Origin of the sequence: Pseudomonas sp. MWU12-3103b, assembly GCF_023100615.1 — a bacterium.
Classification (GTDB): domain Bacteria; phylum Pseudomonadota; class Gammaproteobacteria; order Pseudomonadales; family Pseudomonadaceae; genus Aquipseudomonas; species Aquipseudomonas putida_A.
On sequence record NZ_JALMEY010000022.1, the window covers coordinates 1 to 56,236 of the forward strand.

58 protein-coding genes (1 of these 58 cut by a window edge) are annotated in these 56,236 nt (G+C 59.9%); 22 read left to right on the forward strand and 36 right to left on the reverse strand.

Going from position 1 to position 56,236, the window contains the following annotated elements; translation table 11 throughout:
- The 3 genes from M0808_RS26045 to M0808_RS26055 all read left to right on the forward strand — a co-directional run.
- On the forward strand, positions 1-721 hold a 721-nt coding region (locus tag M0808_RS26045; RefSeq protein WP_247842976.1), incomplete at its 5' end, for an RHS repeat-associated core domain-containing protein.
- Entirely contained in the window at positions 721-1,089 is a 369-nt protein-coding gene (locus tag M0808_RS26050) for a hypothetical protein (RefSeq protein ID WP_247842978.1), read from the forward strand. The genes M0808_RS26045 and M0808_RS26050, both read left to right, overlap by 1 nt.
- Positions 1,086-1,613 (forward strand): hypothetical protein, encoded by a 528-nt coding sequence (locus tag M0808_RS26055; protein WP_247842980.1) that lies wholly within the window; start codon positions 1,086-1,088, stop codon positions 1,611-1,613. Before M0808_RS26050 ends, M0808_RS26055 begins: the two co-directional genes overlap by 4 nt.
- A gap of 74 nt (positions 1,614-1,687) precedes the next feature.
- On the opposite strand, the gene M0808_RS26060 is transcribed toward M0808_RS26055, so the two are convergent.
- Entirely contained in the window at positions 1,688-3,478 is a 1,791-nt protein-coding gene (locus tag M0808_RS26060; RefSeq protein ID WP_247842982.1) for a bifunctional diguanylate cyclase/phosphodiesterase, read from the reverse strand.
- 133 nt (positions 3,479-3,611) lie between these two features.
- Positions 3,612-5,696: a carboxy terminal-processing peptidase gene (locus M0808_RS26065; protein WP_167734107.1), complete on the reverse strand. Its 2,085-nt coding sequence runs from the start codon at positions 5,694-5,696 to the stop codon at positions 3,612-3,614.
- A gap of 138 nt (positions 5,697-5,834) precedes the next feature.
- On the opposite strand from M0808_RS26065, the gene M0808_RS26070 reads away from it, so the two are divergent.
- Positions 5,835-6,797, forward strand: a complete 963-nt coding sequence (locus tag M0808_RS26070) for a zinc-binding dehydrogenase (RefSeq protein ID WP_247842984.1) — start codon at positions 5,835-5,837, stop codon at positions 6,795-6,797.
- 178 nt (positions 6,798-6,975) lie between these two features.
- On the opposite strand, the gene M0808_RS26075 is transcribed toward M0808_RS26070, so the two are convergent.
- The 6 genes from M0808_RS26075 to M0808_RS26100 all read right to left on the reverse strand — a co-directional run bounded on the left by M0808_RS26075 (position 6,976) and on the right by M0808_RS26100 (position 12,334).
- Positions 6,976-7,629, reverse strand: coding sequence for an HAD family hydrolase (locus tag M0808_RS26075; RefSeq protein ID WP_134785810.1), 654 nt, complete (start codon positions 7,627-7,629; stop codon positions 6,976-6,978).
- A gap of 34 nt (positions 7,630-7,663) precedes the next feature.
- Positions 7,664-8,653, reverse strand: a complete 990-nt coding sequence (locus M0808_RS26080; RefSeq protein ID WP_003223124.1) for an ABC transporter ATP-binding protein — start codon at positions 8,651-8,653, stop codon at positions 7,664-7,666.
- Positions 8,650-9,450, reverse strand: a complete 801-nt coding sequence (locus M0808_RS26085) for an ABC transporter permease (RefSeq protein WP_007965346.1) — start codon at positions 9,448-9,450, stop codon at positions 8,650-8,652. Before M0808_RS26085 ends, M0808_RS26080 begins: the two co-directional genes overlap by 4 nt.
- On the reverse strand, positions 9,437-10,273 hold the full coding sequence (locus tag M0808_RS26090; protein WP_163005303.1) for an ABC transporter permease subunit: 837 nt from the start codon (positions 10,271-10,273) through the stop codon (positions 9,437-9,439). The genes M0808_RS26085 and M0808_RS26090 overlap by 14 nt, the downstream gene beginning before the upstream one ends.
- 5 nt (positions 10,274-10,278) lie before the next feature.
- Positions 10,279-11,085, reverse strand: coding sequence for an alkaline phosphatase family protein (locus M0808_RS26095; protein WP_247842996.1), 807 nt, complete (start codon positions 11,083-11,085; stop codon positions 10,279-10,281).
- Positions 11,086-11,266: 181 nt separating this feature from the next.
- On the reverse strand, positions 11,267-12,334 hold the full coding sequence (locus M0808_RS26100; protein WP_027613356.1) for an ABC transporter substrate-binding protein: 1,068 nt from the start codon (positions 12,332-12,334) through the stop codon (positions 11,267-11,269).
- Between the two features lie 352 nt (positions 12,335-12,686).
- Between M0808_RS26100 and M0808_RS26105 the strand changes: the two genes are divergently transcribed.
- Complete coding sequence (locus M0808_RS26105; RefSeq protein WP_025113378.1) at positions 12,687-13,400, forward strand: UTRA domain-containing protein; 714 nt, start codon at positions 12,687-12,689, stop codon at positions 13,398-13,400.
- A gap of 870 nt (positions 13,401-14,270) precedes the next feature.
- On the opposite strand, the gene M0808_RS26110 is transcribed toward M0808_RS26105, so the two are convergent.
- The 9 genes from M0808_RS26110 to minC all read right to left on the reverse strand — a co-directional run bounded on the left by M0808_RS26110 (position 14,271) and on the right by minC (position 23,619).
- A complete protein-coding gene (locus M0808_RS26110) occupies positions 14,271-15,605 on the reverse strand; it encodes an amidohydrolase (protein WP_247842997.1) in 1,335 nt (444 codons plus the stop codon).
- Between the two features lie 66 nt (positions 15,606-15,671).
- The gene (locus tag M0808_RS26115; RefSeq protein ID WP_096797024.1) at positions 15,672-17,825 is read right to left on the reverse strand and encodes a mechanosensitive ion channel family protein; all 2,154 of its coding nucleotides are present in this window, start codon (positions 17,823-17,825) and stop codon (positions 15,672-15,674) included.
- A 77-nt stretch (positions 17,826-17,902) separates the two neighbouring features.
- A complete protein-coding gene (locus M0808_RS26120; protein ID WP_007965354.1) occupies positions 17,903-18,079 on the reverse strand; it encodes a hypothetical protein in 177 nt (58 codons plus the stop codon).
- 196 nt (positions 18,080-18,275) lie between these two features.
- Positions 18,276-19,565 (reverse strand): M18 family aminopeptidase, encoded by a 1,290-nt coding sequence (locus M0808_RS26125; protein ID WP_047598982.1) that lies wholly within the window; start codon positions 19,563-19,565, stop codon positions 18,276-18,278.
- A 172-nt stretch (positions 19,566-19,737) separates the two neighbouring features.
- Positions 19,738-20,835 carry a hypothetical protein gene (locus tag M0808_RS26130; RefSeq protein WP_134785813.1) on the reverse strand — a complete coding sequence of 366 codons (1,098 nt, stop codon included), beginning with the start codon at positions 20,833-20,835 and terminating at the stop codon, positions 19,738-19,740.
- Between the two features lie 53 nt (positions 20,836-20,888).
- On the reverse strand, positions 20,889-21,524 hold the full coding sequence (locus M0808_RS26135) for an RluA family pseudouridine synthase (RefSeq protein ID WP_027613350.1): 636 nt from the start codon (positions 21,522-21,524) through the stop codon (positions 20,889-20,891).
- A gap of 91 nt (positions 21,525-21,615) precedes the next feature.
- Positions 21,616-21,870, reverse strand: coding sequence for a cell division topological specificity factor MinE (minE, locus tag M0808_RS26140; protein WP_003223146.1), 255 nt, complete (start codon positions 21,868-21,870; stop codon positions 21,616-21,618).
- Complete coding sequence (gene minD, locus M0808_RS26145) at positions 21,870-22,682, reverse strand: septum site-determining protein MinD (protein ID WP_098967914.1); 813 nt, start codon at positions 22,680-22,682, stop codon at positions 21,870-21,872. The genes minE and minD overlap by 1 nt, the downstream gene beginning before the upstream one ends.
- 199 nt (positions 22,683-22,881) lie before the next feature.
- Complete coding sequence (gene minC / locus M0808_RS26150; protein ID WP_098967915.1) at positions 22,882-23,619, reverse strand: septum site-determining protein MinC; 738 nt, start codon at positions 23,617-23,619, stop codon at positions 22,882-22,884.
- A 117-nt stretch (positions 23,620-23,736) separates the two neighbouring features.
- Here minC and M0808_RS26155 point away from each other — a divergent pair, with 117 nt between their 5' ends.
- Together M0808_RS26155 and M0808_RS26160 are read left to right on the forward strand one after the other, a co-directional pair.
- Complete coding sequence (locus tag M0808_RS26155) at positions 23,737-24,672, forward strand: lipid A biosynthesis lauroyl acyltransferase (RefSeq protein ID WP_247842998.1); 936 nt, start codon at positions 23,737-23,739, stop codon at positions 24,670-24,672.
- 35 nt (positions 24,673-24,707) lie between these two features.
- Positions 24,708-25,880, forward strand: a complete 1,173-nt coding sequence (locus M0808_RS26160; protein WP_247842999.1) for a patatin-like phospholipase family protein — start codon at positions 24,708-24,710, stop codon at positions 25,878-25,880.
- 123 nt (positions 25,881-26,003) lie between these two features.
- Here the strand turns inward: M0808_RS26160 and M0808_RS26165 are convergent, their stop codons facing one another.
- From M0808_RS26165 to puuE, 8 genes are all read right to left on the reverse strand, one after another.
- Entirely contained in the window at positions 26,004-26,789 is a 786-nt protein-coding gene (locus M0808_RS26165; protein ID WP_027613346.1) for an outer membrane protein OmpK, read from the reverse strand.
- 373 nt (positions 26,790-27,162) lie between these two features.
- Entirely contained in the window at positions 27,163-27,948 is a 786-nt protein-coding gene (locus tag M0808_RS26170; protein WP_096797020.1) for an outer membrane protein OmpK, read from the reverse strand.
- A gap of 158 nt (positions 27,949-28,106) precedes the next feature.
- A complete protein-coding gene (locus tag M0808_RS26175) occupies positions 28,107-29,465 on the reverse strand; it encodes a nucleobase:cation symporter-2 family protein (RefSeq protein ID WP_047292943.1) in 1,359 nt (452 codons plus the stop codon).
- 299 nt (positions 29,466-29,764) lie between these two features.
- The gene (locus tag M0808_RS26180; RefSeq protein WP_247843000.1) at positions 29,765-31,081 is read right to left on the reverse strand and encodes a urate hydroxylase PuuD; all 1,317 of its coding nucleotides are present in this window, start codon (positions 31,079-31,081) and stop codon (positions 29,765-29,767) included.
- Between the two features lie 51 nt (positions 31,082-31,132).
- Positions 31,133-31,636, reverse strand: a complete 504-nt coding sequence (locus tag M0808_RS26185; RefSeq protein WP_041068829.1) for an ureidoglycolate lyase — start codon at positions 31,634-31,636, stop codon at positions 31,133-31,135.
- 117 nt (positions 31,637-31,753) lie between these two features.
- Positions 31,754-32,749 (reverse strand): allantoicase, encoded by a 996-nt coding sequence (gene alc / locus M0808_RS26190; protein WP_003223166.1) that lies wholly within the window; start codon positions 32,747-32,749, stop codon positions 31,754-31,756.
- 88 nt (positions 32,750-32,837) lie between these two features.
- On the reverse strand, positions 32,838-33,353 hold the full coding sequence (gene uraD, locus M0808_RS26195) for a 2-oxo-4-hydroxy-4-carboxy-5-ureidoimidazoline decarboxylase (RefSeq protein WP_247269665.1): 516 nt from the start codon (positions 33,351-33,353) through the stop codon (positions 32,838-32,840).
- Complete coding sequence (gene puuE / locus M0808_RS26200) at positions 33,350-34,276, reverse strand: allantoinase PuuE (protein ID WP_039769896.1); 927 nt, start codon at positions 34,274-34,276, stop codon at positions 33,350-33,352. The genes uraD and puuE overlap by 4 nt, the downstream gene beginning before the upstream one ends.
- 421 nt (positions 34,277-34,697) lie before the next feature.
- Between puuE and uraH the strand changes: the two genes are divergently transcribed.
- Positions 34,698-35,051: a hydroxyisourate hydrolase gene (gene uraH / locus M0808_RS26205; protein ID WP_003223171.1), complete on the forward strand. Its 354-nt coding sequence runs from the start codon at positions 34,698-34,700 to the stop codon at positions 35,049-35,051.
- Positions 35,052-35,243: 192 nt separating this feature from the next.
- Here uraH and M0808_RS26210 read toward each other — a convergent pair whose 3' ends face one another.
- From M0808_RS26210 to M0808_RS26220, 3 genes are all read right to left on the reverse strand, one after another.
- The gene (locus M0808_RS26210; RefSeq protein WP_003223174.1) at positions 35,244-35,870 is read right to left on the reverse strand and encodes a LysE family translocator; all 627 of its coding nucleotides are present in this window, start codon (positions 35,868-35,870) and stop codon (positions 35,244-35,246) included.
- Positions 35,871-35,960: 90 nt separating this feature from the next.
- The gene (locus tag M0808_RS26215) at positions 35,961-37,310 is read right to left on the reverse strand and encodes an NCS2 family permease (protein WP_027613339.1); all 1,350 of its coding nucleotides are present in this window, start codon (positions 37,308-37,310) and stop codon (positions 35,961-35,963) included.
- Between the two features lie 288 nt (positions 37,311-37,598).
- Positions 37,599-38,045 carry a MarR family transcriptional regulator gene (locus M0808_RS26220; protein WP_247843001.1) on the reverse strand — a complete coding sequence of 149 codons (447 nt, stop codon included), beginning with the start codon at positions 38,043-38,045 and terminating at the stop codon, positions 37,599-37,601.
- Between the two features lie 82 nt (positions 38,046-38,127).
- Here M0808_RS26220 and M0808_RS26225 point away from each other — a divergent pair, with 82 nt between their 5' ends.
- Positions 38,128-39,294 (forward strand): PLP-dependent aminotransferase family protein, encoded by a 1,167-nt coding sequence (locus tag M0808_RS26225; protein ID WP_247843002.1) that lies wholly within the window; start codon positions 38,128-38,130, stop codon positions 39,292-39,294.
- A 167-nt stretch (positions 39,295-39,461) separates the two neighbouring features.
- On the opposite strand, the gene M0808_RS26230 is transcribed toward M0808_RS26225, so the two are convergent.
- The 5 genes from M0808_RS26230 to M0808_RS26250 form a co-directional block, all read right to left on the reverse strand.
- Positions 39,462-39,833 carry a glutathione S-transferase N-terminal domain-containing protein gene (locus M0808_RS26230; RefSeq protein WP_007960660.1) on the reverse strand — a complete coding sequence of 124 codons (372 nt, stop codon included), beginning with the start codon at positions 39,831-39,833 and terminating at the stop codon, positions 39,462-39,464.
- A gap of 103 nt (positions 39,834-39,936) precedes the next feature.
- On the reverse strand, positions 39,937-40,482 hold the full coding sequence (gene folE / locus M0808_RS26235) for a GTP cyclohydrolase I FolE (protein ID WP_003442011.1): 546 nt from the start codon (positions 40,480-40,482) through the stop codon (positions 39,937-39,939).
- Between the two features lie 77 nt (positions 40,483-40,559).
- Positions 40,560-41,117 carry a Smr/MutS family protein gene (locus M0808_RS26240; protein WP_027613336.1) on the reverse strand — a complete coding sequence of 186 codons (558 nt, stop codon included), beginning with the start codon at positions 41,115-41,117 and terminating at the stop codon, positions 40,560-40,562.
- Positions 41,118-41,191: 74 nt separating this feature from the next.
- On the reverse strand, positions 41,192-41,512 hold the full coding sequence (locus M0808_RS26245) for a hypothetical protein (RefSeq protein ID WP_007914024.1): 321 nt from the start codon (positions 41,510-41,512) through the stop codon (positions 41,192-41,194).
- Positions 41,513-41,642: 130 nt separating this feature from the next.
- A complete protein-coding gene (locus M0808_RS26250) occupies positions 41,643-42,233 on the reverse strand; it encodes a cysteine hydrolase family protein (RefSeq protein WP_003223193.1) in 591 nt (196 codons plus the stop codon).
- Between the two features lie 238 nt (positions 42,234-42,471).
- Between M0808_RS26250 and prmB the strand changes: the two genes are divergently transcribed.
- The gene (gene prmB / locus M0808_RS26255) at positions 42,472-43,380 is read left to right on the forward strand and encodes a 50S ribosomal protein L3 N(5)-glutamine methyltransferase (protein ID WP_086794742.1); all 909 of its coding nucleotides are present in this window, start codon (positions 42,472-42,474) and stop codon (positions 43,378-43,380) included.
- A gap of 159 nt (positions 43,381-43,539) precedes the next feature.
- Here prmB and M0808_RS26260 read toward each other — a convergent pair whose 3' ends face one another.
- Both M0808_RS26260 and M0808_RS26265 read right to left on the reverse strand, forming a co-directional pair.
- A complete protein-coding gene (locus tag M0808_RS26260) occupies positions 43,540-44,331 on the reverse strand; it encodes a hypothetical protein (protein WP_150369873.1) in 792 nt (263 codons plus the stop codon).
- 99 nt (positions 44,332-44,430) lie between these two features.
- Entirely contained in the window at positions 44,431-45,384 is a 954-nt protein-coding gene (locus M0808_RS26265) for an alpha/beta fold hydrolase (protein ID WP_247843003.1), read from the reverse strand.
- 130 nt (positions 45,385-45,514) lie between these two features.
- Here M0808_RS26265 and aroC point away from each other — a divergent pair, with 130 nt between their 5' ends.
- The 5 genes from aroC to mtnC all read left to right on the forward strand — a co-directional run bounded on the left by aroC (position 45,515) and on the right by mtnC (position 49,732).
- Complete coding sequence (aroC, locus tag M0808_RS26270; protein ID WP_027613332.1) at positions 45,515-46,606, forward strand: chorismate synthase; 1,092 nt, start codon at positions 45,515-45,517, stop codon at positions 46,604-46,606.
- Positions 46,607-46,637: 31 nt separating this feature from the next.
- Complete coding sequence (locus tag M0808_RS26275) at positions 46,638-47,783, forward strand: MFS transporter (RefSeq protein WP_247843004.1); 1,146 nt, start codon at positions 46,638-46,640, stop codon at positions 47,781-47,783.
- Positions 47,780-48,406, forward strand: coding sequence for a methylthioribulose 1-phosphate dehydratase (locus M0808_RS26280; protein WP_007959997.1), 627 nt, complete (start codon positions 47,780-47,782; stop codon positions 48,404-48,406). The genes M0808_RS26275 and M0808_RS26280 overlap by 4 nt, the downstream gene beginning before the upstream one ends.
- A gap of 92 nt (positions 48,407-48,498) precedes the next feature.
- Entirely contained in the window at positions 48,499-49,044 is a 546-nt protein-coding gene (locus M0808_RS26285) for an acireductone dioxygenase (RefSeq protein WP_247843022.1), read from the forward strand.
- A gap of 4 nt (positions 49,045-49,048) precedes the next feature.
- Positions 49,049-49,732: an acireductone synthase gene (gene mtnC, locus M0808_RS26290; RefSeq protein ID WP_247843005.1), complete on the forward strand. Its 684-nt coding sequence runs from the start codon at positions 49,049-49,051 to the stop codon at positions 49,730-49,732.
- 192 nt (positions 49,733-49,924) lie between these two features.
- Here mtnC and M0808_RS28610 read toward each other — a convergent pair whose 3' ends face one another.
- Positions 49,925-50,203, reverse strand: coding sequence for a DUF3509 domain-containing protein (locus M0808_RS28610; RefSeq protein ID WP_027613327.1), 279 nt, complete (start codon positions 50,201-50,203; stop codon positions 49,925-49,927).
- A 379-nt stretch (positions 50,204-50,582) separates the two neighbouring features.
- Here M0808_RS28610 and M0808_RS26300 point away from each other — a divergent pair, with 379 nt between their 5' ends.
- From M0808_RS26300 to M0808_RS26330, 7 genes are all read left to right on the forward strand, one after another.
- The gene (locus M0808_RS26300; protein ID WP_247843007.1) at positions 50,583-52,421 is read left to right on the forward strand and encodes a long-chain-acyl-CoA synthetase; all 1,839 of its coding nucleotides are present in this window, start codon (positions 50,583-50,585) and stop codon (positions 52,419-52,421) included.
- 97 nt (positions 52,422-52,518) lie between these two features.
- Positions 52,519-53,037: an ankyrin repeat domain-containing protein gene (locus tag M0808_RS26305; RefSeq protein WP_134785828.1), complete on the forward strand. Its 519-nt coding sequence runs from the start codon at positions 52,519-52,521 to the stop codon at positions 53,035-53,037.
- Positions 53,038-53,233: 196 nt separating this feature from the next.
- On the forward strand, positions 53,234-53,764 hold the full coding sequence (locus tag M0808_RS26310; RefSeq protein WP_247843008.1) for a hypothetical protein: 531 nt from the start codon (positions 53,234-53,236) through the stop codon (positions 53,762-53,764).
- Between the two features lie 71 nt (positions 53,765-53,835).
- Positions 53,836-54,027, forward strand: coding sequence for a PLDc N-terminal domain-containing protein (locus M0808_RS26315; RefSeq protein WP_007960694.1), 192 nt, complete (start codon positions 53,836-53,838; stop codon positions 54,025-54,027).
- A 255-nt stretch (positions 54,028-54,282) separates the two neighbouring features.
- Positions 54,283-55,158 (forward strand): polyamine aminopropyltransferase, encoded by an 876-nt coding sequence (gene speE / locus M0808_RS26320; RefSeq protein ID WP_041068886.1) that lies wholly within the window; start codon positions 54,283-54,285, stop codon positions 55,156-55,158.
- Positions 55,159-55,446: 288 nt separating this feature from the next.
- The gene (locus M0808_RS26325; RefSeq protein ID WP_027613323.1) at positions 55,447-55,680 is read left to right on the forward strand and encodes a hypothetical protein; all 234 of its coding nucleotides are present in this window, start codon (positions 55,447-55,449) and stop codon (positions 55,678-55,680) included.
- 212 nt (positions 55,681-55,892) lie between these two features.
- Positions 55,893-56,236: the 5' portion of a ribonuclease E inhibitor RraB gene (locus M0808_RS26330; RefSeq protein WP_007960698.1), read on the forward strand. Its footprint extends 4 nt past the window's final position; 344 of the gene's 348 nt are visible here — the first part of the coding sequence; it begins with the start codon at positions 55,893-55,895; the stop codon falls past the right edge of the window.

Sequence of the window (56,236 nt, forward strand, 5' to 3'; positions counted from 1 at the left end):
ACAGTATTTCGACGCGGAAAGTGGGCTGCATTACAACCGGCATCGGTATTACGACCCGAGGTTGGGACGGTATTTGACGCCGGATCCCATCAAGTTGGCGGGTGGGTTGAATCAGTATCGGTATGTGCCGAATCCGACGGGGTGGGTGGATCCGTTGGGGTTGACGTCCAATTGCCCGTCGCCGGCGCCCCCTCGTCGCCCGATGAAGCGCATGGTTGGTTGCGTGATAGTTGACGACGGACATCCTCCACTGCCAGCGATGACTGCACAGGAGCGACGAGCAAGGATTGATGAGCTTGGCGAAGAAAATGCTTATAGGCGGTTACATGAGATGGAAGATCCAACAAATGGAGAGCATTTTCTGGAAAAGCATGGTGCTCAAACCACTTTGAATTCTCAGTATGAACGATCGACCTTAGCCAAAAACCCAACCACAGGAATCGTGGAAACCTACAATAGTGGGAGGAGGAGAGGACAGCCTATGACTCCATCTGCTGCAACACACTTCTTGAGTCATAGAGACCAGCTGAATGCTATCTACAGAGCACAACTGATTCTCCGATATACGAATCTACAAATATCAAAACGGCCAATTGATATGGGTAAGGTTATCGGTGAGGGATACAAACGTGGAGGTCTTGACTATGGAAAGCAAACAAGGGCAGTTGTCATTCTTGAGCCAAATGGGCGAGTTAAAACCTCATATACGGATTTTGACTGATGAAGAATAAATATAAAATTGTGGATATAAAAAATTTGCTATTCGTTTTTGATATAGAAAATACAAGAAGTGATGAGAGGGAGAAGGTTATAGTTTCTAAGGATGTGAATAATGATAAAGAGCTTGCTGAGTTGTTTGATGCTCTTTTGAAACCGGAGTTTTTAGATTATACCACTCAAGAACAGGTATCTCTAACTGAGACCGTCGCCCATTTTTTAAATGAGGATGACAATTTCGATCGTGTATTTGGACGGATGACTACCTATTTTGATGAGGATGTTATAGATCAGCGCCGATTTATGCAGGTTTTACTTAGTTGTTTGAGGAGATATCAGCTTGAAAGCTCATGCAGTGAGACTGCTCAATGATTGAGGTCATTGAAGGAAGGTGGTCATTCAACGACTTTAAGCGATGGACTCGCGGTGAATCGAATGCGGATCTATTTGGCGATCAGTATGTTGAGGATCCCGATGCAGTGGATCTGAATATTTTGAGCGAATGCGGAGACGCAGGTTTGCTGGAACTAGTGTCAAATCCAAATTGTAGGGAGCGCCTGTATTTTGCAAATCTCCTGGTTCTTAGTCTTTGTAATGTTTTTAGGATGGGGCGAAGTTTGCCTTTTCAGTTTTCGAGAATGATGGGGATTGAAAGTCGCGAAGTTTATCTGGAGGGTGTGATGGTAGATGCGGGTCGCTTGTACGACAAATGTGAAGTTATTAATTCAATGAGTAAGTCTATTGATCCAGCTATAAAGTCTTTTTACAAGCAGATAATGGATTTTCGACACGATAGGATAAGCCTTGTGAGTGAATTTTATCAGAGTTGTGTAGCGCGATTCGATTTGACGCTGTTTGATGACCTATATGGTAGTTCTGAAAAATTTAACCAGTAGCTAATTGAGGATGTATGAATTGCCCCCCTTCGCGAGCAAGCCCGCTCCCACAGGGGATTATGTCTGCTGGGGAATCAGCGTTGGCCAATCAGTTGCGGCAGTTGAAGGTCGGCAGCAGCAAGGCTATCAATCACATGCACGCTATATCCCGGAACATTCTTCGCATGATGCTTCGCCTGCGAAGCCATTTCCGCGAGTTGGCTGGCATCCAGTTCTGCGCAGGCCTCGGGTTGCAGGTGGACGACGCCGATCGATAACGAGAGCAGCGGAAACTCCTGCCGCACACCCTGGCGATTCGGCGCGATGAAGCATCCCGCTTCAAGATGCTCAGGGCGATAGAAGCGCCGGCATTGGCTCTGGAAGTCGTCGAGCAGTTGGTTGAGGCGTTTGCGCCAGTCTTCCGGGCCGAGCACCAGCAGGAAGTCGTCGCCGCCGATGTGGCCGACGAAGTCGCGGGACGGGTCGACGCGTTCGTTCAGACATTGCGCCAGGCACAGCAGGACTTCGTCGCCACGGCCGTAGCCGTAGATGTCGTTGAAGGGTTTGAAGCTGTCGATGTCGACGTAGCAGATGATCGATTCGCGGCCCTGTTGCAGCAGGCGGGTCAGGCATTGCTGGATCGGCACGTTGCCGGGCAGCAAGGTCAGCGGGTTGGCGTAGCGGGCTTGCTGGATTTTCAGTTCGGTGATCAGTTTGAGTACATCGATCACCCGACCGAGGCCGAAATAACTGCCGTTGAGGGTGATGATGAAATCTTCTTCGATGCGCTGCCGGGCGCGGCTGGTGATCAGGCGGCTGACCTGTTGCAGCGACTGGCTCATTTCCACGGCGAGGAAGTCGTCGTTCATCAGGCGGCTGATCGGCTTGCGGGCGAACAGGTCGGTAGCAAACGGCTTGAGCAAGGCGTCGGACAGCGAATGGCGATGGACGATGCCGCACGGCTGGCCCTGTTCGTCGAGCACCGCCAGTGAGTTTAGATTGGCCTGGCGGCGGAAGGCTTCCAGTACGGTGGCAGTCGGTGTGTCGCGATGCACCGCCGGTTGGTCATTGAGCAGGGCGCTGAGGTCGCTGCCCTCGTCGTTCAGCGCCACGGCGCTGCTGTCGTGTTTTGGCATCAGGGCCCGGGCATCGCGGGGTGGATGCTCCTGAGGGCGAGCGAGCAGGTAACCCTGCACCAGATCGACGCCCATCTCGGTCAGCACCGCCAGTTCCTCTGGCAACTCGATCCCCTCGGCAATCACCTGTGCCCGTGACGCCTTGGCGATTTGCAGGATCGAGCCGACGAACTCGCGTTTCAACGCATCCTGATGGATGCCGTCGATGAAGTGGCGGTCGATCTTCACGTAATCCGGGCGCAACTCCGACCATAGACGCAAGCTCGAATAGCCGGCACCCAAGTCATCCAGTGCAATCGAAAAGCCCATCGCCCGATAGTGATGCAGGGCGGTTTGCAGCAACTGGAAATCGTCGATTGGCGTCTGTTCGGTGAGTTCGATCACCACTTGACTCGGTGGGATGCCGAAGTCTTGCAGCAGTTGCAAGGTCCGCCCCGGTTGGTGCGCGGCTTCGAGCAGGGATTCCGGAGAGACGTTGAGGAACAGCTTGCCCGGCAGTTGCTGCTCGTTGAAACGACGGCAGGCAGACTGGCGGCAGGCAATTTCCAGTTCGCTCAAGCGGCCGGCCTGACGCGCCACCGCGAACAGCGCGATAGGCGAGTGCAAAGGGCTGTTGGACGGGCCGCGGGTGAGGGCTTCGTAGCCGAGAATGCGACGCTCGGAGAGACAGATGATCGGCTGGAACAGGCTGTGCAAACCGCTTTGAGTCAGGATCGAGCTCAAGGCACTCAGCTGTTCGGTCGTGGTCATGGCAATCTCTGGCGATAAAAAAAGGACTGGGAGCGCTCTTGCTTGAAGAGGCGCTCCCAGTCCTTTATTTCACGACAGAATGATGACTGTTTGATGACGCTCCGGGGAGCGTCACCACTAAATTGCCATCATCTTACTTCTTGGCCACCTGATTGCTCAGCTTCAGGTAATCGAGCAGCACGCGCCCGGTTTCGCTCAGGTAGGCGTCGTCTTCCGGTTTGACCTTGTCCGGCTCAGCTGCAGCCAGCGCGTCTTCATCTTCTTTCTTCAGCTCTTTGAGCGGTTCTTCGCCTTTGGCTTTGCGACGGATGTTTTCCATGGCCAGTTGCTTGGCATCGATGTCCGCATGCTGGGCACGGCGGTCGGCTTCGTTGAGGCTGACGGTTTTTTCTTCCATCAGCTTCTGCGCCAGGGCCAGCTTGTCACGGATGAACACGAACTCGGCGTCTTTGGCGCTGCGTGCGTCATGCTCGGACTTGAGCTGCGCCAGGTACGGCTTGAACGGATCGGAGGCCGGCTTGATCGCTGCCTTGATGGTGTCCCACGGCATGGCTTCCGGCAGGGCGCTTTCGCCGATTTCCTTGGTGTCGATGATCGACGGGTAGTCGATGTCCGGCAGTACGCCCTGATGCTGGGTGCTCTGCCCGGAAACCCGGTAGAACTTGGCCAGGGTCAGTTTCAGTTCGCCATGGTTCAGCGGCTGAATGGTCTGCACGGTGCCTTTGCCGAAGGTCTGGCCACCGATGATCAATGCGCGATGGTAGTCCTGCATGGCGCCGGCGAAAATCTCCGAAGCCGAGGCGGACAGGCGGTTGACCAACAGTGCCATCGGGCCTTTGTAGAACGCGCCCGGGTTTTCATCTTCCAGTACATCGACGCGGCCATCGGCGTTACGCACGAGGACGGTCGGGCCCTTGTCGATGAACAGGCTGGTCAGCTCGGTGGCTTCCTGCAGAGAACCGCCGCCGTTGTTGCGCAGGTCGATGACCACGCCGTCGACTTTCTCTTTCTGCAGTTCGGTCAGCAGTTTCTTGACGTCACGGGTGGTGCTCTTGTAGTCCGGATCACCGGCACGGAACGCCTTGAAGTCGAGGTAGAAGGCCGGGATCTCGATGATGCCGAGCTTGTAGTCCTTGCCGTCCTGTTTGAGGTTCAGCACGGATTTTTTCACCGCCTGGTCTTCAAGCTTCACCGCTTCACGAGTGATCGGCACGATCTTGCTGGTCTGGTCGTTCGGCGCATTGCTGGCCGGAATCACTTCCAGGCGCACCACGGTGCCTTTCGGGCCGCGGATCAGCTTGACCACTTCGTCCAGGCGCCAGCCCACCACGTCGACCATCTCTTTGTTGCCCTGGGCAACGCCGATGATCTTGTCGGCCGGTGCGACCTGCTTGGTCTTGTCGGCCGGGCCTGCCGGCACCAGGCGCACGACTTTCACTTGATCGTTGTCGCTCTGCAACACGGCGCCGATGCCCTCGAGGGACAGGCTCATGTTGATGTCGAAGTTCTCCGCGTTATCCGGCGACAGATAGTTGGTGTGCGGGTCGTAGGACATGGCGAAGGTGTTGATGTACGCCTGGAAGATGTCTTCCGCGCGAGTCTGGTCCAGACGCGCCAACTGGTTCTTGTAGCGCTTGGTCAGGGTTTCCTGGATCTGCTTGGAATCCTTGCCGGCGATCTTCTGCCGCAGCACTTCGTCCTTGACGCGTTTGCGCCACAGGTCGTCGAGTTCAGCGGTGGATTTGAGCCAAGGGGCGTCCTTGCGATCGATCAGCAAGGTTTCCTTGGTGGTGAAGTCCATCTTGTCGACGCCCTTGTTCAGCTCCGCAATGGCGAAGTCCAGGCGCGCCTTGACGCGGTCCAGATAGCGCTTGTAGATGGTGAACCCGGCGTTGAGGTCGCCGCTTTTGAGGAAGTCGTCGAACTGGGTCTTCCACTTGTCGAATTCGGCGATGTCGCTGGCCATGAAGTAGCTGCGCGACGGGTCCAGCAGCTTGATGTAGCTGTCGTAGATGATCACCGAGCGCGCATCGTCGAGCGGCGGCTTGCTGTAGTGGTGACGCTTGAGCAACTCGACGACGTTGAGGCTGGCGATCACTTCGTCGCGATCCGGCTGCAACTTGTCCCAGCTGTTGGCTGCGAATGTAGTGCCCGACACCGGCAACAAGCCGATACCGATGAAAAGAGCGAGGGCGGTGCTGGGGAGCAAATGCTTCATGCTGATTCGACGCGGGGACAATTGATAACGCATATTAGGCCGTCTTTGAAGTCGCCGGTTCTACGAGAGCCGGTCGCATAATGCAAAAAGCCCGGCGCTACAGCTTCGGGCTCAGTCCAGACTCACTATGGAGGCACTGTGAAGGCATTGCAAGGCGTTGAAGGTCAAGTGGCATGGCTTGAAGAGCCGAGTCCGGCATGTGATGTAGGACAAGTGCGCATTCGCGTGGCGGCTGCGGGCCTCAATCGCGCCGATTTATTACAGAAAGCCGGGCTTTATCCACCGCCGCCGGGCGCCAGTCAGGTGCTCGGTCTGGAGTGTTCCGGGGTGATCAGCGAAGTCGGCGCCGGCTCGTCCTGGCAGGTCGGCGACCGGGTCTGCGCCTTGTTGGCCGGGGGCGGAATGGCCGAGGAGGTGGTGGTCGACGGACGGCACGTGCTGCCGGTGCCCGAGGGCGTTTCGTTGATCGAGGCCGCGGCATTACCCGAGGTTTATGCAACGGTCTGGCTCAACGTGTTTCAACTGGCGGCGCTGAAACCCGGCGAGAAGGTTCTCCTGCACGCCGGGGCCAGTGGAATTGGTTCAGCCGCCATTCAGCTATGCAAGGCGTTCGGCAATCCCTGTTGGGTCAGCGTCGGGTCGGCTGAGCGATTGGCCTACTGTGAGGCGCTGGGAGCCCAGGGCGGCGTGGTGCGCACCGATGATCTGGAAAGCCTGCGCGACTTCGGGCCGTTTGACGTGATCCTTGATCCGGTCGGCGGCAACTATGCGGCACTGAACCTCAAGCTGACGGCGCTGGACGGACGCTGGGTACTGATCGGCCTGATGGGCGGACGTGAGGCGAAACTGGACCTGGCACAGGTACTGGCCAAGCGCGTGCAGTTGCTCGGTTCGACGTTGCGCAGTCGCGACGATCAGTTCAAGGCCGACCTGTTCAGCGATTTGAGCCAGCATGTGTGGCCGCTGTTTGCCGAAGGGCGGTTGAGTCCGCAACTGGCGAAAACCTTCCCGGTAAAGGATGCCGAAGCGGCGTTTGCCGAGCTGGCGAGCAACAAAGTTGCCGGCAAACTGGTGCTGGTGGTCGACGAAAGCCTGACCTGAAAACACCGAAAAACCTGTGGGAGCGGGCTTGCTCGCGAAGGCGGTGAATCAGACAAGAATTTATCGACTGACACTCCGCCTTCGCGAGCAAGCCCGCTCCCACATTTGGATCTATGTTTAGCCGGATTTTTCGGCAAGCTCCCTTGCCACAGTTAAGCGTCCATATTTGGATCTTTGATTATTTCCAGAGATGGATCGGCCAGCCGGCTTTTTCGGCGTGCTCCAGCAGGACCGGATCCGGATTCACCACATGCGGGAAATCCACCTTCAGCAGCAACGGCAAGTCATTGCGTGAGTCGGAGTAGAAACTCGCGCCTTCCAGATTCTCTTCCTCGGCATCCAGCCATTCCAGCAGGCGGGTGATCTTGCCTTCGCGGTAGGTCAGCGTGCCGACGGTCTGGCCGGTGTAAACGCCGTGTGCGACGTCGAGTTCGATGCCCAGAATTTCGTCGATGCCCAGGCGCTCGGCGATCGGTTTGACCAGGTGCGTGCCGGAAGCCGAGATCACCAGAATCCGGTCGCCGGCCTTGCGGTGGGCGGCGATGGTTTTGGTCGCGTCGCTGAAGATGATCGGTTCGATGAAGTCTTCCACCCATGGGCCGACCAGGTGTTCGACCTCTTCCGGGGTGCGCCCGATCATCGGTTCGAGGCTGAATTCCATGTACTCTTCCATGCGCAATTTGCCATGGCTGTAGGCGTCCATCAGCTCGTTGTTCTTGCGCATGAACGACTCGGGATCGACCCAGCCCAGGCGCCCCATCTGCTCGCTCCAGAGGGTGGCGCAGTCGCCATGGATCAGGGTTTCGTCCAGATCAAAAATTGCCAGGGCCATCAGTGCAGTTCTCTCTTCAACGTCAGCAAAGTCATCAGGCTACCTCACACAGGGCCGTCGGATCGATGGAAAGCGCCAGACGCTGACCGTCGGGATGTAGATCCGCCGCCGAGCGGTTGAGCACGTCCACCACCAGTTCCACGCCACGCGCCTCGACTCGATAGCGGATCACGTTACCGAGCAGGCTGTGGCTGCGGATCTGCGCATCGAGCTCGCCGTTGAGACTCAGCTCGATGGCTTCCGGGCGAATCGCGATGCGGTGGTTGATCGGCCGTTGCAGCAGCTTCGAGGCGCTGTCGGCGTCGAGCAGGTTGTAGTTGCCGATGAAGCCGGCGGCGAATATGTCCACTGGCGCGGTGTAGAGGGTTTCGGCATCGCCGCTCTGCACGATTTTCCCTTGGTTCATCAGGAAAATCCGGTCGGACATGGTCAGCGCTTCTTCCTGATCGTGGGTGACGAAAATCGTGGTCAGGCCGAGTTCGCGCTGGATCTGCCGGATCTGTTCACGCAGGTGTTTGCGAATTCGTGCATCCAGCGCCGACAGCGGTTCATCCAGCAGCAACAGGCGTGGGCGAGTGACCAGCGAGCGGGCGAGGGCAACGCGCTGGCACTGACCGCCGGAAAGCTGATGCGGATAACGACTGGCGAAGTCGTTGAGCTCGACCAGTTTCAACACCTCGGCGACACGTTTGTGGCTGTCGTCGGCATTGACCTTTTGCATGCGCAGGCCGAAGGCGACGTTCTGCTCGACGGTCATGTTGGGGAACAGCGCGTAGCTCTGGAACACCATGCCGATCCCGCGCTTTTGCGGACTCAGCGGCACGATGTCGACGCCATCAAGCAGGATCTTGCCGCCATCCACCGGCGTCAGCCCGGCTATGCAGCGCAGCAGCGTGGACTTGCCGCAACCCGATGGGCCGAGGAGGGTGACGAATTCACCCTTGTTGATCTCGCAGTTGATGTCGCTGAACACCGTAGTGCCCGCGTAGTTTTTCTGCAGGTGTTGGACGCTGACATAGCTCATTCGCTTTTGTCCTTGTTCAAGATGTTGGCGATCCAGGTCAGGACCAGCACGAAAAAGAAGTACGAGATCACCAGCGCACTGGTGAAGTGGCCGCTGCTGTTGCGCATGTTGTTCAGGTACACCTGCAGGGTTTCGTAACGCGTGCCGACGAGGATGTTGGCGAACACGAACTCACCGAACAGGAACGAGAACGACAGCAGCAACGCGACCATCAGGCCCTTGCGCAGGTTCGGCAGCACCACCAGGAACGCCGCCTGAAAGGTGCTGGCGCCAAGCAGTTGCGCGGCGTCCATCAGGTCGCGCAGGTTGATCGCCTGCAGGTTGTTGGTGATCGCCCGGTACATGAACGGCAGCGCCACGGTGAAGTAGCAACCGATCAGAATCCACGGTGTGCCGACCATCGCCAGCGGCCCGGAACCGTACAGTTGCAACAGACCCACCGACGACACCACCGGCGGCACCGCGAAGGGCAGCAGGATCAGGATGTTCATCAGCGCATCGAGTTTCGGGAAGTGGTAATGCACCACAAACAGCAGCGGCAGGATCAGCACCACCGACAGCACCAGCGCGCCGACGCACACCAGCAGCGACTGGCCGAAGGCATGCAGGAAGCGCGGGTCGCTCCACAACTGGAGGTACCACTTGAAGGTGAAACCGCTGGGCAGGATGGTCGCCGACCAACTGCTGGCAATCGAGTAGATCAGCGTGCCCACCAGCGGCAGCAGCAGAATCGCGAACAGCAGATAAACCACGACGCGGTGGTAGACGCCGGCCGGGCCGGATTCAGCGCGAGACATGGTAGCTCCTCTTCAACAGCAGTTGATGCACGACGGTGACGATGGTCATCAACGCCACCAGCACCACGGCCAGGGCACTGGCGAGATTCGGATCGAGGGAAATATCCCCGGAAACCATTGCCGCGATGCGGATCGGCAGCACGTTGAAGTTGCCGGTGGTCAAGGCGTACACCGTGGCGTAGGCGCCGAGGGCGTTGGCCAGCAGGATCACGAACGTGCCGAGCAGGGCCGGGGTCAGCACCGGCAGACCGATGTGGCGCCAGAACTGCCAGCCGTTGGCGCCGAGCAGCGCGGCGGATTCGCGCCAGTCTTCACGCAAGGCGTCGAACGCCGGGTACAGCAGCAGCACGCCGAGGGGAATCTGGAAGTAGGTGTAGAGGATGATCAGACCGGTTTTCGAGTACAGGTTGAAGTCCTGAATGATCCCGGCCTGCTTGAGCATGATCGTGATGCTGCCGTTGAAGCCGAGCAGGATGATGAACGCGAACGCCAGCGGCACCCCCGCGAAGTTGCTGGTCATGTTGGCGAAGGCATTCACGAAGTTGCGCAGTTTCGAGTCGACCCGGCGCAACGAATACGCACCGAGCACGGCGATGATGATGCCGAATACGCTCGACCAGAAACTGATCTCCAGGCTGTACTGAATCGCCTGCAAATAGAACTTCGAGCTGAAGATCTTGCTGAAGTTTGCGAAGCCCCAGCCGAACTCCTCCGATTGCAGGCTGTTGATCATCACCCAGACCAGCGGGGCGATTTCGAACACGATAAAGAACAGCGCGAACGGCACCAGACACAGGGCCGCCAGCCATTTGCCGCGAGTCATGGCATTCACTTGAGCAGCTCCCGGCACACAGGTTTGTCGTGAGGGACGCCGAGCAGTTCGCAGACGGTGCCGCAGATCTCGGTCTGCTTCGGCGCGGCGTCAGCATTCAGGCTGAAGGCGTTGCCTAGGACGAACAGCGGCACCTGGCGTTCTTCCGGCAGCAGGCCGTTGTGCGAGCGGTCGTTGTTCATGCCGTGATCGGCAGTCACCAGCACCTGATAACCCGCGTCGAGCCAGCCTTGCAGGTAGTCGGCGAGGATGATGTCTGCCGAGCGTGCGCTATTGCGGTACTGCGAAGAGTCGAGGCCATGCTTGTGCCCGGCGTCGTCGATGTTCATCGGGTGGATCAGCAGGAAGTTCGGCGCATGGCGCAGGCGCAGGTGTTCCGCGTCGGCGAACAGGTGCGAATCCGGGTAGTGATCGTTCCAGTAGAAATGCCCGTGCTGGATCGGTAACGCTGGATCGTCGGTATGACGGTCGCGGGCCGCTACGAACGGTGAGCGGTTGTACAACTCGCTGACCCAGTGATAAGCCGCTGCGGCGGTTTTCAGGCCGGCGTCGCGGGCGTAGTGATAGATGCTGCGCTGATTGGACAGGCGCGCAACGTTGTTGTGGACGATGCCGCTGTCGATCGGCGGCACGCCGGTAAGGATGCATTCGTAAAGCGGTCGGGACAGGGCCGGCAACTCGCACTCCAACTGATAGAGCGCGGCGCGTCCTGCGCCAACGTAAGCCTGCAGATGCCCCATGGCGTGACGCGCGACCTCGTAATTGAGACCGTCGAGCACGACAAGGATGACGTTGTGCTTCATAGGGGCAAAAACTCCGCGAAAACAGGAAATTTCAGATTCAACCTGGATCCCCTGTGGGAGCGGGCTTGCTCGCGAAGGCGGAGTGTCAGTCAATAGATGCTTGACTGATCCACCGCATTCGCGAGCAAGCCCGCTCCCACATTTGGATCTCCAATGGATCCAGCAGTGGGGATTTACAGGATTACTTCATCTCTACGATGACTTCTTCGTTCCACTTCTGCGGCAGGGCCTTGGAGGTTTTTTCCCAGGCGTCGGCGTCCTTGATCGGCGTGACCTTTTTGTACTGCTCGTTCGGCAGCAGCTTGGCCTTCACGTCTTCCGGCAGTTGCAGGTGCTCGGCACGGATCGGACGAGCATTGCCGCGAGCGAGGTTGGTCTGGCCGGCGTCGCTGAAGATGTATTCGCGGGTCAGCTTGGCGGCGTTCGGGTTTTTCGCGTACTTGTTGATGATGGTGGTGTAGCCGGAAATCACCGAGCCATCCGACGGGATCAGCACCACGTAGTCATCCGGGTTGGCCATCTTGGCCTTGTAGCTCAGGCCGTTGAAGTCCCAGACCACGCCGACTTCGATCTCGCCTTTTTCCATGGTGGCGATGGTCGGGTTGGCCATCGACAGGCGACCCTGCTTGGCGATGTCTGCAAACAGCAGCAGGGCCGGCTGGATGTTTTTCTCGTCGCCACCGTTGGCCAGGGCAGCGGCCAGTACGCCGTTGGCGGCTTGCGCGGCGGTGCTCACGTCACCAATGGAAACCTTGTATTTGCCGCCCTTGAGGTCAGCCCATTTGGTCGGGACTTCGGAGCCGTGCAGCAGCTTCTTGTTGACGATGAAGGCGATGGTGCCGGTGTAGGCCAGTGCCCAGTTGCCGTCCTTGTCCTTGGCCCAGTCCGGGACTTGATCCCAGGTGCTTGGTTTGTACGGTTGCACCACGCCCTGCTTGACCGCGATCGGGCCGAAGGCCGCGCCGACGTCGCCGATGTCGGCAGTGGCGTTGTCTTTTTCGGCGGCGAACTTGGCGATTTCCTGGGCCGAGCTCATGTCGGTGTCGATGTGTTTCAGGCCATAGGTCTTGGCCAGGTCTTCCCAGGTGCCTTTCCAGTTGGCCCAGTCATCGGGCATGCCGACGCTGTTGACGGCGCCTTCCGCTTTCGCAGCGGCTTCGAGGGTTTTCAGGTCGGTACCCGCCGCCATGGCGGAGGTGCACATTGCAATGGTCGAGCCTAACAGTGTTGCCAGGAAAAGCTGTTTCATTCCGAAGCTCCTTGGTCGTGTTCAACGCTGCGATTGCGGTTTGTGTTGGTCTAGGTCAGCAATACCTGAGCCAATTTAAGGTGGCTGGATGACACTTTGATGTCGGCGGTCGCCCGGCAGGCCTTTTATTGGCCCGGTTTCGGCGCTTGCCCGGTAAGCGTAGACCAAGGTCAAAGCCCCGGCGGACAAGGCACTTGGCCGATGTATTGCAAGTCATGAGGGCGACCGTCGGGCGGGTTTGTCATCTCTCGGTCATCTGCACTGCCTAGGCTTGCAATACAAGGAAACGGCTTGCAGGCCGTACGGTTTTTGCCCCGAAATAGTGCTGGTCTAGTCCAGATAGGTAACGTTGATGCGCGATGAGGCAACAAAAGCGGTGACAGCCATCGGCCAGGTGCTGCAGGAGCAGCTCGATCACGGCCTGCTCGCGCCCGGGAGCAAGTTGCCGGCCGAGCGCAAGCTCAGTGAGTTGTTCGGCACCACGCGCATTACTGTGCGTGAGGCCTTGTTGCAGTTGGAGGCGCAGGGGCAGATCTATCGCGAGGAGCGCCGTGGCTGGTTCGTTTCGCCGCCACGTCTGGCGTACAACCTGATGCAGCGCAGTCACTTTCACGCGATGGTCAGTGCGCAGGGGCGGGTGCCGTCGACCGAGGTGATTTCGGCGCGGTTGCAGCCGGCATCGGTGGCGGTGTGTGCGTTGTTGCAGTTGCCTGCTTTGTCGAGCGTGATTCAGATTTGCCGGTCGCGGCGGATTGACGGGCGGCTGGTGTTGTATGTGGAGCATTATCTGAATCCGCAGTATTTTCCGGGGATTCTGGGATTTGATTTGAATCAGTCGATGACCGAGCTTTATGCGCGGCATTACGATTTGCACTATGGGCGGGTGCGGTTCGAGATTGTGCCGACGTCGTTGTCGGTGGATGCGGCGGCGGCTTTGCGGGTTTCTGTCGGGAGTCCGGGGTTACGGATTGCTCGGGTCAATTATGATCAGCATGAGCGGTTGATTGATTGTGATCTGGAGTTTTGGCGGCATGATGCGATTCACGTTGGTGTAGATGTTGTTTGACCTTGGCGGCCTTTGGGCCGACCAGGTTCTTGGGGTTTTGGGTTTATATCCGTTGCTTCGGGTGTTGCCACTGGCGGTTTCGCTTTTACAGCGAGTCCCTTTGGCAAACGCCCCAAAGGAACCAAAGGTCTGTGCCCTGACGTTCGGCCCGCTCGCTAAAGCTCGGGGTTCCTTCGCTCCGGGATCGATCCGGGCGCATCGCCTCCGGTTTGCTTCGCTGCACCTCCTCTCGATGTGTTCGACTTCGTCGAACGGTCGCTTCGCTCCCACCCCCGGATCAATCCCTCCGCTCAGCCTGCCGACGGGCCGGTGAGTCAAGATCAAGAGCTTTCGGCGAGCTGACACTCGGCCATTTGAGTGGTGAAGAGCCTGCGGTCGGCTTTTGCTTTTCTGTAGGAGTGAGCCTGCTCGCGATGGCGGCCTGAAAGCCGACCAATCACCAACTTCCTGCACTCAATCCAACTGTGGGAGCTGGCCTGCCAGTGGTGGTGACCTCTCAGCCGACCAATCTCCAACAGCCCACACCCAATCCACTGTGGGAGCGAGCTTGCTCGCGATGGCGGCCTGACAGCCGACCAATCTCCAACTGCCTGCACCCAATCCCACTGTGGGAGCGAGCTTGCTCGCGATGGCGGCTTGACAGCCGACCAATCTCCAACTGCCTGCACCCAATCCCACTGTGGGAGCGAGCTTGCTCGCGATGGCGGCCTGACAGCCGACCAATTTCCAACTGCCTGCACTCAATCCACCTGTGGGAGCGAGCTTGCTCGCGAAGGCGGCCTGACAGCCGACCAATCTCCAGCTGCCTGCACTCAATCCACCTGTGGGAGCGAGCTTGCTCGCGAAGTCGCCCGCACAATCACCCCGTCTCTATCTGGCCAGCTCAGCATTCCCATACAAATAATCCGTCGCCAGCGACGCCATCGTCCTCACCCCAACCACCAGCGCCGACTCGTCCACAAAGAACCCCGGATTGTGATTTGGCGCCGCCTTGCTCATGTCCTGATCCCGTGGCGTCACCCCCAGAAACACAAACAGCCCCGGCACTTCCTTGGCAAAGAACGAGAAGTCTTCCGCGCCGCCCACCAGCGGTGCATTGACCACGTCATCCTTGGCGGCCCACTTCAACGTCGGCAGCATTTTCTCCGTCAGTGCCGGGTTGTTGATTGTGGGGTCATATTTTTCGATGATGGTCACGTCGGCTTTCGCGCCGCCGCTTTCGGCGATTTTTTCGATGGTCTGGCGAACGTCGCTGTGCAGTTTCTGGCGGATGCCGTAGTCGTAGGAGCGGATGGTGCCGCTCATGTCGACAGACTCGGGAATGATGTTGTAACGGGTGCCGCCGTTGATGGTGCCGATGCTGACCACCGACGGATAGGACGAAATATCGGTGCGGCGGCTGACCACGGTTTGCAGGCCGACGATGGTTTGCGCGCCGACGGTGATCGGGTCGATGCCGTCCCAGGGGCGGCCGGCGTGGGTTTGTTTGCCAAGGATTTTGATGCGCAGGTCGTCGGAGCTGGCCAGGGTGGCGCCGGGGCGGTAGGCGATCTGGCCGGCGGGGACGCCGGCCCAGACGTGCAGGCCGAACACCGCGTCGGGTTTCGGTGATTTCATCACGCCTTCTTCGACCATCATTTTCGCGCCCCAGGTGTTTTTGCCGTCGGGGATGAAGTCGCTCGGGCCTTCTTCGGCGGGCTGGAAGTAGAAGACCACGGTGCCGGGCAGAGTGTCGCGCAAGCCTGTGAGAATTTTCGCCGTGCTCAGGAGGATCGCGGTGTGGGCGTCGTGGCCGCAGGCGTGCATCACGTCGACTTCTTTGTCCAGATAAGTGCCTTTGGCTTTCGAGGCGAAGGGCAGGTCGGCGACTTCCTTGACCGGCAGCGCGTCCATGTCGGCGCGCAAGGCCACGGTCGGGCCGGGCAGGGCGCCCTTGAGGATGGCGACCACGCCGGTGCGGGCGACGTTGGTTTTGACTTCCAGGCCCAGCGCCTTCAGTTGTCTGGCAACCAGTTCCGCAGTGCGTTTCTCGGTGTTGCCCAGTTCCGGGTGCGCGTGGATGTCGCGGCGGGTTTCCAGCAGTTCCGGTTCAAGTGCCTTGGCTTGCGTGGCGATCTGTTCGCGGGTGCTGTCCAGGGTGGCGGCGCTGGCGGTGCCGGCCAGCAGGGTGAGCAGAACGGTCTGGGCGATACGTGTCAGCTGCATCGGGTGTCTCCATGGTTATTGTTTTTCTGGCTTCCCTGCCTGTGACCCGAGTGTCTGCACGAAGTGCTATTCCTTCGGCTGGCCACCACCGGCAGTGATGACCTGCACGCTCATGCGTGGCGTCGCCAGATCGAGTCCGGCTTCGTCCAGATGGCGTTTGAGCGACAGGTTGAACGCGCGGGAAACTTCCCATTGTTTGATCGGTGCGGTCTTGAAGCGCGCTCGCAGAATCGCGCTGCCGGACTCGAAACTTTCCACGCCCTGGATCTCCAGCGGCGACCAGATGTTCCGCCGTTGCAGCGGGTCGGTGCGCATTTTCTGGCCGACGTCGCGCATCAGTTTGATCGCGTCGTCGATTTCCATGTTGTACGGCACCGCCACGCGGAAGATCGCGTAGCCGAATTCCCGCGAGTAGTTCTTGATGCTTTTGATTTCGCTGAACGGAATGGTGTGGACGATGCCGTCGATGTCGCGCAGGCGCACGGTGCGTATGGTCAGGCCTTCGACGGTGCCGAGGTGGCCGCCGACGTCGACGTAGTCATCAATGGCCAGCGAGTCTTCGATGATGATGAACAGACCGGTGATCAGGTCCGCCACCAGCGACTGTGCACCGAAACCGATGGCCAGACCGATCACACCGGCACCGGCCAGCAGTGGCGTGACGTTCATGCCCATGTTCGCCAGGGCGACGATCAGCGCGATGATGAAAATCGCCACGAACAGCACGTTGCGGATCAGCGGCATCATCGTCTGCGCGCGGGCATTCGCCAGGCCTTTGCGCGAGCGGGTGAGGGCGTGGTGCACGGCGGTGTCGGCGAGGATCCAGATCAGCCAGGAGAAAATCAGCGTGCCGATCAGGCTGAACAGTTTGACGCTGACGTCATGCCCTTCGCCCTCGGCAAAGCCGATCAGCGACTTGCCCCACACGCGCAGGCCGAGCTCGATGAAGATCAGCCACACCAGCAGGTGGGCGAGGGTGTAGAAGAAGCTTTTCAGGCGCTCCGAGTACAACGCATGGCGCTTCGGCCCGCGTTGCGGTTTGAGTGAATGACGGCGCACGAGGCCGTTGATCACCATGCACATCACCAGCAGCACCGTGCAGATCAGCGACTGACGCAGGGCGGTGCTGGTGTCGCCGGCGGAGACGAAGGTGGCGAACAGCGAGATCCCGACCAGCACCAGCGCCGGCACGTACCAGAAGGTGCCGAGGATATCGATGGTGTCGCTGAGGGCGCGGCGGGTCAGGCGGCGGGACAACGGCTGGTTGCGGATCAGGTGCGCGATCGGCCGGCGGAAACGCAGGATGAACAACCCGGTGAACAGCGCCGCGAGCACGTTGGTGATGGTCGCGGTGGTGTGCGCCAGGTGCACGCCGAGGCCTTCGACCAGGCGCGGGTCACTCAGCGCTTCACCGAATGCGGCGAAGCTGCCGATCAGCCACAACGGACGGAAGGCCTGATGCCGCAGGATGTACAGCGCCCGGTGCCGGTGCGGGCCGTCGAGCAGCGAGAAGGCGATCACGCAGATCGCCGAGAAACAGGTGCCGACCACCAGCGCATAAGCCAGCACCATCGCCAGGCTTTTACCCAATGACGACGGCAGCGCGTAGCTCATGTAAACGGTGATGACCAATGCAATCAGCCACGGCCCGAGCTTGCGCAGGGCGAAGCGCAGCATGTCGAGGGCCTTGGGGTGTTGCGGCAATTCTTCGGTCAGGCCGAAGCGCATGCGCACCCGGTGACCGAGCCAGATCAGCGCGGCGGCGAGCAGGCTCCAGACCATCAAGATCACCGCGAAGCCGAAGATGATCGGCAGCCATTCGCTGGCCGGCAACATCAGGTTGTCGAGTTCGTCCCTGGCCAGATCGAACTCGTCGGACCAGCGGGTCAGCGGGCTGTCGTCACCGGAGAACTGTTTCTCGAAGCTGGCCAGGGTGCCGCCGATCAGGCCCAGCACGCCTTCTTCCGGTGAAGCCTGGGCTTTCTTGGTGGCGTCGCGCAGCTTTTTCAGATCGCTGAGCAATTGTGCGCGTTGCTTGTCGTTTTCCAGCGACTTGATGACTTCATCCAGCGACTGGCCCAGCGGCTCTTGCGCCTCCGGCTGCGTCTTGGTGGTGTTGAGCAGGCCCGGCAACCCGACCGCCTGGGCAGGGGCCAGCGGCAGCAGCGTCATCAGGCAGACAAGGAACAGGCAGGGCAGAGCAAACAGACGAGCGAACACTAGGCGGTCAACCTCGCAAAGGGGCGAATTGAGCGAGTGTACGAGGCAGCCAGAATCAATGCGAGCCGGGCGCGGATTTATTCGTTGAGTTTGGCGAGGATCTTGTAGACCACGGTCGCCAGGATCATCAGCATGCCGACCCACATGGCAAACACACCGGCGTTCTTGTCGCGGAAGTTGAAACCGATCGCCAGCAGGATCATCCCGGACAGTATCGGAATGAGCATGGCGTGGAAGGAGGACATCGAAATCATGGTGACTGCCTTGTCGAAGGGAATGATTTAAGTCTAGGTCGCTTTTGGCGGAGCGGTTCTGATGTGTATCAGAATTGAGTCAGTCCAATGATGAAATTGTGTTGTCTGGACTACCGCTTTCGCGAGCAAGCCCGCTCCCACAGGTTGAAATGCATTCCAATGTGGGAGCGGGCTTGCTCGCGAAGCTTTTCAGCTTTTAAGGCAACTCGCGGCTGGCGTAGAACGCGCTCAGCACTTTGACCAGGTGCGCCAGGTCGTGGCTGCCGCACAGTTCGCGGATCGAGTGCATGGCGAAGGTCGGCAGGCCGATGTCGACGGTGCGCACGCCCAGGTGGCTGGCGGTGATCGGGCCGATGGTCGAGCCGCAGCCCATGTCGCTGCGCACCACGAAGCTCTGCACCGGTACTTCTTCGGCCATGCACAGGTGGCGGAAGAACCCGGCGGTTTCGCTGTTGGTGGCGTAGCGCTGGTTGCTGTTGACCTTGATCACCGGGCCGGCGTTGAGTTTCGGACCGTGGTTGGCGTCGTGCTTCTCGGCGTAGTTGGGGTGCACGCCGTGGGCGTTGTCGGCCGAGACCAGCAGCGATTTCTGGATGGTGCGGACGAACTCGTCACCTTCCGGCAGCAGGCGGCGCAGGGTCTGTTCGAGCATCGGGCCATCGGCACCGCAGGCCGAGCAGGAGCCGACTTCTTCGTGGTCGTTGCACACCAGCACGCAGGTTTCTTCGGTGTCGGCGGTGAGCAGGGCTTGCAGGCCGGCGTAGCACGACAGCAGGTTGTCGAGGCGCGCACCGGCGATGAAGTCGCCATGCAGGCCGATGACCGCCGCGCTCTGGGTGTCGTAGAAGCTCAGCTCGTAATCCAGCACCACGTCGGCGTTCAGGCCATGTTCGCGGGCCAGTTGATCAGTCAGTACGGCGCGGAAGTCGACGCGTTCGTCACCGGCGAATTGCGCGAGGATCGGCGGCAGCTCGGTCTGCGCGTTGATCGCCCAGCCTTGATTGGCTTCACGGTTCAGGTGGATGGCCAGGTTGGGAATGATCGCGATCGGCGCCTTGAAGTCGATCAGCTGGCTTTCGACCTTGCCGTCGCGACGGAAGGTGACGCGCCCGGCCAGCGACAGGTCGCGGTCAAACCACGGCGCCAGCAGCGCGCCGCCGTAGACTTCAACGCCCAGTTGCCAGAAGCCCTGACGTTGCAGTTCCGGTTGCGGCTTGACCCGCAGACACGGGCTGTCGGTGTGGGCGCCGACCAGACGGATCCCGTCGTGCAGTGGCGAGTTGCGGCCCATTTTGATCGCGACGATCGAGGAGTCGTTACGGGTGACGTAGTAGCGGCCGTTGGCCTCGGTGGTCCACGGCTCGCGCTCGTCGAGGCGCACGTAACCGGCGGCCTCCAGACGCTGAACAAGGCTGGCGGTGGCGTGGAACGGGGTAGGGGAGGCCTTGAGGAAGTCGATCAGGCCTTGGTTCAACTCTTCGCGCATAAGAAGCTCCAGACAGCAATGGGCGCGAGTTTAACGCATCGGCCCGGGAATTGAATCCGGGCAGGATCGGGGTGGGAGCGGGCTTGCTCGCGAAAGCGGTGGGTCAGATGCAGATTTTTGGATGACACACCGCTTTCGCGAGCAAGCCCGCTCCCACAGGGAGTGATGTGGATCAGCGGGCGGCTACGCGTTTTTTCAAATAGTTCATGATGACTTTTTCATCTTCCGGTTTATCCGGACGCGGCAGCTGTTGCGGCCAGGACTTCTGGCTCAGCAGTTTTTTCTGCTGGCTCTCGTCCCAACGCAGAATTTCCCGCGAGGCGCATTCCCACCATTCGTGTCGGCAAACGCTGTAGTACGGATCTTCCGGCGCGGCGCTGCCGTACAGCAGATCACGACCGACCTTGCGCAGGGCGCCTTTCTGGTGGCGCAGCTTCCATTTGATTTTCAATCGGCGCCAGGCCGAGGGGAACGGTTTGACCCGTGGCACATCGCTGCACAGATCCACCAGGCGCTGGCTGAACTGCTCGCCGTGCTGGGAGAAGAAGTACGTCTGCATCGCGTGGAAGAAACGTTTTTCCGCGAAGTAGTGGTAGACGTGTTTGCGCGCTTCCACCACCTGACGCTCGCGCATGGCATACGACAGGGCGATCTGTTCGATGGTGTGGATTTCGAAGCCGCCGAGTGTCCACTCATCAATCAGGCGGATCGACTCTTCGAACAGCGCTGAGTCGCTGTCGGTCACGCCGCACAAGCCGCTGTTGTAGAGCTTGAAACCGTTATCCGGCGTCACGCCGTGGCTGCGCAGGTCGCGACCGAGTTTTTGATAGTCGGGACGCTGGTGCACATCTTTCCAGTCGTACTCGAAGCGATCCATCACCGAGCGATTCGGCTCGATGAATTTGAACAGTTGGCTCGGGTGGCGGGTGAACAGGGTGTCGGTGTCGACGAACAGGGTTTTTTCCGCCCACTGCATGCCCGCGGCGATGGCGCAGGCCTTGCGGCGGTGGTGATAGCCGTGGGTGCCTTGCCAGCGGGTCAGAGTCGCTTCATCCAGCAACACCGTGTCGACCGGCCAGCCCGCATAGTCGTCGGGGCGATCGGTGAGAATGCGGATCGCCGGTCGCTCGCCGTTTTTAGCCTGGGACAGCGCGGTCAGGATGCTGAACTTGGCTTCGCGCCGGTACACATCCTGATTGCCGTAAACCAGGTAAAGCAGTTGATGACGAACTTTCGTGAGGGGGGTTACCAGGGAATCAATACAACTCATCCGAAAACAGAATCCTTGTCCAAAAGAAAACAGCGTCGCCACTCAGGCAGCGCTTAAAACGGTGCCGGGCATTCGAAGCGCAAACGCTCGCCGGTTTGCGGGTGGGTGAAGCTCAGCATGCTGGCGTGCAGGCACAGACGCGGCCAGGCCGCCAAGGCCTGCTCATGGGCGTACAGCCCGTCGCCCAGCAGCGGGTGACCGATGGACAGCATGTGCACACGCAATTGGTGCGAGCGCCCGGTGATCGGCGTCAGTTCGACGCGGCACCAGTCGCCGCAACGTTCCAGTACGCGCCAGAAGGTCAGCGCATGCTTGCCGAATTCGTGGTCGACCACGTGCCGCGGTTTGGTCGGCGGATCGTAGCGCAACGGCAGGTCGATGCTGCCGCTGTCCAGTTCCGGCTGACCCCAGCAGAGCGCAGTGTAGGCTTTCTCTGTTTCACGATCGTGAAACTGCCGCGACAGTTCGCGGTGAGTATCCGCGTCACGGGCCAGCAGAATGATGCCGGAGGTTTCCCAGTCCAGGCGATGGACGATGCGCGCTTCCGGGTAGCCGTTTTCCTGCAGGCGGGTGATCAGGCAGTCCTTGTTGTCGTCGGCGCGACCGGGCACCGAGAGCAGCAACGTCGGTTTGTCGACCACCAGTACGGCGGCGTCCTGATGAATGATGCGGATGTTGGACAACGGCATTAAAACAGCCTCGTAACAAATGCCAACGGCGGCTCAGGGCCATTCCGCGATGGGAATGGCCCTGAGCCGCCGTCGTTCCTGCCGGATCGACTCAGCGATCTGGCAGGGTGATGTTGAGTTCCAGAATCGAGCAACTGCCCTGGCTTTCCAGTGCAACATGTACGTCGTCGTTGCCGATGTTGACGTACTTGCGGATCACGTCGACCAGTTCCTTCTGCAAGGCTGGCAGGTAATCCGGCGTGCTGCGCTGGCCGCGCTCATGCGCCACGATGATCTGTAGACGCTCTTTCGCTACCGAGGCGGTACTTGGCTTTTTGTTGGCACGAAAGAAGTCAAAAAGGTTCATTACCTACCTCCAAACAGGCGCTCGAAGAATCCCTTCTTCGTAACATCGAGGAAACGATGTTCTTTTTCTTTGCCCAGCAGACGATCAACGGCATCGCTGTACGCCTGACCGGCATCGCTCTGGTCGTCGAGAATCACTGGAACGCCCGAGTTCGAAGCCTTCAGGACCGCCTGCGACTCAGGGATAACGCCCAGCAGGGTCACGGCCAGGATTTCCTTCACGTCTTCGACGCCCAGCATCTCGCCATCGCTGACGCGCTGCGGGTTGTAACGGGTCAGCAGGAGGTGTTCCTTGATCGGGTCTTCGCCTTTTTCGGCGCGACGCGATTTGCTGGCCAGCAGGCCGAGCATGCGGTCGGAGTCACGTACCGAGGACACTTCCGGGTTGGTCACGATGATCGCTTCGTCGGCGAAATACATGGCCAGGTGCGCACCTTTCTCGATGCCCGCCGGGGAGTCGCAGACCACGAAGTCGAAGTCTTCCTTCAACTGCATCAGGACTTTTTCCACGCCTTCCTGGGTCAGCGCGTCTTTGTCGCGGGTCTGGCTGGCGGCCAGCACGTAGAGATTTTCCAGGCGCTTGTCTTTGATCAGGGCCTGCTGCAGGTTGGCTTCGCCGTTGACCACGTTGACGAAGTCGTACACCACGCGACGCTCGCAACCCATGATCAGGTCGAGGTTACGCAGGCCCACGTCGAAGTCGACGATCACTGTTTTATGGCCGCGCAGAGCGAGGCCGGTACCGATAGCGGCGCTGGTGGTGGTCTTACCCACACCACCCTTGCCGGATGTAACCACGAGAATCTTGGCCAAGGTGTTTCACCCCTAAGGAAGAAGGACTTTTTAGCCCCTGAAAAACATCTCTTGAAAACTACTGCAGTCGGACAGCCTTGGCTGGAATTCGGCGCAAGTCGCAATTGCCGGGGGCAAACGCTGCTTGTTCCTTTTTCCTACTTCGTTTGAGCCGTTTTCGCTACGTTTTAGAGATGCTTGGAAAATGCGGCAGTATCCGTTAAAGCCGAATGATGTTCAACACGTCGGCCGACAGGCTGACCTGGACGCCGGAGCCCCACAGTGGATCGCGGCGCAAATCTTCGGAAACCTTGTAATGCCCGGCGATGGAGATCAGTTCAGCGCTCAATTGCTGACAGAAAATCCGGGCCTTGGTGTCGCCTTTGACGCCGGCCAGTGCGCGACCGCGCATCGGGCCGTATACATGGATGTTGCCATCGGCCAGAAGTTCCGCCCCCGGACTGACCGAGGACACCACCACCAGATCGCCACCCTGGGCATATATCTGTTGGCCACCACGTACTGGCGTGGTGATGACGCGGGTCGGTTTGACCGTTGGCTCCGGCGGCTTTTCCGGCTTCTTTTTGACTTCCGGTTCCGGCGCTTCCAGCGGTCGCTCGCGGGCGCCGGACGGCGGCAGCACCGGGATGTCGATGGCGATGGCGGCAGCGATGTCTTCGATACGGCTGGCGCGGATCGCCAGGGTGCGCAGACCATGCTGGCGGCATACGCGCATCAGGCCGGGCAGATCGACCGCGCCTTCGCCGGGCGGCAGTTTGTCCAGCGCCAGGACCAGCGGTGCATTGCTGAAGAAATTCGGCGCCTGGGCGACTTTGGCGGCCAGTTGCCGATCAAGGCTGTCGAGGTCGTTGCGGGACAGTTCCAGCACCGTGATGGCCAGCATGCTGCCCTTCAACTGGAACACGGGATCTCGGTCTGGCGTTTCGTTTTGGCTCATATCGGCATACAACGGCTTGTCACTAAAAGTGCCGAGACTTATAACGAGAACGCCCGCGAGCCGCAAGCCGGGTCGAACGATGTAGAATGCGCGGCCACTGAATTTACGGAAGCTTTAATGGATCGCCCGCGTTTTCGAAGAGCCTATCTTTCTCCCCGCTTCTGGCCGCTCTGGTGCGGTCTGGGGCTGTTGTGGCTGGTCGTGCAGTTGCCGTATGCGGTTTTACTGACGATCGGTCGTGTGCTGGGCGCATTGATGTATCGCGTAGCCGGCGACCGGCGGCGTATCGCCAAGCGCAATCTCGAGCTGTGCTTCCCGGAAAAATCCGCCGCCGAGCGTAAACGCTTGCTCAAGGAAAACTTCGCCTCCACCGGCATCGCTTTTTTTGAAATGGCGATGAGTTGGTGGTGGTCCCGTGAGCGTCTGGCCAAACTGGCCCACGTCGAAGGCCTGGAGCATCTGCAAAACGCCCAGCGCGAAGGCAAGGGCGTGATCCTCATGGCCGCGCACTTCACCACCCTGGAAATCGGCGCCGCGTTGCTCGGCCAGCAGCACACCATCGATGGCATGTACCGCGAGCACAAAAACCCGTTGTTCGACTTCGTCCAGCGTCGGGGCCGTGAGCGGCACAATCTCGATTCGCTGGCGGTGGAGCGTGACGACGTGCGTGGCATGCTCAAGTTGCTGCGTTCGGGCCGGGCGATCTGGTACGCACCGGATCAGGACTACGGTGCCAAGCAAAGCATCTTCGTGCCGCTGTTCGGCATTCAGGCGGCGACGGTGACTGCGACCACCAAGTTTGCCCGTCTGGGCAAGGCGCTGGTGGTGCCGTTCACTCAGGAGCGTCTGGCCGACGGCAGCGGTTACCGGTTGGTGATCCATCCTCCGCTGGAAGACTTCCCGGGCGAGACCGAAGAAGCCGACTGCATCCGTATCAATCAGTGGGTGGAAAGTGCGCTGCGCGCCTGCCCTGAGCAATACTTGTGGGCGCACCGCCGCTTCAAGAGCCGTCCACCGGGCGAGCCGAAGCTTTACCCGAAACGGCGCGGCTGATTCACTCACCCTTTCAAGCACCATGGAGCGTTGCGATGAGCCCAGCGGAACCGGTCACAGGTTTGATTCTTTCCGGCGGCGGGGCTCGGGCGGCGTATCAGGTGGGGGTGCTGGCGGCGATTGCCGAATTGCTGCCGCTGGGCGCGGACAATCCGTTTCCGGTGATCGTCGGCACTTCGGCCGGGGCGATCAATGCGGTCAGCCTGGCCAGTGGTGCCACCGATTTTCGCGCCGCCATCGAACGCCTCACACTGTTCTGGCAGGGCTTTCGCAGTCATCGGGTGTTGCGCAGTGACTGGCCGGGGGTGATCCGTCAGGCCAGCCGCTTTGTCAGTCACAGCCTGCTCGGCATCGGTCGGCAACTGCCGGTGGCGCTGCTCAACAGTTCGCCGCTGCGCGAGCTGCTCAATGAAAAAATGCACATGCCCGGGATCGCCGAATCCATCGCCCGCAAGCAATTGCATGCGGTGGCGGTGACCGCGTTCGGCTACGAATCGGGGCAGGCGGTGACCTTCTATCAGGGCGGCGGCACGATCGATGCGTGGTTGCGCCATCGGCGGATCGGCGTGCCGGCGCAATTGTCGGTGGATCACCTGCTGGCCAGTTCGGCGATCCCGTTGCTGTTTGCCCCGGTGAAAATCGGTGAGGAATATTTCGGCGACGGCGCGGTACGCCAGTCGGCGCCGATCAGCCCGGCGCTGCACCTGGGTGCGAGTCGGGTGCTGGTGGTGGGCGTCAGCGGCAACCCGCGCGGGTTTGATCCGCAGCAGCCGCTGGAGCGCGCCTACAGCGGTCAGCAGCCAACGCTGGCGCAGATTGGCGGACACATGCTCAACAGCACGTTCATTGACAGTCTGGAGAGCGACATCGAGTTGCTGCAGCGTCTGAACCAGTTCAGCCACTTGATGCCCGAGGGCACGCCGACCCGAGAGTTGGGTGTGGCACCAGTGGAGGTGCTGGTGATTGCGCCGAGTCAGCCGATCGACGAGATCGCGGCGCGACATCGACAGGAATTGCCGGCGGCATTGCGTCTGTTCTTGCGCGGCCCGGGGGCGACCAAGACCAGTGGGGCAGGGGTGCTGAGTTATCTGTTGTTCGAGGCGGGGTATTGCAGCGAGCTGATCGACCTGGGACGGCGCGATGCGTTGGCCAAGCGTGAGGAGTTGTGCCGGTTTCTCGGGATCACCGAGGCGGTCGCGCCCACCTGATATTTGTGCTGAAGCCATTCGCGAGCAAGCTCGCTCCCACATTGGTTCTGTGTTGGTCACAAAACCAGTGTGGGAGCGGGCTTGCTCGCGAAGGCGTCCTTGCAGACGCCACTGATACCAGGATCAGAAGTGGAACTTCACCAGGAAGCTGGTCACGTTCTGATTGGTGGTGAACGCACGGGTGTCGTCGATCCCGTACTTGTCTTTCCAGTAGTCGTATTCAACACCGACGTACAGCTGCTTCTCGCCGAAATTCAGCGCCTTGCCCAGGTCGTATTTGACCTGTGGGTTGAAGTGCAGGTTGGCGTGGTATTCGCCTTTGCTGTTGACGTCGTTGTCGACCACCCAGTCCATGAAACCGTCGATCAGGATGTTCGAGTCGCCAACCGGAATGGTGTAGGACCAGACCGGGGTGATCTGCCAGACGTTGTCACCGGCGCGCGAGCCTTCGGTGTGGCGCTGGTAGAAGTTCAGCTGGAAGTAGTCGAAGCCTGGAATCGCCAGGTCAAAACCCGGGCCGATCAGGTACGACTCGACGTCGCCTTCACCGAACTCGTAAGTCATCGCCAGCAGCACATCCTTGACCGGACCGAATTCGATCTTCTGGTCGAGGATCTTGCCCAGCGACAGGCGTGGGCTGAATTCGCCATAGTAAGTGTTGTTGCCGACGCCGCCATCCGGCTTGCCGTTGTAGAAGATCTTGTCGACGAACAGGAAGTTGTCCCCGTACTTCCAGGCATCGGCGTGCTCGAAGGTGACGGTCTGCTGGATCGCCGGGTTGACCTTGAAGTCTTTGCCGTAGAGGTAGGTCAGGCTGTTGTTCTGCCATTGCAGCAGGCCGTCGGCCATGGCCTCGCCGCCGGCCAGCATCGATCCCGCGAGCATCAGGCTGGTGCACATACGTTTCATTCGGTTGCTCCCAAAGTAGGTGTTCCACGTTTATTTTTTTAAGATCGGCGCTCTGGTGTGGCGCCTTTTTTCGTCGCTGCAAAAGTCATCCGATCGGTCAGCTTCGCTGGTGATAGCAAGAGCTGGGCCAACGCTTTCGAAAAGCAAAAAAACGCCCGTTCGGCTGCTGAAAAACAGTCGATTGCGCGTGTTTTCGGGATGCCTCGGTACTGACCGGGGCCGGGATAAGTTGGCTTGTCGGTCAGGAATTAAATCCGGGCTTTTTTTTAGACCGAATTCAAGAGGCCGCGGAGAATACTGACTCCTCGGCCAGCTCTCAAGTGCCCCGCAACAGAGCACCGACGACAGGTATGGGGCACGGTTGCGGGCCATCTCAGAAGTGCACCTTCACCAGCAGGCTGGCGGTGTTCTGGTTGGTGTCGAGGTTGTGGCTGCTTTCGACGCCGTATTTGTTCTTCCAGTAGCTGTATTCGGTGCCGACATACAGCTGCTTGTGGCTCCAGCCGAGGGCTTTGCCGAGGTCGTATTTGATCTGTGGATTGATGTGCAGGTTGGCGTGGTAGGTGCCGCGCGAGTTCTGGTCGTTGTCGACGACCCAGTCCAGATAGCCGTCGATCAACAGGTCGGAATTGCCCAGCGGCACGCTGTACGACCAGCCCGGGGTGATCTGCCAGACGCCGTCGCCGGGGCGCGGGCCTTCGGTCTGGCGACGGAAGATGTTCAGGGTCACGTAGTTGAAGCCGGGCACCTTGAGGTCGAAGCCGGGGCCGATCAGGTAGGCCTCGCTATCGCCTTCGCCGTACTCGTAGGTCATCGCCAGCAGCACGTCCTTGATCGGGCCAAACTCGATTTTCCGGTCGAAGATCTTGCCGAACGAGAAGCGCGGGGTGAATTCGCCGTAGAAGGTGTGCGGGCCTTTGTTGCGGTCTTCCTGACCGTTGTAGAAGATCTTGTCGACGAACAGGAAGTTGTCGCCGTACTTCCACTTGTCGGCGTGCTCGAACGTCACCGTCTGCTGGATCGACGGGTTGATCGCGAAGTTCTTGCCGTACAGGTAGCTCAGGCTGTTGGTCTGCCACAGCAGTAAATCGCCGGCCATGGCCTGACTCGCGGCCAGCAGGCCGCCACTCAACAGAACGCTGGTTTGCGTGCGAATCATCGGTTGCTCCCTCTTGTTTTTATTGTTGAGGCAGGGTGTTGCACAGTCCCTGTGGGAGCGGGCTTGCTCGCGAAGGGGGCGTGTCAGTCGATACAAATGTTGAATGACATACCGCTTTCGCGAGCAAGCCCGCTCCCACAGGTTTTGTGGTGATTCCGTTAATGCTGATGTGCGTGGCAGTCGTTGATCGCTGCGCGTTCGGCGCCGCCGAGGATGTTGAACAGCAGATTCAACGTCAGCGCGCTGAGCGTGGCCATGGCGATGCCACTGTGGGTGATCGGGCTCATCCACAGCGGCAGATGCGCAAAGAACTCCGGACGCACCACCGGGATCAGGCCCATGCCGATGCTCACCGCCACCAGCAGTTGATTACGCCGGTCGCCGATGTCGGCTTCTTGCAGGATCTTGATCCCGGTGGCAGCAACCATGCCGAACATCGCGATCGCCGCACCGCCCAACACCGCCGGCGGAATCGACGCCACCAGGAATGCCGCTTTCGGCAGCAGGCTGAGCACGATCAGCAGACCACCGGCGACGATGGTCACCGAGCGGCAGCGCACGCCGGTCATCTGCACCAGGCCGATGTTCTGCGCGAACGAGGAATGGGTGAAGGTGTTGAAGAACCCGGCAACGAACGAGGCGCCGGCATCGCACAGCAGGCCACGCCGCAGCATCCGCGGGCAGACTTCCTGACCGGTGATCTTGCCCAGCGCCAGGAACATGCCGGTGGACTCGACGAAGATGATCACCACCACCAGGCACATCGACAGGATCGGCGCCAGTTCGAATTTCGGCATGCCGAAGTGCAGCGGGGTGACGAACTGAACCCATGGCGCGTTAGCCATGCCGCTCAGGTCGACCATGCCGATCGCACCGCAGAGCACGTAGCCCAGGCACATGCCGATCAGTACGGAAATATTGACCCAGAAACCGCGCATGAAGCGGTGGATCAACAGAATGGTTGCCAGCACCAGGGCGGCGATGGCCAGATAAATCGGCGAGCCGAATTGCGCAGCGGCGGCACCGCCACCGGCCCAGTTCACGGCCACGGGGAACAGCGACAAACCGATCGAGGTGATGACTGTGCCGGTCACTAGCGGCGGGAAGAAACGCACGACCTTGGACATGAACGGCGCGATGAGCATGCCGAAGAACCCGGCGGCGATGGTTGCACCGAAGATCCCTTGCAGACCGATACCGGGCATGCCGGCCATGGCGACCATGCTGCCGACCGCCGCGAAACTGGCGCCCATCATCACCGGCATGCGGATGCCCATCGGGCCGATACCCAGCGACTGGACGATGGTGGCGATACCGGCGACCAGCAGGTCGGCGTTGATCAGGAAGGCAATTTCTTCACGACTCAGGCCAGCGGCCTGTCCGATGATCAACGGCACCGCGATGGCACCGCCGTACATCAGCAGAACATGTTGCAAACCGACCAGGATCAGTTGCAAAAGGGGCAAACGCTGAATGGCGGGTGCGTCGGGGATGCGCGCTTTGGACAGCTCGGACATGCAACACCTCGGATCTTTTTTATTCTTGTGATTGAACAGCTGCCGGGTGGCTCACAGCTGTCCTTTTGCATCATTCATATGCTTGGCTGGAGGCATTTTGTGGCGAGGGGATTTATCCCCGATGGGCTACGAAGTAGCCCCAAAACCTGCAACCGCGTACATCAGGCAGATTGCGATTGCCAGGTTTGCGACGGCTGCGCCGCCGATCGGGGATAAATCCCCTCACCACAGGTAGATCCTCAAGCACAGGTAAATCCCTTCACCCCAAAAGCCTGCTTTTACACAGGCTTTTGTCTGGCTCAGTTGGTCTGGGCTCCCTGGGCGATCCATGCACCGATCAGGTCACGTTCCTGCTGGGTCATCTGCGTGATGTTGCCCAGTGGCATGATCTGCGTGGTGATGGCTTGCGCCTGGATCCGCGCCGCGTTCTGGCGGATCTGCTCGGGGGTGTCGAACATCACACCGGCGGGCGCCGCGCTGAACAACGGGCTGGTCGGTTTGGCCGAATGGCAGACCGCGCAGCGTTCCTGGATCACGTTGTGCACCTTGTCGAACGCAGGGCCTGCGTTGGACGCTTGCGCCGGTGCCGCAGCAGGGGCTGATGCTGGCGCTGCAGGTGCCGCCGCTTCAGCCGGTTTCGCGCCACCGCCCAGTGCCGTTTCCGGCAGTGGCTGGTACTCGATTTTCGCGGGTGCCTTGGCCACGTCCGGCGCGGTTGGCATCGGCGCAGGGCCGGTGACGTACGCCAGGGTGATCATGCCCACCGCTGCCACCGGCAGGGTCCAGGCAAACTTGTGGCTGTCGTGACGGGTGTTGAAGTAGTGACGCACCAACACCGCCAACACCGCGATCCCGGCCAGAATCAACCAGTTGTACTGGCTGCCATAAGTGCTCGGGAAGTGGTTGCTGATCATGATGAACAGCACCGGCAGGGTGAAGTAGTTGTTGTGACGCGAACGCAGCAGGCCTTTGGCGGGCAGCGCCGGGTCCGGCGTGCGGTTCTCGGCAATCGCCGCGACCAGTGCACGCTGCGCCGGCATGATGATGCGGAACACGTTACCGACCATGATGGTGCCGATGATCGCGCCGACGTGCAGATACGCACCACGACCGCTGAACACCTTGCTGAAGCCATACGCCGCGCCAATGATCAGCACGAACAGGATAAAGCCGAGCAGGGCGGGTTTCTTGCCCAGAGCCGAATCGCAAAGGAAGTCGTAGATGAACCAGCCGGCGATCAGCGAACCGATGCCGATGGCCACGCCTTCAGGGCCGGTCAGGCCGCTGCCGGGTGCCACGAGGTAGAGCACGGGGTTGGAGTAGAACACCACGCACAGCAGCGCGATGCCCGACATCCAGGTGAAGTAGGCTTCCCATTTGAACCAGTGCAGGTTCTCCGGCATCGACGGTGGGGCCAGTTTGTATTTTTCCAGGTGATAGATACCGCCGCCGTGGATCGCCCACAGATCACCGGCAAGACCGGTTTTCGGGTTGACGCGGTTGAGGTTGTTCTCCAGCCAGACGAAGTAGAACGACGCGCCGATCCAGGCCACGCCAGTGATCATGTGAACCCAGCGCACGCTCAGGTTCAGCCATTCCAACAGATGTGCTTCCACAGTCTTTACCTCTCGCCTGTCACTCTTGTTGTCGAGTGATCAGACCTTCTCTTATTGGTGGGGGGCGAGGATCAAACGCTCATCCTCTTTGAAAAAATGCTCATCGCAGTTATTGCCTGTGCCACTGCGATCAACCACCAGGAAGTCATCCCGCTTTTCGATCGTCAGCACCGGGTGGTGCCAGACGCCGCGATGGTAATTGATGCCCTGCCTGCCGTTGGTGACGAAGGCGCGGACCAAGCCTGATACAGGTACATCGCCAAGTGGCGCGACCACGATCAGAAAGGGGTTGCCGAGCAGCGGAATGAAAGCCTGGCTGCCCAGCGGATGGCGTTCCAGCATGCTCACGGTCAGCGGCATGTCCTGCGCGTCGGCGCGGAAGATGCTGATGATCGCGTTGTCCTCAGGCGTAGCGGTTTCGACCGTCGCCAGTTTGTGGAAGCGCATGGTCGAACCGTTGTTGATCATGAAGTGGTCGCTGCCGTCGGTTTCGATCACGTCACCGAAGGGGGCGAAGGCTTCTTTGGTCAGCGGTTCAATCTGTAGTGTGCGCATGCTGTTCTTCTTATCCGAATTCTGTGTTGTTTGATCTGACGCTTTCGCGAGCAAGCTCGCTCCCACAGGAATTGCGATCAATGTGGGAGCGAGCTTGCTCGCGAATGGTCGCGCCGCTTACTTCGCTACCTTGCCGAGAACGCGCAGGCGGCTCACACCACCGTCCGGGAACACATTGAGGCGGATGTGGGTGATCGGGCCCAGTGCCTTGATCTGCTCGACGAAGGTGTGTTCGGCGTGCATTTCCAGCTTCTGGCTCGGCAGCAGTTCACGCCAGAACAGCGACTGGGTTTCGATCTGGCTGTCGGTGCCGCCCTTGACGAACGCGCCCTGGATCGAGCAGGTGTCCGGGTAGTTGCCCTTGAAGTGCAGGGTGTCGACGATGATTTTTTCGATCTCGCCCGGGTGGCCCAGCGCGACGATCACCCAGTCATTGCCCGGGGTGCGACGACGTGCGGTTTCCCAGCCGTCGCCCATGTTGATGCCACGGCCCGGGTTGAGGATGTTGCTCATGCGGCCGAAGTGTTCGTCGGAGCAGGCGAGGGCGCGGCCACCGTTGAGGGCTGCTGCCAGGTCAACCTGTTCGTTGTCCCCAACAGCCGACCAGTCGCGGAACGGAATGCCGTACACGCGCAGACGGGCGACACCGCCGTCCGGGTAGATGTTGAAGCGCAAGTGGCTGAACGCTTGGTCATTGCTGATTTCGTGGTAGTGGTGGCTGTTGCCTTGCAGCTCGACGGCCGACAGCACTTCAGTCCACTGGGTGTTTTCGTCCGGCTCGCCCGAGGCCAGGAAGCACGCTTCCAGCGAGGCCGATGGCGGGAAGTTGCCGGTGAAGAATGAGGTGTCGATGTCCACGCCTTTGATCGAACCCGGTACGCCCAGACGGATCACCGCGCTGTCGTAGCCTTCAAAGCGCTTGCGACGCGATTCCCAGCCGTCCATCCACTTGCCGTTGTCGTCGAACACCCCCTCCTTCCACACGGCCGGGGTCGGCTGAAACAGACGATTGGCGTCTGCGAACCAGTCATCGGTGACCGAGATGATTTTGGTGCCCAGACGGGCATCGGCCAGGTTGACGAACTTCTCGAAAGGTACGGCGTAAGCTTTCATTCTTCTTGTCTGCCTTTAATAAGTTGGCTGGGGATGCTTGCAAGGCCCTGGGTGCTCTCCGCGTTTGACGCACTCGGGCCATGCTTCGCTAGAGAGTCAGTAAACGGAACAGGGCGATCTTGTTGATCTCCGCCAGCGCGCATTTGAATTCGGTGTCGACCGAGTTGTGAATGCGCGTTTCGAACGCCGCGAGGATCTGATGCCGGTTGCTGCCTTTTACCGCCATGATGAAGGGAAACTTGAACTTGGCCTTGTAGGCGTCGTTCAGCTCGGTGAAGCGCTGGAACTCTTCGGCCGTGCATTGGTGAATACCGGCGCCCGCCTGTTCATTGGTGCTGGCTTCGGTCAGTTGGCCCTGGACGGCAGCTTTGCCGGCCAGGTCCGGGTGAGCGTTGATCAGTGCCAGTTGACTGGTGTGATCGGCGCTCAACAGGATGTCGCTCATGCGCTGGTGCAGGGTTTCGATCTCGTCGATCGAGGCGTCCACGCCCAGGTCGTAGGCCTTCTCGGCTACCCATGGCGAATGTTCGTAGATGTCGGCGAAGGCTTTGACGAAAGCGTCGCGGCTCAGGCTCGACGGTTGCAGGGTTTGAAAGCGGCTCATTTGGCGGCCCCTTGGTACGGATGGGTTTCGTGCCAGTGACGCGCGATGTCGACGCGACGGCTGAACCACACCTGTTCATGACTTTTGGCGTATTCGATGAAGCGCTTGAGCGAGGCCAGACGCGCCGGACGGCCGATCAGCCGGCAGTGCAGACCGATCGAAAGCATCTTCGGCGCTTCGGCGCCCTCGGCGTACAGTACGTCGAACGCGTCTTTGAGGTATTCGAAGAAATCGTCGCCCTTGTTGAAACCCTGCACCTGGGTGAAGCGCATGTCGTTGGTGTCGAGGGTGTACGGGATCACCAGGTGCGGTTTGCCGGTCGGGTTGTTCGGTTCCCAGTAGGGCAGGTCGTCGTCGTAGGTGTCGCAGTCGTAGAGGAAGCCGCCTTCTTCCATCACCAGGCGCCGGGTGTTCGGGCCGGTGCGGCCGGTGTACCAGCCCAGTGGGCGCTCGCCAGTGAGTTCGGTGAGGATGCGGATCGCTTCGAGCATGTGCTCGCGCTCCTGCGCCTCGTCCATGTACTGGTAGTCGATCCAGCGGTAGCCGTGGCTGCAGATCTCGTGACCGGCTTCAACCATCGCGCGGATCACGTCCGGGTGGCGCTGTGCGGCCATGGCTACGGCGAAGATGGTCAGTGGAATGTCGAATTCCTTGAACAGTTTCAGAATCCGCCAGACGCCGGCGCGGCTGCCATACTCGTAAAGCGATTCCATGCTCATGTTGCGTGCGCCTTGCAGCGGTTGAGCAGCGACCATCTCGGAGAGGAAGGCTTCGGATTCTTTGTCGCCGTGCAGAATGTTGCGCTCGCCGCCTTCTTCGTAATTGAGCACGAAGGACAGGGCGATGCGCGCGTTGCCCGGCCAGTGTGGGTGAGGAGGGTTACTGCCGTAACCGATCAGGTCGCGTGGGTAGTCAGCGCTCACTGCAGTCTTCCTTCTTATTCGTTGACAGGTTTGTGTAACGGCCTGTACAGGCTGGCGTCACAGCGATGGGCTGATTGTATACAACTTTATTCGCAATTTGTAAGCCTGAATTTTCGCATTTTTCACCGACTGTCATCTTTTGCTGTTAATGGCGTAAACCTGCAAGAAACCTGCCTGATCAGTCAGCTAATGGTTGTGAGGTTCAATAGCAACGCGCTTGAGGGGCAGATCAGGGGCAAACGCCCGAATGGCGGGGATGAGGTGAAAAATGTCGTTTTTATTGTGTACAATTTTTTTGAAAAGTGTCTTAATCAGTCGCTCGCCGCAACTTTTCGTGCTCCGAATCGGTGCGGTCTCCTTTTTACCTGACTTCGGGAGGCGCGAAGTCTGACTGCTCTTTGCGGCCAGGCGCGCAGAATCAATGGGACGTTTGACAACACACGTTTTGGACGCTGCACACGGTTGCCCGGGCAGCTCGATCAAGGTCGAGCTGTACCGCGTTGAAGGTTCGCACCTGGAATTGGTCGCCAGTGCGATTACCAACAGCGATGGCCGGGTCGATGCGCCGCTGCTGCAAGGCGATGACTACCGCACCGGGGTCTATCAGGTGCAGTTCCACGCCGGCGATTACTACCGTGCCCGTGGCGTGCAACTGCCGGAGCCGGCGTTCCTCGACGTGGTGGTGCTGCGTTTCGGCATCTCCGCCGAGCAGGATCATTACCACGTACCACTGCTGATCTCGCCTTACAGCTATTCCACCTATCGGGGCAGCTGACCCCCAAGCAGCTGCCCCCACCGGGAAGCGACTGCGCATATAGCTTCTTTGGTCTTTCGCCCGCTCACACTGCGGGCTTTTTTTCGCCTGGAGGAAAGTGTCGCCTGTTCTGACGCCTTCGCGAGCAAGCCCGCTCCCACAAGGGAATGCATTCCAAATGTGGGAGCGGGCTTGCTCGCGAAGCTTTTGCTGTCAGCGGCTCAACAGCGACGCTGCACCGGCACCACTGAACAATCCGGCACTCACCCGGTTGAACCAGCTCTGCCCCTTGCCGCTGCGCAGATAACGCGCCGCACCATGCGCGCCCAACCCGTAAGCGAGTTTGCAGCACAGGTCGAGCACCACCCAAGTCGCGATCATGATCAGCAATTGCGGGAGGAACGGCTGTTGCGCGCTAAGGAACTGCGGCAGAAACGCGGCGAAGAACAGAATGTCTTTCGGATTGCTCGCACCCAAGACAAACGCACGCCCGAACAGTGTGCGAAAGCGTGGCACTGGTGCGGCTTGTGGCACTTCGGCGCCGACCGCTGGCTGACGCGATTGCTGCCAGCTCTGCCAAGCGAGATAGAACAGGTACAGCGCGCCGACGATTTTCAGGGCGCTGAACAGTTGTTCCGAGGCCAGCAGCAGGGCGCCCAGCCCCAGCGCCGACGCACTGAGCAGGCAGATCGAGGCAATCACGCCGCCGAGAAATGCCGGGTAAGAGCGGCGCAAGCCGTAGTTCAGACTGTTGCTGATCATCAGCAATGACAGCGGCCCCGGAATCAGGATCACCACCAATGCAGCGCCGCTGAACAGCAGCCAGGTTTCCAGACTCATCACTTTGCTCCTTTTTTTGTTGTACTCAAGAATGTGCAAAAGCCCCACCCGCGAGGGTGAGGCTGGTTTGACGCTTGAACCGCGTGACGCTTACAAGAAGATGAACTTGGCGATAAAGATCGCGCAGAGCACCCACAGGCTGACGGAAATTTCCTTGTACTTGCCGGTACCGGCCTTCAACGCCACGTAGGTGATGAAGCCCAACGCAATGCCATCGGCGACCGAGAAGGTCAGTGGCATCATGATCGCGGTGACAATCGCCGGGATGGCGTCAGTGGCCTCATCCCATTCGATGTGCGCCATGCCGCCCATCATCAGCATCGCGACATAAATCAGCGCACCAGCAGTGGCGTAAGCCGGAATCATCCCGGCCAGCGGTGCGAAAAACATCGCGGCTATAAATAGCACACCCACGGTGACTGCGGTAAGACCAGTCCGACCACCAGCCGCTACACCTGCGGCACTTTCCACATAGCTGGTGACGGGCGGAACGCCGACCACCGCACCGAAGACGCTGGAGGCGCTGTCGGCTTTCATCGCTCGGGAAAGGTTTTCGATACGTCCGTCTGCGTTGACCAGATTGGCGCGCTGGGCCACACCCATCAGGGTGCCGGCGGTGTCGAACATGTGCACGAAGAGGAAAGCCAGGACCACGCTGATCATGCTGACGTTGAACACGCCCGCGACGTTCATTGCCATGAAGGTCGGTGCCAGGCTTGGCGGGGTCGACATGATCCCTTCGTAGTGCACGATGCCCAGGCCCCAACCGGCGAGGGTCACGGTGATGATGCTGATGAGGATCGCACCGAAGACTTTGTGGTAGCTGAGGATCGCGATCATCAGGAAGCAGATCGCCGCCAGCAGCGGGCCGGGTTCACGCAGGGAGCCGAGTTTGATCAGGGTGGCCGGGCTGTCGACGACAATGCCAGCGGTTTTCAGACCGATCAGCCCGAGGAACAGGCCGACGCCAGCGCCCATCGCAAAGCGCAGGCTGACAGGGATGCTGTTGAGCAGCCATTCGCGAATCCGCGAGAAGGTCAGAATCATGAACAACACACCGGAAACGAACACCGCACCAAGCGCGGTTTCCCAGTTGTAGCCCATGGTGCCGACCACGGTGTAAGTGAAGAAGGCGTTGAGGCCCATGCCCGGTGCCAGGCCCACCGGCCAGTTGGCGTACAGGCCCATCAGCAGGCAGCCGAGTGCGGCGGCGATGCAGGTGGCGACGAAGGCTGCACCGTGATCGATCCCGGCATCGGCCATGATGTTCGGGTTGACGAAGATGATGTAAGCCATGGTGATGAAGGTTGTCAGACCGGCAATCAGCTCGGTCTTCACCGTGGTGCCATGCAAGCTGAGTTTGAAGATGCGCTCCAGCACGCCTGTGCGTAAGGGCGGCGAGAGTTCCAGCGTCGATGCTTCGGATTTGCGGCTTTCCACAGCGAGTACTCCTCAAGAGTTTTATTGTTATTTCCAGGGCCGGACCCATGAGGGGTGGCAGCAGCCCTTTGAGGCATACGCGAATTTGTTGACCATGCGGTCAGGAACTCGCACGCAGTGGATTATGCTTTTGTGTACAAATAAAGCAAATATTGTTTTTGGTTTTGTTTACGAAAGGTCAGGCGATAGGGATATATCGCCCTTGCGTGCCCCGCGAGCAAGTTCGCTCCCACATTTGAAATGCGTTCCACTGTGGGAGCGAGCTTGCTCGCGAAGAGGCCGTCCTATTCAATCGAGAGCTGCCTGAGTTTTTCCCAGCGCCATATTCACCGCCAACCACCCATCCACCGCCGCCTCCCCAGCCTCAGCAAACACCCGCTCGAGCAATTTCACCTGCTCACGCCGCAACGCCTGCTCAAACTTCTCACCTTCAGTAGTCAGCTCCAGCAGGCGCTTACGCTTGTCTGCCTCCGACGCCACGCTTTCCACAAGGTGCATTTCCTGCAACTGGCGCAGCGGCATGTTCAGCGCCTGTTTGCTGACGCCGAGCAATCCCAGCAATTCCTTCACGCTCAAATTCGGATAACGCGCGATGAAAAACACAATCCGCTGATGCACCCGGGAAAGGCCACGGCGCTCGAGCATTTCATCCGCTTTGGCGGTGAACGCCTGATAGCCGAAGAAAAACGCTTCCATCGCCTGCTGCTGGCTGGCGGGGTTTTTAAGGTCAAGCATGTTGACGTACTCGCTCAAGCTGTCGTAGTTTCAGTCAACCAGTTTGACTCATTTTTCCCAGGCCTCGCTACCGGTGACTCCCATGGCTTTTTCCGAACGTGTTTCGCGCCTTAAAAGTTCTCTGATCCGTGAAATCCTCGCCGCCGCCCAGCGCCCGGAGGTGATGTCGTTCGCCGGTGGCCTTCCCGCCGAAGCCATGCTGCCGAAAGTCGAATGGTCCGAGATGCCGCTGGCGCTTGGTCAGTACGGCATGAGCGAAGGCGAACCGGCGCTGCGTGAAGCGCTGGCGGCGCAGGCGCGGTCGTTGGGGCTGGAGTGCACGGCGAGTCAGGTGCTGGTGGTCAGCGGTTCCCAGCAGACCCTGGATCTGGCCGCCAAGTTATACATCGACAAAGGCACCGAAATCCTGCTGGAGGCGCCAACCTACCTGGCCGCGTTGCAGATCTTCCAGCTGTTCGGCGCCGATTGCCTGACCGTGCCGCAAGAGGCCGATGGCCCGAATCTGGCCCAACTGCGCAGTCGACTTGAGCAACATCGCCCGGCGTTCATCTACCTGATCCCGACGTTCCAGAACCCCTCCGCCGTGCGCTACAGCGAAGCCAAGCGCGCCGCCGTCGCCGCATTGCTCGATGAATTCGGCGTGACCCTGATCGAAGACGAGCCGTACCGCGAATTGACGTTCGATGGCGGCAGCGCCAAACCGATTGCGGGGCGCCTGCAGAAAGCCAGCTGGATCTACACCGGCACCGTGTCGAAAACCCTGCTGCCGGGCCTGCGCGTCGGCTACCTGATCGCCAGCCCGGACCTGTTTCCGCATTTGCTCAAGCTAAAACAGTCGGCGGATCTACACACCAACCGCATCGGCCAGTGGCAGGCGCTGCAATGGATCGGCAGTGAAAAATATCAGCAGCACCTGAGCGACCTGCGCGGTTTCTACCGGCAGCGCCGCGATGCTTTCCAATCAGCGCTGGAAACGCACTTTGCCGATCTGGCGGATTGGAACATGCCACAGGGCGGGTTGTTTTTCTGGCTGACGCTGAAGCAACCGCTGGATACGCGGACGTTGCTTAACGAGGCGCTGGCCAATGATGTGGCGTTCATGCCGGGCGAGCCGTTCTTTCCCGAACCGGATAAAAACCTCGGGCACCTGCGTTTGAATTTCAGTCACATCGATCCGGCGCGACTGGATGAAGGGCTTAAACGATTGGCGACGGTATTGAGGCAGGCGCAGATAGATCAAGCGGCCTGAAAAACGAATAAACCGGCTCTAGGGCCGGTTTATTTTTGTCTGGGATTTGCGTTGGCTGGGAGGGCCTCTTCGCGAGCAAGCCCGCTCCCACAATGGGCTGTGGCGTTCACAAAACCTGTGGGAGCGGGCTTGCTCGCGAAGGCGTCAATCAACCCACCACATAATCATCAGACCGCCGCAAACCGCTTATCCAGATAATCAATGATCACCTTGGACTCATACATCCACGTGGTCTGCCCATTCTCTTCAATGCGCAGGCACGGCACCTTGATCTTGCCGCCCTGGTCCAGCAGCGTCTGGCGATCCTGTTCGTTGTTCTTCGCGTCCTTCAGTGCGACCGGCACATTCAGGCGACGCAGCGTACGGCGGGTTTTCACGCAGAACGGGCAGGCGTGGAACTGATACAGGGTCAGGCCTTTGGCGGCGGCGTTGACTTGCGCCTGTACTTCGGCGGGGCGTTGTTTCTTGCCCGGGCGGGTGATGAAGTCAATGAAGATGATCAGTTGGCCAAGGCCGACACGAAGCGCTTTTACGAACACGTTGAAAGCCTCACGGTGCAAAGAGAGAAGGGCGCGCAGCTTACCCGATTTTTCGCGGACGAAAAAAAACCGGCGATCAACGCCGGTTTTTTTCTGCAGCCGATTACTTGATCAGGCTGAGGAACTCGCTGCGAGTCGCCGCGTTTTCGCGGAACTCACCGAGCATCACCGAAGTGATCATCGACGAATTCTGTTTCTCGACACCGCGCATCATCATGCACATGTGCTTGGCCTCGATCACCACGGCCACGCCCAGTGCTCCGGTGACTTGCATCACCGCATCGGCGATCTGCCGGCTGAGGTTTTCCTGGATCTGCAGGCGGCGGGCGTACATGTCGACGATCCGCGCGACCTTCGACAGGCCCAGCACCTTGCCGCTCGGGATATACGCGACGTGCGCCTTGCCGATGAACGGCAGCAGGTGGTGTTCGCACAACGAGTACAGCTCGATGTCCTTGACCAGCACCATTTCGCTGTTGTCGGAGCTGAACAGGGCACCGTTGGTGACCTCTTCGAGCGTCTGTTCATAACCGCGGCAGAGGTACTGCATGGCTTTGGCGGCACGCTTTGGCGTGTCGAGCAGGCCCTCGCGGGACACGTCCTCGCCCAGTTGGCCGAGAATCGCGGTGTAATTCTGTTCCAGGGACATGAAACTACCTGTGGGGATTTTCGCAAAGGGCAAGGGTACGGTGGCGGACACAACCCTGCAAGTTCGGTGTAACGCGATTATTCGTCGCGGCCTTCCATCATGGTGCGTTTGAGCATCACGTACACCGCGCCGGCACCGCCGTGTTTCGCCTGGCACGAGCAGAAACCGAGCACTTGCGGATGCTGACGCAGCCAGGTGTTGACGTGGCTTTTGATCATCGGCCGCTTGCCGTCCAGGCGCACGGCCTTGCCGTGGGTGACGCGCACGCAGCGGATTTCGAATTTGGTCGCTTCGGCGAGAAAGGCCCAGAGGGTCTCGCGGGCTTTTTCGACGTTCATGCCGTGCAGGTCGAGGCTGCCTTCGAACGGGATCTGGCCGATCTTGAGCTTGCGCATCTGGCTTTCCTGCACCCCGTCGCGGGCCCACATCAACTCGTCTTCGGGGCCGACGTCGATCACGAACTGATCGGACAGGCCATCCACGGTGGTGGTGTCGGTGCGCACGGTGGCGGACTGGCGCAGTTTGGCGATCTGCGCGCGGTCAGCCTTGGGTTTGCCAGTGTCGGCGCGGTCGTGCTTGATCGGCTTGACGCCTTGGATCGCACTTTTGAACAGGGAAAAATCGTCGTCTTGCATGTCAGCCTCCGCGAAGGGCGGCCAGTTTACCCAAGTCGAAACAAAACGGCCCGGCAAAAAGCCAGGCCGTGGAGTCAGTCGTGTTTTTTCATCAGGTGCGGGGACATGTTCAGCTCCCGCGATTGCCTGGCGCGACGCCGGCATCGACGCCACAGCGCCACACCGAAATACAGGAACAACAAGCCGACCGCGAGAATGATCGCCGAACCCATCGGCGTGGCATTCAAATCGCCGAGCGCCGGCGGGCGCCCCAGCAGGCTGGCGGCACCGGCCATCGCCAGCAGCACACCGAACGTCGCCAGAATGGCGGCGATCGCTGCGCCGAATCGAAAACGCCAGTTACTTTGGCCTTTGGGCCGCAAGCGGCGTGCGTCAAATCCATCGGATAACTTCATTCCGACCTTCCTCAATGGGTATCGGCCCTTCGACCGGGAGTTGACCGGGTTGTTCCTGAGGCTAAGGCAATTGAAGCAAATGCGAGGCTTTTGCGGATGAGCGGCGTGCTGAGCCGCTCATCAGAGCAGATCAGATCAGATCTTGAGTCAGGGCAAGGGTGGCGAAGTTGTCGGCCATGATCGCCATTTCCGCTTCCTGCACCACGGCGGCGCTGAGCACGCGGCCCTTGAACGGCAGGTCACGGGTGGCGCAGGCGTCTTCGACCAGGGTGCAACGGAAGCCCAGGTTCTTCGCCGCGCGCACGGTGGTGCTGACGCTGGAGTGGCTCATGAAGCCGCAGACGATCAGGTCCAGCGAGCCAAGATTCTGCAAACGGTCGAGCAGTTCGGTGCCGTGGAACGCGCTCGGCAGCAGTTTGCCGATGATGGTTTCATCGCCCTGTGGTTCAAGACCGGGGATGAATTCGCCGCGTTCGCCCTGCGGGTCGAACAGGCCACCGACGGTGCCGAGATGACGCACGTGCACGATCGGCCGACCGGCTGCACGGGCCGCGGCGACCAGTTGTTTGATGTTCGCGACGGCCGCGTCCATGCCGCTCAGGGCCAGCGGGCCACTGAGGTACTCTTTCTGGGCATCGATGATGACCACGGTGGCATGGCTCAGTGTGGCCGCTGCGTAACCGCGGCCGCTGAGTTGAAACATCGTTTTTGGAACGGACATTCGGGGCTCCTTGGGGTGGGGCTTTTGCGGCATTGTCCTCTGGCTGAGCGGTTCTGTGAACCGCTACCATCGTAGGCAGCGTCGTTACTGGCCTGCAGCCTTGTCAAGTTACACGTTCTGTTCAATAGCTGATGCAAAAAACAGAAAAGTCCTACTGTCGGCCGCGAATGTTTCCCGCGTCGTCGTGACGCGTTTTGGCTGGTAGAATCGCCAGTCGTTTTTTCTGGAGTTCTGCCCCGTGATCACTTCCCGACTTCGTACCCTGCGCGACCATATCCGTTGGGCCGTCAGCCGCTTCCATGGGGAGGATCTGTTTTTCGGTCATGGCACCGACAACGCCTGGGATGAAGCCCGGCAGTTGGTGCTCGGTGCCTTGCACCTGCCGTGGGAGATCGCCGACAGCTACCTCGACTGTGCGCTGGAAGACGACGAGCTGGTCAACCTGCAACGCCTGCTCAAGCGCCGCATCGAAGAGCGCATCCCGACTGCGTACCTGTTGGGTGAGGCATGGTTCTGCGGCATGTCGTTCATCGTCGATGAGCGCGTGCTGATCCCGCGTTCGCCGATTGGCGAGCTGATCGAAAACCGCTTCGCACCGTGGATCGGCGACGAGCCGGCACGCATCCTCGACCTGTGCACCGGCTCGGGCTGCATCGGGATCGCCTGCGCCTACGAGTTCCAGAACGCTGAAGTGGTGCTGGCCGATCTGTCGTTCGAAGCGCTGGAAGTGGCCAACCAGAACATCGAGCGCCATGGCGTCGATGAGCGTGTGTACACCGTGCAGGGCGATGGTTTCGATGGCCTGCCGGGGCAGCGTTTCGACCTGATCGTGTCGAACCCGCCGTACGTTGATGCCGAAGATTTCGCCGACATGCCGGACGAATACCAGCACGAACCGGAGCTGGGCCTGGCCTGCGGAGATGACGGTCTGAACCTGGTACGGCGGATGCTCGCCGAAGCGGCGGATCACCTGACCGAGAAGGGTTTGCTGATTGTTGAAGTGGGCAACAGCCAAGTGCACGTTGAAGCGCTGTACCCGGAAGTCGATTTTGCCTGGCTCGAATTCGAGCGCGGCGGGCATGGTGTGTTCATGCTGACGGCGGAGCAGTGCCGCGATCATCAGGCCTTGTTCGCTTCCCGCGTCTGACCTGACTGACTTTTGTGGCGAGGGAGCTTGCTCCCGCTGGTCTGCGAAGCAGACCCAAAATATGCAATGACGGTGCACCAGACATACCGCATGTGCATGTTTTACGACTGCTTCGCAGTCGAGCGGGAGCAAGCTCCCTCGCCACAGGTCAACGCTGATTCAGCGGTGCGTAGCAATCCAGATCAACAATCCCGCCTGAAACACCGCAAACGCCACCAGACAGGTAATGGTAAAGCGCAATCCAGCGTCTTCACGCTTGAACTTGCTGACCTTGTCTTCCTGCTTCTTCAGCTTCACTTCCTGCTCGGCGAGGTTCTGCTCGGCCTGTTGCAGCATCTGCGCTGCTTCGAGAATCTCGACGATCTGCAGCTTCTCGCTGTTCCAGTCGCCCAGCAAGTCACCGACTTGCACCTCTTTGACGCTGCCCTTCAGATGCTGGGCATCGGCGTACACCACATCAAAACCATGCACGCGCAAGAAGTGATCGCGACGCAGGCGGGTGTCTTCGTTCAGCGCGTCCTTGTTGTTCAAGTCCATGCCGTCGACGGTGTAGGCGGGCCAGCGTTTTTTCGCCCAGTTGATGCCTTGCGCGGCCATGAAACGACCGATGCCACGGTTCAGCGGTTCGATCTGCAAGCCGCTGTCCGGGCCGAAGTGCACACGTTTGCTGGTGTGATCGACCCACACGTCGAGGTGGTTCTGCTCTTTGCGCACGCGCTGACCGGGCAGTTTGATCGCCATGCGCATCAGGCTGTGTTCTTTGCTGTTGCGCTCGGCATAGCCGAACTCGACAAAGCGCAACGGCCGGCCACCGGTGTGACGGTCAGTCTGCAACGGCGCCAGGCGGAGCATCTTGTGGTGCTCGACGCTGACGTCCGCCCATGGCAGCTCGACCGCTGGCGGTGCGTCTTTTTCAGCGGTGGTGTCGGGTGAAGTCGGGGTATCAGTCATAACGGCGAGATCCTGTCCAAGCCCTGCTTGTCGCCAGCCGGTACGCTGGCGACAAAGGCTTATCGGCCGCTTTTTGCAGGACTAGAGGGTAAACGCCGTTTAACGGGTGTGAAGTCCGTCAATAAACTCGATGAGTTTCCCACCCAATTCCGCCGCCAGTGGCAAATTGGGGTCCTTGTACGAGGCCAATTGCCGCTTCACATCGGCGGGGACGATGCGCATGACGTGGTTCATGCCTTCGATCACCACCAGTTCGGCGTCGGGTTTGGCCGCTTTGAGCGCCTGCGCATCGCCCACGCCGACCTGCATGTCGTTGCTGCCCTGGACGATCAGCGTAGGCATCTTCAGTTGCGCAAAAGCCTTGGCCGGGTCCTGGCGGAACAGCGAAATCAGATACGGCTGCACGCTCGGGCGGAAGATCGGTTGCAACGGCGCCGGCACGTCGGCATCGGTGTGACCGGCCTTGAGGCTGTCGAGAATCTGGTTGCTGCGCAACATCAACGGTGGCGGCAGGCTGCGCGCCAGTTGTTCGCGGATTACCTGATCCACCGGGCGGGCGCTGCCGGACAGCGAAATCAGCGCAGCGGCGTCGGCACGCGGGGCGGCGAGGGTGGCAATCAGTGCACCTTCGCTGTGACCGAGCAGAATCAACGGGCCGAAACGCGGGTCGCTTTTCAGCTTCTGGCTCCACGCCACGGCGTCGTCGACGTAGCCTTCCACCGACAGATTGCGCTCGTCAGGTGTGGCCGGCCGGCTCGCAGCCACCCCGCGCTTGTCATAGCGCACGCTGGCGATGTTGTGTTTGGCCAGCACCCAGGCCAGCCGCTTGAGGCTGTCATTGCGCCCGCCATCGGGGTTGTTGCCGTCACGATCTGTAGGACCGGAGCCGGCAAGGATCAGGACAACCGGCACTGGGTTGTCGGATTTTGGCAGCAACAGCGAGCCGAAAAGTTCACCGCTCCCGGTATCCAGAGAGATCGGGCGCTGCAGGACAGTCGCGTGGGCAAAACCGGTAAACAGGGTAAGACTCAAGATCAGAACTCGCAGCATCATCACGCCATCATTCGCCAAGGTGCCGGTTGGACTCACCAACACCACTAAGGTTCGAGGATGAACTACTCGGTTAGCCTGCGTATACTGGCGCGCATCACGAATTCGGGTTTGATTTCACGGAGCGTCCTGCATGTCCGGCAATACCTACGGCAAGTTGTTCACTGTCACCACCGCTGGCGAGAGCCATGGTCCGGCGTTGGTCGCCATTGTCGACGGCTGCCCGCCGGGCCTGGAGATCTCCCTCGAAGACCTGCAGCGCGACCTCGATCGGCGCAAGCCAGGCACCAGCCGCCACACCACCCAGCGTCAGGAAGCCGATGAAGTCGAAATCCTTTCCGGCGTGTTCGAGGGCCGCACCACCGGTTGCTCGATCGGCCTGCTGATCCGCAACACCGACCAGAAGTCCAAGGACTACTCGGCGATCAAGGATCTGTTCCGCCCGGCGCACGCCGACTACACCTACCACCACAAATACGGCGAGCGCGACTACCGTGGTGGCGGTCGCAGCTCGGCGCGGGAAACCGCGATGCGTGTCGCGGCAGGTGCGATTGCCAAAAAGTATCTGGCCAGCCAGGGCATCGTCATCCGTGGCTACATGAGCCAGCTCGGCCCGATCGAAATCCCGTTCAAGACCTGGGATTCGGTGGAACAGAACGCGTTCTTCAGCCCGGATCCGGACAAGGTCCCGGAACTGGAAGCCTACATGGACCAGTTGCGCCGCGATCAGGACTCGGTCGGGGCGAAGATCACCGTAGTCGCCGAAGGCGTGATGCCGGGCCTCGGCGAGCCGATTTTCGACCGCCTCGACGCTGAACTGGCGCATGCGCTGATGAGCATCAACGCGGTGAAAGGCGTGGAAATCGGCGCCGGTTTCGCCTGCGTCGCCCAGCGCGGCACCGAGCATCGCGATGAACTGACCCCGCAAGGTTTCCTCAGCAACAATGCTGGCGGCATTCTCGGTGGCATCTCGTCCGGTCAGCCGATCGTCGCGCATCTGGCACTGAAGCCGACGTCGAGCATCACCACCCCGGGCCGTTCGATCGACATCCACGGCAACCCGGTGGACGTGATCACCAAGGGCCGTCACGACCCGTGCGTCGGCATCCGCGCCACGCCGATTGCCGAAGCGATGATGGCCATCGTGCTGATGGATCACCTGCTGCGTCATCGTGGGCAGAACGCCGACGTGCGCGTCAGCACCCCGGTGCTGGGTCAGCTTTGATGGTTGATCGCCAAGCCGTCGCGGTCTGACCGTGGCGGCGCTCCCGTACTGGCGGCTGTCCAGTTTCTATCTGTTCTATTTCGCCTTGCTCGGCTCGACAGCGCCGTTTCTGGCGCTGTACTTCGATCATCTCGGCTTCAGCCCTGCGCGCATCGGCGAGCTGGTGGCGATCCCGATGCTGATGCGCTGTGTGGCGCCGAACATCTGGGGCTGGCTCGGCGACTACACCGGCAAACGCCTGGCCATCGTGCGCTTCGGTGCGGTGTGTACGCTGCTGACGTTCTCGCTGATTTTCGTCAGCAAGACCTACGCCTGGCTGGCGATGGTCATGGCGTTGCACGCGTTCTTCTGGCACGCGGTGCTGCCGCAGTTCGAAGTCATCACCCTCGCGCACTTGCAGGGGCAAACCTCGCGCTACAGCCAGATTCGCCTGTGGGGCTCGATCGGTTTCATCATCACCGTGGTCGCGCTGGGCCGTTTGTTCGAATGGCTGAGCCTCGACATCTACCCGGCGGCGCTGGTGCTGATCATGGCCGGCATCGTCCTCAGCAGCCTGTGGGTGCCGAACGCGCAGCCGCCGCAAGGTAATCGGCCGAGCGGGGAGGGCTTTCTCAAGCAGCTGCGCAGCCCCGGTGTGCTGGCGTTTTACGCCTGTGTCGCGCTGATGCAGATGAGCCACGGCCCGTATTACACCTTTCTGACCTTGCACCTTGAACGCCTCGGTTACACACGTGGCACAATCGGCATGCTCTGGGCCGTGGGCGTGGTCGCCGAGGTGCTGATGTTCATGGCGATGAGCCGGATTCTCGTGCGCTTTTCATTGCGTCGGGTGCTGATGGCGAGTTTTCTGCTGGCGGCGCTGCGCTGGTTGCTGCTAGGTTCGTTCGCCGAATTCCTCTGGGTACTGTTGTTGGCCCAGGTGCTGCACGCGGCGACCTTCGGCAGCTTTCATGCGGCTGCCATCGCGTTCGTGCAACGTAGCTTCGGTGCGCGTCAGCAAGGTCAGGGGCAGGCGCTGTACGCGGCACTGGCCGGCACCGGTGGCGCGCTGGGCGCGTTGTATTCCGGTTACAGCTGGAATGCCCTCGGCGCGACATTGACCTTTAGTATTGCCAGTCTCGCGGCGCTCGCTGCTGCCGTTATCATTGCCACACGTATGCAAGAGGACAGGCCATGAGCCTTACGCGTGAACAGCTCGCCCAGCAGATCGTCGACGCCGGGCGTTTTCTTTATGGTCGCGGCTGGTCGCCGGCCACCAGCAGCAATTACTCGACGCGTCTGTCGCCGAGCGAAGCGCTGCTGACCGTGTCCGGCAAGCACAAGGGCCAGTTGGGCCTGGACGACGTGCTCGCCACGGATTTGTCCGGCAACAGCCTGGAACCGGGCAAAAAGCCCTCCGCCGAAACCCTGCTGCACACCCAGCTGTATAGCTGGCGCCCGGAGATCGGCGCGGTGCTGCACACCCATTCGGTGAACGCCACAGTGCTGTCGCGCCTGACGCCGCAAGACTTTATCGAGTTCGAAGACTACGAACTGCAAAAAGCCTTCAGCGGCATCTCGACCCACGAGTCGCGGGTACGCGTGCCGATCTTCGACAACGATCAGGACATTGCGCGCCTTGCCGCCAAGGTGCAGCCTTGGCTTGACGCCCATCCCGATTGCGTCGGTTACCTGATTCGCGGCCACGGCCTCTACACCTGGGGCGCGCAGATGAGCGATGCCCTGCGGCAGATCGAGGCCTTCGAATTCCTGTTTGAATGCGAGTTGAAAACCCGCAGCGTCATGAACCGCCAAGGCTGACTTCACCAGAAGCCGCCCATTTGCCTGATGAAATGCACTGCCCGACCGGTCTGCAAGAGCCGGACGGCAAGGCCGATACCGAGGAATTGCCCATGAGCAGCCTGTCCGTCTATCACGTATCCAGCCCCGAGATTCCGAACAAGGTGCTGACCCATTTCGAAGACATCGCCTCGACGCTCGCCGAGCACGGCGTGCGCTTCGACCGCTGGCAAGCCGCGGCGAAGATCCAGCCCGGCGCCAGCCAGGAAGAGGTGATCAGCGCCTATCAGGAGCAGATCGACAAGCTGATGACCGAGCGCGGTTACATCACCGTCGATGTGATCAGCCTCAACAGCGATCACCCGCAAAAAGCCGAACTCCGCGCCAAGTTCCTTGAAGAACACCGCCATGGTGAAGACGAAGTGCGCTTTTTTGTTGCCGGTCGTGGCCTGTTTACCCTGCACATCGACGATTATGTCTACGCGGTGTTGTGCGAGAAGAACGACCTGATCTCGGTGCCGGCCGGTACCAAGCACTGGTTCGACATGGGCGAGCACCCGCACTTCGTGGCGATTCGCCTGTTCAACAACCCGGAAGGCTGGGTCGCGAATTTCACCGGCGAAGCCATCGCCGGGCGCTTCCCACGTCTGGAGGACTGAGCTGATGTCGATCAAAGCCATTGTCACTGACATTGAAGGCACCACCAGCGCGGTGAGTTTCGTTTTTGATGTGCTGTTCCCGTATGCGGCCAAACACCTGCCGGATTTTGTTCGGCAGAACGCCGAACGTGCCGATGTGGCTGAGCAACTCGACGCCGTGCGTCGCGACAGCAATGCACCGCAGGCCGATGTTGAACGGGTTGTTGAAATTCTCTTGAGCTGGATCGAGGAAGATCGCAAAGCCACGCCGCTCAAAGCCTTGCAAGGCATGGTCTGGGCCCAGGGTTATCACGCCGGGCAGTTGAAGGGCCACGTGTACCCGGATGCCGTTGAAGCGCTCAAGCGCTGGCATCAGGCCGGTTATCAACTGTTTGTGTATTCGTCGGGTTCGATCCAGGCGCAGAAGCTGATTTTCGGCTGCTCCGAGGCGGGAGATCTGACACCGCTGTTCAGCGGGTATTTCGATACCACGTCGGGGCCCAAGCGTGAGGCGCAGTCTTACACCAACATTCAACAGGCGATTGGTGTCGAACCGCAGGACATTCTGTTTCTGTCCGACATCCTTGAGGAGCTGGATGCCGCTCAATCGGCAGGCCTGCAGACCTGCGGCCTGGCGCGCGAGGGTGGGGAGCTGGGCAGCCATATCACCGTCGACAGCTTCACCGGCATCGAACCCGAAGCCTTTTAACCACCCTCGATCCAATGTGGGAGCGGGCTTGCTCGCGAAAGCGGTGTGTCAGCCAAATATTTTTGACTGACACACCGCTTTCGCGAGCAAGCCCGCTCCCACACGGAGTTTTGCATCAGCCAAAAAAACAGGCCGGACAGTGAAAGCTGTCCGGCCTGTTTTTGTTTAAAGCTGTTTAAAGCTTCGAATCAATTACAGCGAGTGATACGTCGGCAGGGCAAAACGCTGCTGGCTTTGCAGCATCGCAATCTGCGGCAGTTCACTGGCTTCTTCCGCCAGGTCACGACGGATCGCGCTGATCGCCCACGACAGTTGGTCGGCGTTGTGCATTTGCTGATACGTCAGGGCGCGCTTGAACACTTTGCCTTCGCTGCTGCGCAGAGTCAGCAGGATCCCGCCATCGGGACGTGGCGCAGTGGTGACGTTGAAGTTGGAGAACAGCGAGGTAAATTTTTCTTGGATCAGGCTCATGTCTTTCAGCTCCGTATGCACTTGAATGGCAAGCATGCAGAGGAGGTTGCAGCGATTGTGCCAGCACACAAAAAAATAAAAATTCTTATAAATCAATAAGTTAAAAATCGTGAAATTTGCATTCGTCGTGCAATCTGCATGAATGGCCATCGTGCATCCTGCATTTTGCGGGATTCTCATGAGTTGAACGGAACCAAAAGGCAAAGTCGTAATCACCGCCGCCAGGCGTGACAGGGCGGATACAAAACATTGCAAAAACCGCGTGTACAGCCCGCGAAGCGCTGACGTATTTTCGATCTCGACCTTGCCCACAACGCAGGTCATGCCCACAGCCCGAACAATAAAAAAACCGGCCGACCAGGCCGACCGGGGAGCTGCCATGCGTCACGCGTCGAGCGACACGATTACCTGGAGCATGATGCTCCGCAAACTGCCGACGATCGCCAAAGCCATCCCGCGGGTGGTCAAGGGCATGAAAGTCGCCAACGTCACGGATCCGACCCAAACGTGTGGCCTCGGCTGGACCTTCGAGCAAGCAACGCTGCGCAATCCAGAGGGGCAGGCGATCTTGCAGGACGACGTCTTGCTGACCTATGCGCAGGTCAACCAGTGGGCCAACCGCATCGCCCACTATCTGAGCGCGCAGGGCATCGGCAAGGGCGACGTGGTCGCGGTGTTCATCGAAAATCGTCCCGAGCTGCTGGTGACCATTCTGGCGCTGGCCAAACTCGGCGCGGTCAGTGCGCTGCTCAATACTTCGCAAACCCGCGACACACTGATTCACAGCGTAAATCTGGTGGCGCCGGTGGCGATTGTCCTCGGTGAGGAATTGCAGCCGGCGTTTGCCGCGATCCGCGAGCAGGTGTCGATCCCGGCGCAGCGCACCTGGTTTATCGCCGACCGTGACACCTATAGCCACCCAGGCATTGCGCCCGAGGGCTACGTCAATCTGATCAGTGCCAGTGCTGACGCCTGCACTGAAAACCCGCCCAGCAGCGGCGAAGTGTTCTTCAACGACCCGTGCTTTTACATCTACACCTCCGGCACCACCGGCCTGCCCAAGGCCGGGGTGTTCAAGCACGGCCGCTGGATGCGCAGCTCGGCCAGCTTCGGCATGATCGCCCTGAACATGTGCCCCAACGATGTCGTCTATTGCACCTTGCCGCTGTACCACGCCACCGGCCTCTGCGTGTGCTGGGGCTCGGCGATCAACGGCGCTTCCGGGTTCGCGATCCGTCGCAAGTTCAGCGCCAGTCAGTTCTGGCCGGACGTGCGTCGCTACAACGCGACCACCCTCGGCTATGTCGGCGAATTGTGCCGTTATCTGGTCGATCAACCGCCCAGCGCCGATGACAGCCGTCACGCGGTGCGCAAGATGATCGGCAACGGCTTGCGTCCCGGCGCCTGGGCCGAGTTCAAGACCCGGTTTGCCGTCGAGCACATCTGCGAGCTGTACGCGGCGAGCGACGGCAATATCGGCTTCAGCAATATCCTCAACTTCGACAACACCATCGGTTTTTCGCTGATGGCCTGGGAGCTGGTGGCGTACGATCACGACAGCGGTCAGCCGTTGCGCAGCGCCGACGGCTTCATGCGCAAGGTCGGCAAGGGCGAACAGGGCTTGCTGCTGGCACGGATCGACGAAAAAGCCCCGCTGGACGGTTACACCGACCCACAGAAAACCGCCAAGGTGGTGTTGCACGATGTGTTCAGCAAGGGCGACCGCTTCTTCAACACCGGCGACCTGCTGCGCAATATCGGTTTTGGCCATGCACAATTCGTCGATCGGCTCGGCGACACCTATCGCTGGAAGGGCGAAAACGTCTCGACCACTGAAGTGGAAAACCTGCTGCTGCAGCATCCGCATATCTCTGAGGCCGTCGCCTACGGCGTCGAAGTGCGCAACACCAACGGTCGCGCCGGCATGGCGGCAATCACGCCCGCCGAGTCACTGGCGACCATGGATTTCGCCGAATTGCTGGCGTTCGCCCGCCAGCGTATGCCGGCCTATGCGGTGCCGCTGTTTCTGCGGGTGAAGGTGAAAATGGAAACCACCGGGACTTTCAAATACCAGAAGACCCGACTGAAAAACGAAGGCTTCGACCCCGGCCTGACGGGCGATGACCCGATCTACGCGTGGCTGCCCGGCAGCCAGACTTACGTGCAAGTGACGGATCAGGTGCTGGCCGATATTCATCAAGGCAAATACCGTTATTGAGATTGGCTATGGCACGACTTGAGAAAAAGGGGGTGACAGCTATCGTCGCGCTCGGGAAACTGTCGGCTTTGCGAATAACCGAAAGTGGAGTTGCCCTATGTCTGACCAGAGCCGCCAGATGACCCCTGAAGAAGCTGCCGAATTCACCGAGCAGGTGTTCAACAAGGCGCGCGAAGGTGATGCGCTGATGCTCGATCGGCTGATCAGCGCCGGTTTGCCGGTGAACCTGAAAAACAGCAAGGGCGACACGCTGTTGATGCTCGCCAGTTACTATGGCCACGTCGACGCCGTGCAGGTGCTGCTCAAACACAAGGCCGACCCGGAGCTGCGTAACGGCAACGGCCAGAGCCCGATTGCCGGCGCCGCGTTCAAGGGCGATCTGGCGGTGGTCAAGGCACTGGTGGAAGCGGGCGCCGAGATCGAAGGCTCGTCGTTCGATGGCCGCACCGCGCTGATGATGGCGGCGATGTTCAACCGTGTTGAAATCGTTGATTACCTGATCAGCAAGGGCGCCGACCCGCAAGCCAAGGATGCCAATGGCGTCACCGCGCTGGACGCGGCCCGCACCATGGGCGCGGTCGATACCACGGCGCAGCTGGAAAAACTGCTGGCCTGAGGACTGTTGAGATTCTGTGGCGAGGGAGCTTGCTCCCGCTCCAGTGCGCAGCGCTGGCAAAAATGCTGAGCCCACTGTTTTTCGGGCCGCTTCGCACCCCAGCGGGAGCAAGCTCCCTCGCCACAGGTGTCGGATGCGCCACGGAATGCGCTATCCTCCGCGCCCTCAAATTCAACCTTCCACAGGATCCGCCCTCATGAAAGCCGCACTCGTCGAACTCATCAGCAAAATCAGCTCCGGCTGCATGGGCGAGGACGAGATCCTGAACGTGGCGGACGAAGCGGCGCAGGCCTACGCTGATGCCGACGCCTTTCTGGCAGCCAACCCGGACATCAACTACGACGACACCTTCCCGATCCCGCTGGGCGAGTGGGTGGTGGTCGGCAGCCTGCCGGAAACCGTGCTGTTCCAGGCTGATACCTACGCTGACCTGTTCGCGCAGATCGTCGCCTCGTTCGGCCCGGGCGTCGATTTCAACCTCAAGCCCAAACAACTGGCCAAGACCGAAGCGCTGACTGCGCTCAACCGCATCCAGGTGCAGATGAGCAGCCTGAACAAGGAAAACGGCGGTTACACGCTGATGAACTTCAGCGAGTTGCTCGACGACGAGCTGCAAGTGGTGCTGGTCTACGGCAACGACGTGCCACGGGTGCTGGAGCTGTGCGCCGAAGTCGGCATCGCTGCCGCGCCTTCGCTGGAAACGCTGAAAGTCGCCGTTCACGTCTGAACGCAATAAAAGGGAACCCTGCGCGCGACCGTCTATCCTAAAAGTGCATGCCACTATTCTGGAGTGACACCATGGGTTCCACGTTCAACGGTCTGATTGGCCTGATCATTCTTGCCCTCGATATCTGGGCGATCATCAACGTACTGAAAAGCGGCGCCGAGACCGGGATGAAAATCCTCTGGGTTCTGCTGATCATCCTCCTGCCAGTACTGGGCCTGATCATCTGGGCGATCGCCGGGCCACGGGGCAATGTGCGGGTCTGACGCTTTCCCGAAAACACGCTGATCCCCTGTGGGAGCGGGCTTGCTCGCGAAGGCGATTGTTCAGTCGAAACACAGGTTGAATGACACTCCGCTTTCGCGAGCAAGCCCGCTCCCACATTGGTCTTGCGGTAGCTCCAGAGTGTGCCCTGTCGGAGGAAGGTTCGACCTGCCATCTTCGGCAACGTAGAATGCGCGCCTTTCCCGGGCAATCGTCCCCCACGATTGGCGCCCGCGCATTCATCGGAGCACTTGACCATGACCGTCACCAAAACCAGCGAATACCTGGAAACCCTCTACGAAGGCTACGGCCAGCGTTTTCGCATGGAAAAACTGCTGCACGAAGTGCGCACCGAACACCAGCACCTGGTGATTTTCCAGAACCCGCGCATGGGCCGGGTGATGGCGCTGGACGGCGTGATCCAGACCACCGAAGCCGATGAATTCATCTACCACGAAATGCTCACCCACGTGCCGATCCTCGCCCACGGCACCGCCAAGCGCGTGCTGATCATCGGCGGCGGCGACGGTGGCATGCTGCGCGAAGTGACCAAGCACGCCAGCGTCGAGCACATCACCATGGTCGAGATCGACGGCACCGTGGTCGACATGTGCAAGGAATTCCTGCCGAACCACTCCAAGGGCGCCTACGACGATCCACGGCTGAACCTGGTGATCGACGACGGCATGCGTTTCGTCGCCACCACCACCGAAAAATTCGACGTGATCATCTCCGACTCCACCGACCCGATCGGCCCGGGCGAAGTGCTGTTCTCGGAGAACTTCTATCAGGCGTGCCATCGTTGCCTGAACGAAGGCGGGATCCTCGTGACCCAGAACGGCACGCCGTTCATGCAGATCGACGAAGTCAAAACCACTGCCGGTCGCCTGCGCAGCCTGTTCCCGGACTGGCACTTCTATCAGGCGGCCGTGCCGACCTACATCGGCGGTTCGATGACCTTTGCCTGGGGCTCGACCAACCCGGCCTACCGCAAGCTGAGCCGTGAAACCCTGCAACAGCGCTTCATCGGCAGCGGTATCGTCACCCGCTACTACAACCCGGAAATCCACATCGGCGCATTCGCGCTGCCGCAGTACGTGCTGCAGGCGATCAACAAGCCAAGCAACGACTGACGCACTATTCCCGGATCGGTGATAGATCCCCTGTGGTGAGGGGATTTATCCCCGACCGGCTGCGCAGCAGTCGTAAAATCGGCAGACGCGTTGGAACTGACACTATGCGTTCGCTGAATTCAGGGACGCTTCGCGCCCATCGGGGATGAATCCCCTCGCCACACAAGCCTGTTCCCCATCGGTTAATTTTTTTTCATGTTCGTCCGCTGCAATCCTTTTGAACGATCAATCTCGCCAAAAGTCGAGATAGTAGTAAGCCCATTTGCGGGTTTGATCGAGGAGGCACCGATGCAAAAGTGGAAAGTCACTTTCGTGGACGATCATGGTGAAATTGTCGATGAGGTGTTCGAGCGCGCGGAATGCCCCAGCGACGACGAGGCTGCACGCCTGATCAAGGAACGGCTCCTGCCGGTGGCCGCCGAACTGGATATGAACGATCTTGAAGGGCGCACCACCGATGCTGGCGTGAAAAGCCTGAAAACCCAGAACAGCATCGAAATCCGCAGTATCACGCCAATCTGAAATTCTTCCTGTCACTTGAAGCACCAGGCCTTGGCAGCAGCTCTATCTTGGGGCTACTCTGCAAGCGAGATCAGCGAAACAATCGCTAAGGTCTGGTCTTGTCAGCTACATGCTTGTTTCCCGCGTGCAACCACGTTGCCGAAGTACTTTGGCCTGTAAGGCCCGGGGCGGGAATACGGAAAGTCTATCCATCTATCCGAGGGGGACGATTCATGAGCACAGCCTATCAAGAAGACATCAGCAGCAATGTTCTGCGCCGCATGAAAGAAGGCGGTTTCGACTTTTCCCGGTTCCATCCCATCGAGTTCTACGCCATTTTCCCGGACGAGGAGCGGGCGCGCAGGGCGGCAGGCAAATTTCGTGGTGAATCCATCAATGCCCAGGTCAGTGCGCGCGACGATGGCGCCTGGTCGCTGGAACTGAGCAAAGTGATGTACGCAACCTATGACGACATTGGCGATTTCGAGCAAGGTTTCTCTGCCGTGGTCGAGCCGCTGGGCGGCATCATCGAGGGCTGGGGCGTCAAGCAGGAGGTGCGTAACCGCCATCGTCTGAA

Coding starts and splice junctions, on each gene's coding strand:
- M0808_RS26050 (WP_247842978.1), top strand. CDS start 721: ATGAAGAATAAATATAAAATTGTGGATATAAAAAATTTGCTATTCGTT.
- M0808_RS26055 (WP_247842980.1), top strand. CDS start 1,086: ATGATTGAGGTCATTGAAGGAAGGTGGTCATTCAACGACTTTAAGCGA.
- M0808_RS26060 (WP_247842982.1), bottom strand. CDS start 3,478: ATGACCACGACCGAACAGCTGAGTGCCTTGAGCTCGATCCTGACTCAA.
- M0808_RS26065 (WP_167734107.1), bottom strand. CDS start 5,696: ATGAAGCATTTGCTCCCCAGCACCGCCCTCGCTCTTTTCATCGGTATC.
- M0808_RS26075 (WP_134785810.1), bottom strand. CDS start 7,629: ATGGCCCTGGCAATTTTTGATCTGGACGAAACCCTGATCCATGGCGAC.
- M0808_RS26080 (WP_003223124.1), bottom strand. CDS start 8,653: ATGAGCTATGTCAGCGTCCAACACCTGCAGAAAAACTACGCGGGCACT.
- M0808_RS26085 (WP_007965346.1), bottom strand. CDS start 9,450: ATGTCTCGCGCTGAATCCGGCCCGGCCGGCGTCTACCACCGCGTCGTG.
- M0808_RS26090 (WP_163005303.1), bottom strand. CDS start 10,273: ATGACTCGCGGCAAATGGCTGGCGGCCCTGTGTCTGGTGCCGTTCGCG.
- M0808_RS26095 (WP_247842996.1), bottom strand. CDS start 11,085: ATGAAGCACAACGTCATCCTTGTCGTGCTCGACGGTCTCAATTACGAG.
- M0808_RS26100 (WP_027613356.1), bottom strand. CDS start 12,334: ATGAAACAGCTTTTCCTGGCAACACTGTTAGGCTCGACCATTGCAATG.
- M0808_RS26105 (WP_025113378.1), top strand. CDS start 12,687: ATGCGCGATGAGGCAACAAAAGCGGTGACAGCCATCGGCCAGGTGCTG.
- M0808_RS26110 (WP_247842997.1), bottom strand. CDS start 15,605: ATGCAGCTGACACGTATCGCCCAGACCGTTCTGCTCACCCTGCTGGCC.
- M0808_RS26120 (WP_007965354.1), bottom strand. CDS start 18,079: ATGATTTCGATGTCCTCCTTCCACGCCATGCTCATTCCGATACTGTCC.
- M0808_RS26125 (WP_047598982.1), bottom strand. CDS start 19,565: ATGCGCGAAGAGTTGAACCAAGGCCTGATCGACTTCCTCAAGGCCTCC.
- M0808_RS26130 (WP_134785813.1), bottom strand. CDS start 20,835: ATGAGTTGTATTGATTCCCTGGTAACCCCCCTCACGAAAGTTCGTCAT.
- M0808_RS26135 (WP_027613350.1), bottom strand. CDS start 21,524: ATGCCGTTGTCCAACATCCGCATCATTCATCAGGACGCCGCCGTACTG.
- minE (WP_003223146.1), bottom strand. CDS start 21,870: ATGAACCTTTTTGACTTCTTTCGTGCCAACAAAAAGCCAAGTACCGCC.
- minC (WP_098967915.1), bottom strand. CDS start 23,619: ATGAGCCAAAACGAAACGCCAGACCGAGATCCCGTGTTCCAGTTGAAG.
- M0808_RS26155 (WP_247842998.1), top strand. CDS start 23,737: ATGGATCGCCCGCGTTTTCGAAGAGCCTATCTTTCTCCCCGCTTCTGG.
- M0808_RS26160 (WP_247842999.1), top strand. CDS start 24,708: ATGAGCCCAGCGGAACCGGTCACAGGTTTGATTCTTTCCGGCGGCGGG.
- M0808_RS26165 (WP_027613346.1), bottom strand. CDS start 26,789: ATGAAACGTATGTGCACCAGCCTGATGCTCGCGGGATCGATGCTGGCC.
- M0808_RS26170 (WP_096797020.1), bottom strand. CDS start 27,948: ATGATTCGCACGCAAACCAGCGTTCTGTTGAGTGGCGGCCTGCTGGCC.
- M0808_RS26175 (WP_047292943.1), bottom strand. CDS start 29,465: ATGTCCGAGCTGTCCAAAGCGCGCATCCCCGACGCACCCGCCATTCAG.
- M0808_RS26185 (WP_041068829.1), bottom strand. CDS start 31,636: ATGCGCACACTACAGATTGAACCGCTGACCAAAGAAGCCTTCGCCCCC.
- alc (WP_003223166.1), bottom strand. CDS start 32,749: ATGAAAGCTTACGCCGTACCTTTCGAGAAGTTCGTCAACCTGGCCGAT.
- uraD (WP_247269665.1), bottom strand. CDS start 33,353: ATGAGCCGCTTTCAAACCCTGCAACCGTCGAGCCTGAGCCGCGACGCT.
- uraH (WP_003223171.1), top strand. CDS start 34,698: ATGGGACGTTTGACAACACACGTTTTGGACGCTGCACACGGTTGCCCG.
- M0808_RS26210 (WP_003223174.1), bottom strand. CDS start 35,870: ATGAGTCTGGAAACCTGGCTGCTGTTCAGCGGCGCTGCATTGGTGGTG.
- M0808_RS26220 (WP_247843001.1), bottom strand. CDS start 38,045: ATGCTTGACCTTAAAAACCCCGCCAGCCAGCAGCAGGCGATGGAAGCG.
- M0808_RS26225 (WP_247843002.1), top strand. CDS start 38,128: ATGGCTTTTTCCGAACGTGTTTCGCGCCTTAAAAGTTCTCTGATCCGT.
- folE (WP_003442011.1), bottom strand. CDS start 40,482: ATGTCCCTGGAACAGAATTACACCGCGATTCTCGGCCAACTGGGCGAG.
- M0808_RS26240 (WP_027613336.1), bottom strand. CDS start 41,117: ATGCAAGACGACGATTTTTCCCTGTTCAAAAGTGCGATCCAAGGCGTC.
- M0808_RS26245 (WP_007914024.1), bottom strand. CDS start 41,512: ATGAAGTTATCCGATGGATTTGACGCACGCCGCTTGCGGCCCAAAGGC.
- M0808_RS26250 (WP_003223193.1), bottom strand. CDS start 42,233: ATGTCCGTTCCAAAAACGATGTTTCAACTCAGCGGCCGCGGTTACGCA.
- M0808_RS26260 (WP_150369873.1), bottom strand. CDS start 44,331: ATGACTGATACCCCGACTTCACCCGACACCACCGCTGAAAAAGACGCA.
- M0808_RS26265 (WP_247843003.1), bottom strand. CDS start 45,384: ATGATGCTGCGAGTTCTGATCTTGAGTCTTACCCTGTTTACCGGTTTT.
- aroC (WP_027613332.1), top strand. CDS start 45,515: ATGTCCGGCAATACCTACGGCAAGTTGTTCACTGTCACCACCGCTGGC.
- M0808_RS26280 (WP_007959997.1), top strand. CDS start 47,780: ATGAGCCTTACGCGTGAACAGCTCGCCCAGCAGATCGTCGACGCCGGG.
- M0808_RS26285 (WP_247843022.1), top strand. CDS start 48,499: ATGAGCAGCCTGTCCGTCTATCACGTATCCAGCCCCGAGATTCCGAAC.
- mtnC (WP_247843005.1), top strand. CDS start 49,049: ATGTCGATCAAAGCCATTGTCACTGACATTGAAGGCACCACCAGCGCG.
- M0808_RS28610 (WP_027613327.1), bottom strand. CDS start 50,203: ATGAGCCTGATCCAAGAAAAATTTACCTCGCTGTTCTCCAACTTCAAC.
- M0808_RS26300 (WP_247843007.1), top strand. CDS start 50,583: ATGCGTCACGCGTCGAGCGACACGATTACCTGGAGCATGATGCTCCGC.
- M0808_RS26305 (WP_134785828.1), top strand. CDS start 52,519: ATGTCTGACCAGAGCCGCCAGATGACCCCTGAAGAAGCTGCCGAATTC.
- M0808_RS26310 (WP_247843008.1), top strand. CDS start 53,234: ATGAAAGCCGCACTCGTCGAACTCATCAGCAAAATCAGCTCCGGCTGC.
- M0808_RS26315 (WP_007960694.1), top strand. CDS start 53,836: ATGGGTTCCACGTTCAACGGTCTGATTGGCCTGATCATTCTTGCCCTC.
- speE (WP_041068886.1), top strand. CDS start 54,283: ATGACCGTCACCAAAACCAGCGAATACCTGGAAACCCTCTACGAAGGC.
- M0808_RS26325 (WP_027613323.1), top strand. CDS start 55,447: ATGCAAAAGTGGAAAGTCACTTTCGTGGACGATCATGGTGAAATTGTC.